The 56,619-nt window shown below is 51.2% G+C and carries 58 protein-coding genes, 2 riboswitches and 1 other annotated feature (2 of these 61 only partly in view); of the genes, 42 read left to right on the top strand and 16 right to left on the bottom strand.

Going from position 1 to position 56,619, the window contains the following annotated elements; translation table 11 throughout:
* The 3 genes from PAECUDRAFT_RS05640 to PAECUDRAFT_RS05630 all read left to right on the top strand — a co-directional run.
* A protein-coding gene (locus PAECUDRAFT_RS05640) for a glycoside hydrolase family 95 protein (protein WP_006037155.1) crosses the window boundary here: on the top strand, positions 1-218 show its 3' end. 2,092 nt of this gene lie to the left of the window's left edge; the window shows 218 of its 2,310 coding nt (coding positions 2,093-2,310); its start codon lies off the left edge, out of view; the stop codon is at positions 216-218.
* A 175-nt stretch (positions 219-393) separates the two neighbouring features.
* Complete coding sequence (locus PAECUDRAFT_RS05635; RefSeq protein ID WP_006037154.1) at positions 394-2,157, top strand: ABC transporter ATP-binding protein; 1,764 nt, start codon at positions 394-396, stop codon at positions 2,155-2,157.
* Positions 2,135-4,048 (top strand): ABC transporter ATP-binding protein, encoded by a 1,914-nt coding sequence (locus tag PAECUDRAFT_RS05630; protein WP_006037153.1) that lies wholly within the window; start codon positions 2,135-2,137, stop codon positions 4,046-4,048. Before PAECUDRAFT_RS05635 ends, PAECUDRAFT_RS05630 begins: the two co-directional genes overlap by 23 nt.
* A gap of 138 nt (positions 4,049-4,186) precedes the next feature.
* Here the strand turns inward: PAECUDRAFT_RS05630 and PAECUDRAFT_RS05625 are convergent, their stop codons facing one another.
* From PAECUDRAFT_RS05625 to PAECUDRAFT_RS05605, 5 genes are all read right to left on the bottom strand, one after another.
* Entirely contained in the window at positions 4,187-5,281 is a 1,095-nt protein-coding gene (locus PAECUDRAFT_RS05625; RefSeq protein ID WP_006037152.1) for a Ger(x)C family spore germination protein, read from the bottom strand.
* Positions 5,278-6,378: a GerAB/ArcD/ProY family transporter gene (locus PAECUDRAFT_RS05620; protein WP_006037151.1), complete on the bottom strand. Its 1,101-nt coding sequence runs from the start codon at positions 6,376-6,378 to the stop codon at positions 5,278-5,280. Before PAECUDRAFT_RS05620 ends, PAECUDRAFT_RS05625 begins: the two co-directional genes overlap by 4 nt.
* On the bottom strand, positions 6,375-7,814 hold the full coding sequence (locus PAECUDRAFT_RS05615) for a spore germination protein (RefSeq protein ID WP_006037150.1): 1,440 nt from the start codon (positions 7,812-7,814) through the stop codon (positions 6,375-6,377). Before PAECUDRAFT_RS05615 ends, PAECUDRAFT_RS05620 begins: the two co-directional genes overlap by 4 nt.
* A gap of 148 nt (positions 7,815-7,962) precedes the next feature.
* Positions 7,963-8,481 (bottom strand): PCYCGC motif-containing (lipo)protein, encoded by a 519-nt coding sequence (locus PAECUDRAFT_RS05610; RefSeq protein ID WP_006037149.1) that lies wholly within the window; start codon positions 8,479-8,481, stop codon positions 7,963-7,965.
* A 56-nt stretch (positions 8,482-8,537) separates the two neighbouring features.
* Positions 8,538-9,152, bottom strand: coding sequence for an HAD family hydrolase (locus PAECUDRAFT_RS05605; protein WP_006037148.1), 615 nt, complete (start codon positions 9,150-9,152; stop codon positions 8,538-8,540).
* Positions 9,153-9,334: 182 nt separating this feature from the next.
* Between PAECUDRAFT_RS05605 and PAECUDRAFT_RS05600 the strand changes: the two genes are divergently transcribed.
* Positions 9,335-10,423 carry a lactonase family protein gene (locus tag PAECUDRAFT_RS05600; protein WP_006037147.1) on the top strand — a complete coding sequence of 363 codons (1,089 nt, stop codon included), beginning with the start codon at positions 9,335-9,337 and terminating at the stop codon, positions 10,421-10,423.
* Between the two features lie 76 nt (positions 10,424-10,499).
* On the opposite strand, the gene PAECUDRAFT_RS05595 is transcribed toward PAECUDRAFT_RS05600, so the two are convergent.
* Entirely contained in the window at positions 10,500-11,003 is a 504-nt protein-coding gene (locus PAECUDRAFT_RS05595) for a hypothetical protein (protein ID WP_006037146.1), read from the bottom strand.
* Between the two features lie 155 nt (positions 11,004-11,158).
* On the opposite strand from PAECUDRAFT_RS05595, the gene PAECUDRAFT_RS05590 reads away from it, so the two are divergent.
* From PAECUDRAFT_RS05590 to PAECUDRAFT_RS05565, 6 genes are all read left to right on the top strand, one after another.
* Complete coding sequence (locus tag PAECUDRAFT_RS05590) at positions 11,159-12,484, top strand: sensor histidine kinase (protein WP_006037145.1); 1,326 nt, start codon at positions 11,159-11,161, stop codon at positions 12,482-12,484.
* A gap of 26 nt (positions 12,485-12,510) precedes the next feature.
* Positions 12,511-13,155: a response regulator gene (locus PAECUDRAFT_RS05585; RefSeq protein ID WP_006037144.1), complete on the top strand. Its 645-nt coding sequence runs from the start codon at positions 12,511-12,513 to the stop codon at positions 13,153-13,155.
* Positions 13,156-13,335: 180 nt separating this feature from the next.
* Complete coding sequence (locus tag PAECUDRAFT_RS05580; protein WP_006037143.1) at positions 13,336-13,794, top strand: thiol-disulfide oxidoreductase DCC family protein; 459 nt, start codon at positions 13,336-13,338, stop codon at positions 13,792-13,794.
* Between the two features lie 23 nt (positions 13,795-13,817).
* The gene (locus PAECUDRAFT_RS05575; RefSeq protein WP_006037142.1) at positions 13,818-14,756 is read left to right on the top strand and encodes a DoxX-like family protein; all 939 of its coding nucleotides are present in this window, start codon (positions 13,818-13,820) and stop codon (positions 14,754-14,756) included.
* Positions 14,757-14,765: 9 nt separating this feature from the next.
* A complete protein-coding gene (locus PAECUDRAFT_RS05570; RefSeq protein ID WP_006037141.1) occupies positions 14,766-15,443 on the top strand; it encodes a DUF4166 domain-containing protein in 678 nt (225 codons plus the stop codon).
* An 85-nt stretch (positions 15,444-15,528) separates the two neighbouring features.
* Positions 15,529-16,305 (top strand): metallophosphoesterase, encoded by a 777-nt coding sequence (locus PAECUDRAFT_RS05565; RefSeq protein WP_006037140.1) that lies wholly within the window; start codon positions 15,529-15,531, stop codon positions 16,303-16,305.
* 6 nt (positions 16,306-16,311) lie between these two features.
* Here the strand turns inward: PAECUDRAFT_RS05565 and PAECUDRAFT_RS05560 are convergent, their stop codons facing one another.
* Positions 16,312-17,094, bottom strand: a complete 783-nt coding sequence (locus tag PAECUDRAFT_RS05560) for an MBL fold metallo-hydrolase (RefSeq protein WP_006037139.1) — start codon at positions 17,092-17,094, stop codon at positions 16,312-16,314.
* Between the two features lie 245 nt (positions 17,095-17,339).
* Between PAECUDRAFT_RS05560 and PAECUDRAFT_RS05555 the strand changes: the two genes are divergently transcribed.
* The 3 genes from PAECUDRAFT_RS05555 to PAECUDRAFT_RS05545 all read left to right on the top strand — a co-directional run bounded on the left by PAECUDRAFT_RS05555 (position 17,340) and on the right by PAECUDRAFT_RS05545 (position 21,005).
* On the top strand, positions 17,340-18,779 hold the full coding sequence (locus tag PAECUDRAFT_RS05555; protein WP_006037138.1) for a serine hydrolase domain-containing protein: 1,440 nt from the start codon (positions 17,340-17,342) through the stop codon (positions 18,777-18,779).
* 79 nt (positions 18,780-18,858) lie between these two features.
* Positions 18,859-19,917 carry a M42 family metallopeptidase gene (locus PAECUDRAFT_RS05550; RefSeq protein WP_006037137.1) on the top strand — a complete coding sequence of 353 codons (1,059 nt, stop codon included), beginning with the start codon at positions 18,859-18,861 and terminating at the stop codon, positions 19,915-19,917.
* The gene (locus tag PAECUDRAFT_RS05545) at positions 19,914-21,005 is read left to right on the top strand and encodes a M24 family metallopeptidase (protein WP_006037136.1); all 1,092 of its coding nucleotides are present in this window, start codon (positions 19,914-19,916) and stop codon (positions 21,003-21,005) included. The genes PAECUDRAFT_RS05550 and PAECUDRAFT_RS05545 overlap by 4 nt, the downstream gene beginning before the upstream one ends.
* A gap of 51 nt (positions 21,006-21,056) precedes the next feature.
* Here the strand turns inward: PAECUDRAFT_RS05545 and PAECUDRAFT_RS05540 are convergent, their stop codons facing one another.
* A complete protein-coding gene (locus PAECUDRAFT_RS05540; RefSeq protein WP_006037135.1) occupies positions 21,057-21,416 on the bottom strand; it encodes a c-type cytochrome in 360 nt (119 codons plus the stop codon).
* A gap of 186 nt (positions 21,417-21,602) precedes the next feature.
* Here PAECUDRAFT_RS05540 and tatC point away from each other — a divergent pair, with 186 nt between their 5' ends.
* Together tatC and PAECUDRAFT_RS05530 are read left to right on the top strand one after the other, a co-directional pair.
* Positions 21,603-22,352, top strand: coding sequence for a twin-arginine translocase subunit TatC (gene tatC, locus PAECUDRAFT_RS05535; protein ID WP_006037134.1), 750 nt, complete (start codon positions 21,603-21,605; stop codon positions 22,350-22,352).
* Between the two features lie 29 nt (positions 22,353-22,381).
* Positions 22,382-22,576: a twin-arginine translocase TatA/TatE family subunit gene (locus tag PAECUDRAFT_RS05530; protein ID WP_006037133.1), complete on the top strand. Its 195-nt coding sequence runs from the start codon at positions 22,382-22,384 to the stop codon at positions 22,574-22,576.
* A 73-nt stretch (positions 22,577-22,649) separates the two neighbouring features.
* Here the strand turns inward: PAECUDRAFT_RS05530 and PAECUDRAFT_RS05525 are convergent, their stop codons facing one another.
* Entirely contained in the window at positions 22,650-24,365 is a 1,716-nt protein-coding gene (locus PAECUDRAFT_RS05525; protein WP_006037132.1) for a GMC family oxidoreductase, read from the bottom strand.
* A gap of 22 nt (positions 24,366-24,387) precedes the next feature.
* Positions 24,388-25,170 (bottom strand): gluconate 2-dehydrogenase subunit 3 family protein, encoded by a 783-nt coding sequence (locus tag PAECUDRAFT_RS05520; RefSeq protein WP_006037131.1) that lies wholly within the window; start codon positions 25,168-25,170, stop codon positions 24,388-24,390.
* 130 nt (positions 25,171-25,300) lie between these two features.
* Between PAECUDRAFT_RS05520 and PAECUDRAFT_RS05515 the strand changes: the two genes are divergently transcribed.
* The 5 genes from PAECUDRAFT_RS05515 to PAECUDRAFT_RS05495 all read left to right on the top strand — a co-directional run bounded on the left by PAECUDRAFT_RS05515 (position 25,301) and on the right by PAECUDRAFT_RS05495 (position 27,917).
* Complete coding sequence (locus PAECUDRAFT_RS05515; protein ID WP_006037130.1) at positions 25,301-26,005, top strand: hypothetical protein; 705 nt, start codon at positions 25,301-25,303, stop codon at positions 26,003-26,005.
* A 155-nt stretch (positions 26,006-26,160) separates the two neighbouring features.
* Complete coding sequence (locus PAECUDRAFT_RS26290; RefSeq protein WP_006037129.1) at positions 26,161-26,514, top strand: hypothetical protein; 354 nt, start codon at positions 26,161-26,163, stop codon at positions 26,512-26,514.
* 192 nt (positions 26,515-26,706) lie between these two features.
* The gene (locus PAECUDRAFT_RS05505; RefSeq protein WP_006037128.1) at positions 26,707-27,132 is read left to right on the top strand and encodes an SRPBCC family protein; all 426 of its coding nucleotides are present in this window, start codon (positions 26,707-26,709) and stop codon (positions 27,130-27,132) included.
* A gap of 1 nt (position 27,133) precedes the next feature.
* A complete protein-coding gene (locus tag PAECUDRAFT_RS05500) occupies positions 27,134-27,466 on the top strand; it encodes an ArsR/SmtB family transcription factor (protein WP_006037127.1) in 333 nt (110 codons plus the stop codon).
* 79 nt (positions 27,467-27,545) lie between these two features.
* Positions 27,546-27,917 carry a hypothetical protein gene (locus PAECUDRAFT_RS05495; RefSeq protein ID WP_006037126.1) on the top strand — a complete coding sequence of 124 codons (372 nt, stop codon included), beginning with the start codon at positions 27,546-27,548 and terminating at the stop codon, positions 27,915-27,917.
* A 93-nt stretch (positions 27,918-28,010) separates the two neighbouring features.
* Here PAECUDRAFT_RS05495 and PAECUDRAFT_RS05490 read toward each other — a convergent pair whose 3' ends face one another.
* Positions 28,011-29,303 carry a voltage-gated chloride channel family protein gene (locus tag PAECUDRAFT_RS05490; protein WP_006037125.1) on the bottom strand — a complete coding sequence of 431 codons (1,293 nt, stop codon included), beginning with the start codon at positions 29,301-29,303 and terminating at the stop codon, positions 28,011-28,013.
* A gap of 209 nt (positions 29,304-29,512) precedes the next feature.
* Between PAECUDRAFT_RS05490 and PAECUDRAFT_RS05485 the strand changes: the two genes are divergently transcribed.
* The 14 genes from PAECUDRAFT_RS05485 to PAECUDRAFT_RS05420 all read left to right on the top strand — a co-directional run bounded on the left by PAECUDRAFT_RS05485 (position 29,513) and on the right by PAECUDRAFT_RS05420 (position 44,948).
* Positions 29,513-29,965: a MarR family winged helix-turn-helix transcriptional regulator gene (locus PAECUDRAFT_RS05485; RefSeq protein ID WP_006037124.1), complete on the top strand. Its 453-nt coding sequence runs from the start codon at positions 29,513-29,515 to the stop codon at positions 29,963-29,965.
* Positions 29,958-31,427, top strand: a complete 1,470-nt coding sequence (locus tag PAECUDRAFT_RS05480) for a DHA2 family efflux MFS transporter permease subunit (protein WP_006037123.1) — start codon at positions 29,958-29,960, stop codon at positions 31,425-31,427. The genes PAECUDRAFT_RS05485 and PAECUDRAFT_RS05480 overlap by 8 nt, the downstream gene beginning before the upstream one ends.
* A 152-nt stretch (positions 31,428-31,579) precedes the next feature.
* A complete protein-coding gene (locus PAECUDRAFT_RS05475; protein WP_006037122.1) occupies positions 31,580-32,542 on the top strand; it encodes a DUF3895 domain-containing protein in 963 nt (320 codons plus the stop codon).
* A 17-nt stretch (positions 32,543-32,559) separates the two neighbouring features.
* Positions 32,560-33,126: a GNAT family N-acetyltransferase gene (locus tag PAECUDRAFT_RS05470; RefSeq protein WP_006037121.1), complete on the top strand. Its 567-nt coding sequence runs from the start codon at positions 32,560-32,562 to the stop codon at positions 33,124-33,126.
* A 226-nt stretch (positions 33,127-33,352) separates the two neighbouring features.
* Positions 33,353-33,805, top strand: coding sequence for a MarR family winged helix-turn-helix transcriptional regulator (locus PAECUDRAFT_RS05465; protein WP_006037120.1), 453 nt, complete (start codon positions 33,353-33,355; stop codon positions 33,803-33,805).
* A gap of 11 nt (positions 33,806-33,816) precedes the next feature.
* On the top strand, positions 33,817-35,040 hold the full coding sequence (locus PAECUDRAFT_RS05460; protein WP_006037119.1) for an MFS transporter: 1,224 nt from the start codon (positions 33,817-33,819) through the stop codon (positions 35,038-35,040).
* Positions 35,037-36,980, top strand: a complete 1,944-nt coding sequence (locus PAECUDRAFT_RS05455; RefSeq protein WP_006037118.1) for an ATP-dependent DNA helicase — start codon at positions 35,037-35,039, stop codon at positions 36,978-36,980. Before PAECUDRAFT_RS05460 ends, PAECUDRAFT_RS05455 begins: the two co-directional genes overlap by 4 nt.
* Positions 36,974-37,273 carry a DUF6509 family protein gene (locus PAECUDRAFT_RS05450; RefSeq protein ID WP_006037117.1) on the top strand — a complete coding sequence of 100 codons (300 nt, stop codon included), beginning with the start codon at positions 36,974-36,976 and terminating at the stop codon, positions 37,271-37,273. Before PAECUDRAFT_RS05455 ends, PAECUDRAFT_RS05450 begins: the two co-directional genes overlap by 7 nt.
* A gap of 168 nt (positions 37,274-37,441) precedes the next feature.
* Entirely contained in the window at positions 37,442-38,629 is a 1,188-nt protein-coding gene (locus PAECUDRAFT_RS05445) for a cation:proton antiporter (RefSeq protein ID WP_006037116.1), read from the top strand.
* A gap of 94 nt (positions 38,630-38,723) precedes the next feature.
* Positions 38,724-40,475, top strand: a complete 1,752-nt coding sequence (locus PAECUDRAFT_RS05440) for a stalk domain-containing protein (RefSeq protein WP_006037115.1) — start codon at positions 38,724-38,726, stop codon at positions 40,473-40,475.
* Positions 40,476-40,576: 101 nt separating this feature from the next.
* Positions 40,577-40,815: a binding site (T-box leader), on the top strand.
* 49 nt (positions 40,816-40,864) lie between these two features.
* A complete protein-coding gene (locus PAECUDRAFT_RS05435; RefSeq protein WP_040711709.1) occupies positions 40,865-42,064 on the top strand; it encodes an aminotransferase class I/II-fold pyridoxal phosphate-dependent enzyme in 1,200 nt (399 codons plus the stop codon).
* A 51-nt stretch (positions 42,065-42,115) separates the two neighbouring features.
* On the top strand, positions 42,116-42,652 hold the full coding sequence (locus PAECUDRAFT_RS05430; protein ID WP_006037113.1) for a hypothetical protein: 537 nt from the start codon (positions 42,116-42,118) through the stop codon (positions 42,650-42,652).
* Between the two features lie 53 nt (positions 42,653-42,705).
* A riboswitch (cyclic di-AMP (ydaO/yuaA leader) is annotated at positions 42,706-42,847 on the top strand.
* 120 nt (positions 42,848-42,967) lie between these two features.
* Positions 42,968-43,576 carry a beta-class carbonic anhydrase gene (locus PAECUDRAFT_RS05425; protein ID WP_006037112.1) on the top strand — a complete coding sequence of 203 codons (609 nt, stop codon included), beginning with the start codon at positions 42,968-42,970 and terminating at the stop codon, positions 43,574-43,576.
* A gap of 121 nt (positions 43,577-43,697) precedes the next feature.
* Positions 43,698-44,948, top strand: a complete 1,251-nt coding sequence (locus PAECUDRAFT_RS05420) for an MFS transporter (protein WP_040711703.1) — start codon at positions 43,698-43,700, stop codon at positions 44,946-44,948.
* Here the strand turns inward: PAECUDRAFT_RS05420 and PAECUDRAFT_RS05415 are convergent.
* Positions 44,937-46,094 (bottom strand): AI-2E family transporter, encoded by a 1,158-nt coding sequence (locus tag PAECUDRAFT_RS05415; protein ID WP_006037110.1) that lies wholly within the window; start codon positions 46,092-46,094, stop codon positions 44,937-44,939. The two genes, PAECUDRAFT_RS05420 and PAECUDRAFT_RS05415, sit on opposite strands and share 12 nt — an antisense overlap.
* Positions 46,095-46,229: 135 nt before the next feature.
* Between PAECUDRAFT_RS05415 and PAECUDRAFT_RS26075 the strand changes: the two genes are divergently transcribed.
* On the top strand, positions 46,230-46,376 hold the full coding sequence (locus PAECUDRAFT_RS26075) for a hypothetical protein (RefSeq protein WP_006037109.1): 147 nt from the start codon (positions 46,230-46,232) through the stop codon (positions 46,374-46,376).
* A gap of 57 nt (positions 46,377-46,433) precedes the next feature.
* Here the strand turns inward: PAECUDRAFT_RS26075 and trhO are convergent, their stop codons facing one another.
* Positions 46,434-47,327 (bottom strand): oxygen-dependent tRNA uridine(34) hydroxylase TrhO, encoded by an 894-nt coding sequence (gene trhO, locus PAECUDRAFT_RS05410; RefSeq protein WP_006037108.1) that lies wholly within the window; start codon positions 47,325-47,327, stop codon positions 46,434-46,436.
* A gap of 201 nt (positions 47,328-47,528) precedes the next feature.
* Between trhO and PAECUDRAFT_RS05405 the strand changes: the two genes are divergently transcribed.
* The 7 genes from PAECUDRAFT_RS05405 (at position 47,529) to PAECUDRAFT_RS05375 (ending at position 55,126) form a co-directional block, all read left to right on the top strand.
* A complete protein-coding gene (locus tag PAECUDRAFT_RS05405) occupies positions 47,529-48,086 on the top strand; it encodes a DUF1273 domain-containing protein (RefSeq protein ID WP_006037107.1) in 558 nt (185 codons plus the stop codon).
* Positions 48,079-48,612 (top strand): GNAT family N-acetyltransferase, encoded by a 534-nt coding sequence (locus PAECUDRAFT_RS24450; protein ID WP_006037106.1) that lies wholly within the window; start codon positions 48,079-48,081, stop codon positions 48,610-48,612. The genes PAECUDRAFT_RS05405 and PAECUDRAFT_RS24450 overlap by 8 nt, the downstream gene beginning before the upstream one ends.
* Positions 48,613-48,673: 61 nt before the next feature.
* Positions 48,674-50,173, top strand: a complete 1,500-nt coding sequence (locus PAECUDRAFT_RS05395) for an IMP dehydrogenase (RefSeq protein WP_006037105.1) — start codon at positions 48,674-48,676, stop codon at positions 50,171-50,173.
* Between the two features lie 176 nt (positions 50,174-50,349).
* Entirely contained in the window at positions 50,350-51,129 is a 780-nt protein-coding gene (locus PAECUDRAFT_RS05390; RefSeq protein ID WP_040711699.1) for a squalene/phytoene synthase family protein, read from the top strand.
* A 92-nt stretch (positions 51,130-51,221) separates the two neighbouring features.
* Positions 51,222-51,533, top strand: a complete 312-nt coding sequence (locus tag PAECUDRAFT_RS05385) for an ArsR/SmtB family transcription factor (protein WP_040711696.1) — start codon at positions 51,222-51,224, stop codon at positions 51,531-51,533.
* A 123-nt stretch (positions 51,534-51,656) separates the two neighbouring features.
* On the top strand, positions 51,657-52,790 hold the full coding sequence (locus PAECUDRAFT_RS05380) for an NADH:flavin oxidoreductase (RefSeq protein WP_006037102.1): 1,134 nt from the start codon (positions 51,657-51,659) through the stop codon (positions 52,788-52,790).
* 244 nt (positions 52,791-53,034) lie between these two features.
* Positions 53,035-53,208: riboswitch (cyclic di-AMP (ydaO/yuaA leader) on the top strand.
* Positions 53,209-53,308: 100 nt separating this feature from the next.
* A complete protein-coding gene (locus tag PAECUDRAFT_RS05375; protein ID WP_006037101.1) occupies positions 53,309-55,126 on the top strand; it encodes an APC family permease in 1,818 nt (605 codons plus the stop codon).
* Between the two features lie 67 nt (positions 55,127-55,193).
* On the opposite strand, the gene PAECUDRAFT_RS05370 is transcribed toward PAECUDRAFT_RS05375, so the two are convergent.
* The 3 genes in view from PAECUDRAFT_RS05370 to PAECUDRAFT_RS05360 are tightly spaced (at most 2 nt apart) and all read right to left on the bottom strand, a layout consistent with a single transcriptional unit that may run on beyond the window.
* Complete coding sequence (locus PAECUDRAFT_RS05370) at positions 55,194-55,388, bottom strand: hypothetical protein (RefSeq protein ID WP_006037100.1); 195 nt, start codon at positions 55,386-55,388, stop codon at positions 55,194-55,196.
* Positions 55,388-56,473, bottom strand: a complete 1,086-nt coding sequence (locus PAECUDRAFT_RS05365; RefSeq protein ID WP_006037099.1) for a GerAB/ArcD/ProY family transporter — start codon at positions 56,471-56,473, stop codon at positions 55,388-55,390. Before PAECUDRAFT_RS05365 ends, PAECUDRAFT_RS05370 begins: the two co-directional genes overlap by 1 nt.
* A gap of 2 nt (positions 56,474-56,475) precedes the next feature.
* On the bottom strand, positions 56,476-56,619 hold the final stretch of the coding sequence (locus PAECUDRAFT_RS05360) for a Ger(x)C family spore germination protein (protein ID WP_006037098.1). The gene runs 1,050 nt beyond the window's last position; only the last 144 of its 1,194 coding nucleotides appear in the window; its start codon lies beyond the right edge, outside the window — the gene reads right to left on this strand; the stop codon is at positions 56,476-56,478.

Raw genomic sequence — 56,619 nt, 5'->3', positions numbered from 1 at the left:
AAACGGATATCGCTTGGTCAGAAGGGCAACTATCTTCAGCGGAATTGCGGGTAACCCGTGACGGCGCATTCCGTATTCGTACAGCCGCCAATTGGTCGATTCGCTGCAATGATTCTGTTGTATCACCTTCATCTGATGGCTCAATCGTACAAGTGAGTGTGCGAGCGGGGGATCGGATTACGATCCATGCTCACGAATTGAATATTAACCTTACGTAAACTGGAGGATAAGGAACAAAACGGCCGTTAAATCGGGCCGTTTTGTTCGTTTTTGAGCGATATGCTTCCATTCGCATAGCTTTCGGCAAGTTGAGATCGGCGAATGATTCCATTATAATCATTCGGACTATACTGTATACGGATCGATTGCCGAAGGGCTGGGGAGGGGATTAGCGTGTCTTTATTCCGAAAATATCGTAGCCAATATGGCCGATCGTTTTTGATTGCTGTCGTTTTTCTTATGTTTGAGGCACTTGCTGATCTGCTGCAGCCAGCTATTCTTGCCATTATTATTGATAAGGGCGTATTAGCCGGCGATATGCGGACTGTCTATTGGTGCGGAAGCTTGATGCTGCTTGTTACCGCATTGGGCGCGGTGAGCGCGCTGATCCGCAATTTGTTGTCGAGCCGCGTATCCCAGCGCTTCGGCGCGGAGCTGCGTGCGGACCTGTATGAGAAGATGCAGACGCTTCCGACGGATGAGCTCGATCGATTAGATCGGGCTTCGCTCATTACAAGGCTGACGAATGATGTTACGCAAATTCAAAATTTCGTCAACGGGCTTATGCGAATATTCGTGAAAGCGCCTTTACTGGGAATAGGGGCCGTCATTATGGCAGTACGCCTCAACCCGCCAATGTCCATCATCCTGATCGCTATCGTACCGATTGTCGCTTTCCTTATCGCAATGAATCTGAGGATCGGTTTCCCCCGTTTTGCACGGGTACAAGAAGCCTTAGATCGGATGAACGGCTATACGCGAGATTTTTTATCCGGCATCCGAGTCGTCAAAGCGTTCAATCGATATGAGGATGAAGCTGTAAAGTTTGAGCATTCGAACGAATCGTATCGGCAGGCGAGTGAACAGGCGCTGCGCGGGATGGCGATTTTCAATCCGCTGATCGCATTGACTGTGAATATCGGGATTGTGATGATTTTGTGGGTTGGCGGCTTGCGGATCGATCACGGCCACATGCAAGCGGGACAAGTTGTAGCGTTTATCAATTATATGCAGCAAATTTTATTCTCCTTAATGACGATCTCAATGGTATTCAATACGTTCGTACGGGCCAAAACGTCCGCAGGCCGAATAACGGAAGTGTTGGCGAAACCAAGTCGTCCAACTGGAGCAATCCTACCAGCTAGCGGCGAGCATTCAGCGCAGGCGGGCAAGCCTTGCATTCAATTCGATCATGTGACGTTTTCCTACGAGGGTGCAGCGGGAGAACCGGTGCTTCACGATTTAACGTTTACCATCGAACGCGGTGAGACTGTCGGCATTATCGGTTCGACGGGCTCAGGCAAAAGCACATTAGTTCACTTGATTCCGCGCTTCTATGATCCAACGAATGGCTCGGTGTTCGTGCATGGAAACGATACGAAGCAGGTTGATCCGGCTTCGCTGCGCAGCCGAATGGCAATCGTGCCGCAGCAAACGGTCTTGTTTACGGGCACGATCAAGGACAATATTCGTTGGGGGAACGAGGCGGCGACGCCGGAACAAATCGAAGAAGCGGCATCGGTGGCAGCAGCGCATGATTTTATCGCGGCATCGCCTCTGGGATACGACACGATCGTTGGTCAAGGCGGCGTAAATTTCTCCGGCGGGCAGAAGCAGCGTTTGTCGATTGCGAGGGCGCTGGTACGCCAGCCGGATATATTGATTTTGGACGACTGCACGAGCGCGCTCGATGTCGTAATCGAAGCGAAGATTAAAGCCGCTTTGAAAAAGGGCGCGGGTAAGGTGACCTGCCTGCTGATCGCGCAGCGAATGAGCTCGGTGATGGACGCAGACCGTATCATCGTCATGGACGATGGGCGGATAGCGGGAATTGGCAAGCATGAGGAGCTGCTGCTCAATTGCAAGGTTTACCAAGAAATTTACCGCTCGCAATGGGGGAAGGAGAACGATCAGCATGCCGCAGCAGCACAATGCTAACGTGAAGGCAAAGCGGCCGGACATTCAAGTGCCTGTAGGGCCTAGGCCAGGAGGAGGCGGTTTTGCGAGCCGCCACCGTGGACCGGGCTCCAAGCCGAAGCATTTGTTCGGCGCGGTGAAGCGATTATGGGGCTTTATTGGGACAGAACGCCGGCGGCTCAACGTCATTTTTGGACTAGTCATCGTCTCTGCGGGCATTGGGCTTGTCGCGCCTTATTGGATCGGGCAAGCGGTGGATGCGATGGAGGGCGGAAAGGATAACGTTTCCTTCTCGCTGCTTCGTATCGTGCTCCTGTCCCTTCTTGTGGCCTACCTAGCAGACGCAGTAATCGGATTTATGCAAGGCCGCTGGATGGCGGGGATCGCTCAGCGAATCGTTCTTCGCCTTCGGCGCGAATTGTATCGAAAGCTGCAGAAGCTGCCTCTCCGTTATTTCGACAGCCGTCGCCATGGCGATGTGATGAGCAGGCTTTCGAACGATATCGACAACGTCAGCAACACGATTTCGCAATCCACGGTTCAGCTGATGTCTGGCGTATTGAGCATTATCGGTGCGTTAGCTATGATGCTTGTGCTAAGCCCCATCCTTACTGCGGCAAGCTTAATTACGGTTCCGCTCGTTTATGGATTGACACGTATGATTGCAAGAAGAACGAGCGAGCTGTTTAAGGCGCAGCAGGCTCAGCTGGGGGCATTGAACGGCCATATTGAAGAAACGATAACAGGCGTACAGGTCGTTCAAGCGTTTAATCAAGAGCAGCGGGCCATTCAAGAATTTAATGACATAAATAATAAACTTCGTGAAATAAGTACAAATGCGCAGGTTTGGTCCGGTTTGCTCATGCCGTTACTTAGCGTCATTAATAATGTCGGATTCGCAGCAGTTGCGATCGTTGGTGGCATCTTGGGCGTTAAAGGGCACATATCCGTCGGGGTCATTGCAAGCTTCTTGACCTATTCCCGCCAATTCGTCCGGCCCTTGAACGACTTGGCAGCCACGTACAATACGCTGCAATCAGGCATTGCTGGCGCGGAACGCGTGTTTGAAGCGCTCGATGAAGAGGAGGAGACGCCGGATGCAGCTACCGCTATTCCAATGATCGACCCTCAGGGGAGAATTGAGTTCCATAACGTTAGTTTTGGGTATAAGCCTGATGAGCTGATTTTGAAGCAGCTAAGCTTTGTTTCCGAGGCAGGCACCTCTACGGCGATCATTGGCCCAACGGGCGCGGGGAAGACGACGATTATTCAGTTGCTGACGAGGTTCTACGAGCCAACCGAAGGTATGATCACGATAGACGGCAAGCCGCTCACAGCCTATACGCGCGATAGCCTGCGCCGAAGCTTCGGCGTTGTTCTTCAGGACACGTACTTATTTTCGGGAACGATCCGCGACAATCTCAAGTACGGGAAGCCAGATGCGATGGATGACGAAATTGTACAAGCAGCGAAGCTAGCGAATGCCGATACGTTCATCCAAAAGCTGCCGAACCGATACGAAACCGTACTGACGGAAAATGGCGGGAGCTTGAGCCAAGGTCAGCGTCAGCTGCTTGCGATTGCGCGTGCAATGCTGGCGAAGCCGAGCATGCTTATTTTGGATGAGGCGACCAGCAGTATCGATACAAGGACAGAGCTGCATATACAGGAAGCATTGGCGAAGCTGATGCAAGGCCGGACCAGCTTTATAATCGCCCATCGGCTGAATACGATTCGAGATGCGGATTCCATTATGGTGATCGGCCAAGGAAACATCGTCGAACGGGGAAGCCACGATGAGCTCATGGCGGCGCAAGGGGTTTATTATGAAATGATGGCGAGCGTACCGGTCGCGACGCCAATGAAACGGCCTGATGTCGTTTATGACGTGCAGGATAACAAGGTCAAATAGCGAATGTCAGCATAAAAAATGCATGCGGTGGAGGCATTAATATGGACATGTTCGATATCGACTGATTCGAGCAGCTTCGATCGCTTAGCATTGACAACAAACAAGCCTGTTGGCACTGAGCCAAAGGCTTGTTTTTCGTTATTCTAATATCCCGCTGTTGAGGATCTTAATTTTTACTACCGGCTTAATCTTGAGCTTGGGATACTGCTCCCGCCAGCTTATTCGTTGGTACAATTTTGGATGGAAAGCCGCTACCTCATGCCCGAGCTGCAAGTAATCACAATTAACCTTTTGCAAAGTGGCGATGACGCCGGATGCCTTTGCGGTAATATCTGCACCGATTTCCGCTTCCAGCTTTGCGAGTTGGCTCGCGCGATTGTGGATTTCCAATCCTTCTTCGACGAATTTGACTTCCAGTTTTAAAGTAATGTCGATCTCGCGGAGCCCGTTGGCATCATGGATAATATCGTAATCCCTTCTAGCTTTCTGGACGAGAATCGAATAGTTATTCGCTGCGGCCTTTCCGATAAACAGCTGCATTTTCCCCGGCGCCCCGTCCATCAGATTGGCAAGCAGCGTTTCATCGTCATTGAGATTGACGCCAGTATACTTTCCATCTCTAAACAAGGCGGCGCCTGCAAGACGCACACTGTTTTCATGAGGCTCAAATCGGTTGAGCGCAAAGTCGTTTATAAACTCGGTTCCCCCTAGCAGGTAATGCAGCATTTTTTGGGATGGGATATTTCCACGCTTCTTCTCATCATCGATCAAGCTGACCAGATAATTGGAGATGGTCTGTTCTCTTATTTTCTTCCTGGCCAGCAGTTCCGATAGATCGCCGTCGTACACCGCCAAATAAGCGTACAAGGGATTTGATAAAAATTGACTGGTGACATTCAAGTGGTTTAATGGTTGGTCCTTGGCGAATTTCGCACTGATGAGATACAGCCTCGTCTCCAGCACGGAAAGAACGCCAGGCATTTTCTTGTTTATTTTAGCAACGGAGTCGTACAGGTTTGAGCCAGTCGAATGAAGATATAAGTTGGATGGATCTCCTCCTCCCTGATGGGCATTCCGAAGCGAGGAAACCACGTAATGGACATCGAGTTGATTGCTGTCTCCTTCATAATCGATCCCGACGACATCAACAAAAAGCAGCTTCTTCAGCTGAAGCTGATCCCAACACCCAGTCAGCAGCAGACAAATGATTAATGCGGCAATTATTCTCTTCATGTCCCGCTCCTTGCCAAACCGCGAATCCCGGAAATCATGAGCAGGACGATAGGCAGAACGACCACTATAATTACGGAGGCTTGATCCTGAATCGAAGCAAAATGTAAAATGTCGGAACGCTTCGTGACGAAGAAGCTCCCTATGAAACCAAGTCCTACAATCGTCCACACCCATCTATGCTGCTTGCCCAAGCCCTGACTACGCAGATGCAGGAACGCATTGGCTGCAAGAAAGTAATAGACGTAGATCGTTGTCGAAATAATGCTTGCATAGTAGATGAGGAATAAGATGTCGATGCTTTGCAAGACTTCTACCCTATAGTTCTTTAATATAAATACGATCGGCTCCGGAATCATGTTGAGCTGTCCCAAGCCAAACTTCATCGTGCAGATCAGACAGACGGCAACATAGAACACGATCGTGAAACCATTCGCCAGCGTCATCGCAAGCAATAGATTCTTTTTGCTCTTCGTTTTAACGTAGGGGTAGGCGTATAGGAGCAGTTCATAGCCAACATAAGAGCTGAAAGCGGGATATATGCCTTTGATAACCGGAGACCAGCCGCTAGGCAAGATCGGCAGCAGATTTTTCGCGTCCAGTCCGTAAATTCCGCTGAAAATGATCAGCAAAAAACTGATGTAAACGAAGAACATGAACGATTGCGATAAAAACGCAAGCCTCTTCAGCGTTGACGTTGCAGCATAGCCGCACACGATCAGAAGCATAAGAATGATTACCCAAGTTGGCGTAAGCACAAATATCCATCTTTTCAAGATGTCGGTATACAGCAAAATTAACACAAGACCGGAAATGGCGTAATAGCATCCATATAACAAAATGACGCCCGCGCCAATCGGCTTGCCAACAATAAGCGGGAGATAGCCATAAATATTCCGAAGCGGATATCGGCTGCCGAGCCACCAAATCAGCAAGATGCCTACTTGTGCAGCCAATCCGCTAAGCAACACAGCCAGCCAAGTGTCATGGCCAGCAATTTCCGCCTCCGTATGCGGAAGCGACAGTACCTCCGTACCCAGCTGTGTCATGATGACGAGCGATATCAACTGTCTCCCGGTGATGGTTTCTTCCTTCCTCAACGTTTCCAGCTCCTTGGATTCCGTAATCGAGTATGGTTGCTTGGCGCCGTTTCTCCCGGTCGCTTGCGCATGCTCCAGATCGGTGCGCGAAACAACGTATCCTTCGCATCATTCAAGGAGAAGGGCGGCGAATAGTAAGGGATTCCCATCGTGTTCATTTGGCACAAATGGATACAAATCACCATGAAGAAGAAGACGAGTCCCAGCAGGCCGAACAACGAAGACAGGATAAGCGCCGGATAGCTAAGCAGGCGAACAGCGCTGCTCATCTCGTACGATGGCATGATAAAGGAGGCCAGCCCCGTTAGAGCCGCGACGATTACCATGGTGTTGGATACCAAATTAGACTGGACTACTACCGTTCCGATGACAATGCCGCCGACTACGCCGATTGTTTGGCCGATTGGGCTTGCCAGCCGGATCGTCGCTTCCCTTAAAATCTCAAGCATGAGGATCATTGAAAGCGCCTCGAAGACAGGAGGGAACGTGACGTTTGTAACCGAGCTTTGCAAGGTATTGACGAAATTAATTGGCAGCAGCTGCGGATTAAACGCATTGACCGATACATAAAAAGCAGGCAGACCAATCGTAATAAAAAAGCAGCAAATACGTAAAAATCGAAATGCCGTGCCTAAAAACCAGCTTGAATGGTAATCATCCGGGCTTTGAAAAAATGACCAGAACGTTACCGGCAGGATAATCGCATCCGGTGAACCAGCAGTACTGATGACGGCTTTACCCTCCATCAAATAGGAGCGGGCACGATCGGGTCGTTCAGTAAAGAGCAATTGAGGAAACAAGCTATATTTTTTCTCCCGAATCAGCTCGTCAATAAATCCAGGCGCTTCGACATAATCAATGTCAATGCTGCTGAGCCTCTTGTGCAGTTCTTCAATAATTGCCATATTCGCGATCGACTTGATGTACATGACAGCTACCTTCGTTTGGGAAAGCCGACCGATGGTATACGTTCTGACGATAAAATCCTTGGAGCTGATCAGCTTGCGCATCAGGTTAAGATTCGTATCCAAATTTTCAATAAAAGCTTCGTTCGGCCCTCGCAACACTCGCTCATTGGTTGGGATATTAATCGAGCGTTCTTTCTTTAAATCCACCCCGAGCAAGTAAAGTTTGTTTTCCCCTTTGCGCAGCAGGATAGCTTTGCCGAACATGATTGCTTGTCCTGCATCCTCTAATCGATCGGTTTCGGTATAGTCCAGAATAGAAACAACATCCTGAATGGCGTCGTTCGGACGGAGAAGCAGCGGCTGCAATATATATTCTTGCACGAGGGAGTAGTCAATCAACGTATCGAAATAAAACAGCCGAATCTCCGCGCCCCCGATCATAAGGGATTTGGCTATGTAGTCGCTCTGTTCAGAAAAAAGCTCGTTAAAATACTGCTCTGTCGCTTCAATAGATAGGCATGCCTTCATTCATTTCCCCTCCTGCTAGACCGATTTCCTTACTTTAACCTTTGAAATTCATAAATATGTAAAGAAAAAACAGCGGTGACAAGGACGCCATTGCAGGTCCTGGTACACCGCTGTTTCTTGTTTTTTTAGCTTCTATAATCGGATTGCATTAAACGCTTGGCATCGGAGTAGGCGTTGGCTTCGCATAGCCGGTTTTGTATTCGGCGTCAATCGTTGTGCGAATTTCTTTGACGGTTTTGCCTTCCTGCTTCATGAGTGCAGCCTTGAGCGCGATTTCCATGCATACGCCGCAGCGCGTGCCGTGGTCGTCCCAGACGACAGAGCCATCCGCTTTGATCTCGGAAATGAAGCAATTCAGGTTGCTCTTATGCCCGGCGCTTTCGCCACAGCCGCAGTAGCAAGGAATCCAACCAAGCAGATCAGTTATCGTAGATGCCGCTTTATAGGCGAGATAGATCTCGTTCGCTTGGGCGGTCAAGAAGGAAGGCAGCTCTTGTAAGGAAGCGGTTGTCTCCTGCAAGTCACCGTTAGCAGCGTGTGAGCGGTGGTCGTGGGCAGCTTCGGCTGCCGCAGGTTGTTTGGCAGCAGGCGGGCCGCTGCTGCAGCCAGCGAGCAGGGAGCAGCAAATCGCGCCAGCGAGGACGATCGATTTGGCTGATTTGGTCATAGGCAGCTTATCCATATCGTAAGATCACTTCCTTCACAATCGAGAATGGTGCACGCTTATTCGGAGCTAAGCATGTCGGTAAGGAGAGGGATGATCTCATTTATCCAAGCGCCTTCCGGATCTGCCCATAGCGTATCCCATCCAAGCGTCGCCGCTTGGGCAAGGTTTGCCCGCGAGTCGTCTACGAACAGAATAGGGCCGCGTGCGGCGGCTTGGGATGCGGCAATTTCATAGATCGGCAGATTCGGCTTAAAGCTGCCCGCAGCGCTGGAAACGGTTAAGCTTGTGAGCCATTGCGTGACTTCGGCCAGCTTTGGAGCCAGCCATTCCTCGCGATGGTTGCTGAGGATATGAATATCGGCAATGCGGCTCCATGCTTGCAGCTGTTCAATCGCAGGCAAGGGCACAAGATGCTTCAGCAGCATTTGACGGCCATCAGCGGCTGTTAACGCTGGCGCATGCTGGGCTGCCCACTGCCAAAATTGCGTCTCAGTAGCTGCGCCTGACCATAGGTCGTCGCGGATTTCTTGCTTATAGCTTGTCCGAAACGTTTCGTAGGGGACCAGAGTGGTCTCTGCTAGCTCCGTCCAGAATCCTGGCGTCAGGTTTGATAATAATACGCCGCCAACATCAAGAATAAGCTGCGGCTTGGGATGATTCGTTTCGGTCATGCGAGGCCTCCAACTGCGATTCATTGCGTTTAGTCGGCAATTATCATATCACGGCGCTCTGTAACTGAGAAGGTTTCTGCGGATTAAATTCAATTATAGGTTTGTTTTTGGAGGGAAAGACCTTATATAATCAGTAATGACATTGTTATATTCCAGTACCGTTTAGGAGGATCTATCTAATCATGACACAATCCAATGATCGCAAGCTTCTCGTATTCGCCGGCTCCTATGCCGAATCATCCGCAAGCGGCGTCTATGTGTATCAATTCGACGAGCAGCAGGAGCAGCTGACGCTGATCAATGCATATGGCGGTTTGCAAAATCCGACATTCCTGAATATCGATGCAGCGAACAAACGGCTCTATGCGATAACGGAAGGGAAGTCGGCAGAAGGCGCCAAAACAGGCGAGGCAGCAGCATTTTCCATTCATCCGGAAGAAGGCACGCTTCAGTTTCTGAATCGTGGTCTAACCGTTAACGGTCCTACCTGCCACATCCAACGCGATCCGGGCAGCGACTACTTGATCGTTACGAGTTATCATGGCGGTACGGTCGGACTGACGGCGCTGACATCGGATGGCCAAATCGGCAGCCAACTGGATACGCAGCAGCATGAGGGACGCGGTCAGCATCCTGAGCGCCAAGACCGTCCTCATCCGCATTCGTCGATGTTCAGCCCAGACGGACGTTTCGTGTACGTACAGGATTTGGGTCTGGACCGGATTAAGAAATATACGATCGACCGTGCGGCTAACCAATTGGCGCTGCAAAGCGAGATCCAGTTGCACCCAGGCGCTGGACCGCGCCATTTGGCTTTCCATCCAACGGCGCCTTGCGCGTACGTTATCAACGAGGTGGATTCGACAGTAACGGTTCTTGCATACGAGCAGGCATCCGGCGACCTGACGCCGATCCAGACGATTTCGACGCTGCCTCCAGAAGGCTTCGACGGCGAGAATACGACAGCGGAAATTACGGTTTCTCCTGATGGACGTTTCGTATATGGATCGAATCGCGGCCATGATAGCGTGGTGGTTTATGCCGTCGATGAAGCGACAGGCAAATTATCCGTTGTTGAGATTGTATCGGTCGAAGGCGGCCACCCGCGCCATTTCGCTTTGACGCCGAACGGCTCGCATCTTATCGCGGCGAATCGCGACACGAACAATTTGGTTATTTTCCGCATCAACCGCGATAACGGACGCATCACGTTTACGGGCAACAGCGCAACGGTGTCCAAGCCGGTATTCGTTCAACCGGTTGCATTCTAATCCACGCATAAACGACAAAAGGGGTTGAGCGGCGCTTCTGCGCCTGCTCAACCCTTCTTTATCATCGTGCCTGGAATTACTTCGCGCGCTTGAAGCCTTCTTCGGTCAAATATTCCACCGATTCCTCCAACGTCTCGAATGCGCAATCCAGCGCATCGAGCGCCCAAATGTACCAAAGATCAGCGTCATCCTCATACCGGAGCAGCAGCACATTGCCTTGCTTGTCTTTCCAAACCTGATCCTCTGCTTGGGGGGCAGATTGTCCCGGTTGATTGTTGGATTCTTCCTCTGCGGGCTCGCCCGAGCCTGTCATCGATTCAATTGAACGCTCCAACAGGTTGCGCAGCGTCTGCTCATCTAAGTCTCGAATGTTTACGAGCCCCTTGGCATCCTTCGCTACATCCGCAAGCAGACCGGCGTAGACATAACCATTGCCATTAGGATGCAGGTGATAAACGACATTCTTGCGTTCGACGGCACTTTCCTCATATTGAAAATTAATGCGTCCGAGTGAGACGTCCTTGCGTTCTAGCTGGGGAAACGATTGTATAATCTCAAGCTTCTGTTCGAACGTTAGCATCCATAATCCTCCGCCAATCGGTTTTAGAATTGCGAGTCATTATAGCATAGGCAGCATGGTTTCGTCCAAAAAATCAGTTGCATAGGCATGCAGGTCGAAATATGCTAGACGCATAAGGTTAATTTGCTACGACTCGTAGAATAGGATGGAACCCGATGTTATATTATATGTTTGCCCTAATGACAGGATCTATGATTGCCCTGCTGCATGACTGGCGAAGCGCATCGAATCGGTGGGCAGCTTGTTTTCTGTTTTTCGCAGCGATTGGAGGCAGTACAGATCTCTTGGAGCAGTCTGTTAACGGAAGGCTTGCCGACTGGGCCGATTTTCTTAACCAAACGGTAACCCCGTATGCGCTGCTCGTGTTTTGCCTTGTATTTACGGGACAGCTTGAACGGATGCGTGCGTTTCGCCAAGCAATCACGCAGCTGGCTTTGTTGGCGCCAGTGGGTGTAATGGCCATCATTACGCCGTTTTCGCCGGAGCTTCGGCTTAACTACTGGGTAATGCTGACCTGGACTTCGCCCTATTATTTGGGGGCATGCTGGCTGCTGCTCCTGGCCTATAGGCGAGAACGAGAGCCGGCGCGCAGGCGAACGATGTTTATTACCGTACTGGTGATGGTGCCTACAGTTCTTGCTGTGACGCTGTTTATTGTGCTGGGCCGTGCGTTATATCCGCAATTCGATTACTTTCAATATGTAGCCGTATTTTTCGCTTATTCACTCGTCGTTGCGCTCCCTGGGGTGTTTTTCTATGGGGTAATAGGCGTGAAGCTGCGTTTTGAGCGGGATTCCATGGCATCGACGATGCAGGCGGTTGGCTCAGGTGCTGCGCTGCTGCAGCATACGGTAAAGAACGAAATCGGCAAAATCGCAATGGGCACCGAAAATTTGAAGTCGCTCATGGATGCAGACAGTAAGGAAGCCGTGGAACAATTGGCAATCATCGAGCGGGCAGCGGAGCAAATGATCGCGATGACGGAACGATTGCATGAGCGTATGCGCGTCATCACGCTCGTCCAGCAGCCGTGCCGATGGGACACGCTGCTGGATGCACTGCTTGCCGGACATCGCATGCAGTGCGAAGCGCTTGGTATTCAGCTTCATGTGCGGTATGCGACTCGCCCGGTCGTCGTGTGCGACCCGGTCCATCTGCGCGAAGCGATAAGCAATATACTGGCAAATGCGATGGAAGCAATGCCTGCTGGCGGACAATTGACGATTACGGTCGAAGCGAAGCGCCGATATGTGCGATTATCGGTTCGCGATACGGGCAAAGGCATTCCGCTGGACGAGCAGCGGCATGTTTTTGAGCCATTTTACAGCACCAAGAAACGCACTAGCAATTACGGACTTGGATTATCTTACGTCTATATGTTCATGCAGCGAAGCGGCGGATCGGTCGAGCTGTACAGCCGTATTGGTGAAGGAACGATCATTACGCTACAATTTCCGCGCACATCGCTTGTGCAGGTGTAGATAGAATCGAATGGGGGAGCAACAAGATGGGAGTAGTCGAAACCACGAATCCGATTAAAATCTTAATTGTCGAGGACGACCCGGACTGGGTGCGTTCGATCACGACGTTTCTTCATTTGCAGCCGGATATGCTCGTGGTCGGTGCTGCATTGAGCGGGGAAGAAGCCGTTCGATTAGCGGCGAGCTTGTCCTATGACATTGCCCTGATCGATTTTCATTTGTCCGAAGAAGGGCTTAACGGAGTACAAACGGCGCTCGAGCTTAACGAGCTGAAGCCTGCGAGGTTTATTATGCTAACCTCTGAACGGGATGAACGACGGATGACGGATGCGTTTACAGCGGGGGCATACGAATATTTGGACAAGGCGAGATTTCGCGAGCTGGCGCAGACGATCCGCAGCGTCCATCATCATCCGGAAGCGATGGATGCGCTGCATAAGGAGCTCAAACGGCTGAAGCGCGAAGAGCAGCTGAGCAGCCTGACACCGGCGGAGCGAGAAATTTTCGAGCGGATCGAGCAGGGCCAGACGCATGCGGAGATGGAGAAGCAGCTGGTCAAAGCAGAAAGCACGCTCAAAAACCAAATCAATAAAATCCTTAAAAAGCTCGGCGTGAAAAGCGGACGCGAAGCGGTGGAGAAGGTGCGCCGCAATGGGATTGGGAAGCCGTGACAATCATGTTGCGACGAATAGAGTCGTAGGGAAACATTTGCCCGATGGCTCTTTTTGTTGTGGAATAAGTTCTACGAAACGTAGTACCCCTCTTCCGAGTAGTTCTACAAAAGTCCCACCTGCAAGCGAATCCATGCTTGCGATACACTTTCATTATCGAGAAAGCGAGGCGAGCCCCAGATGGCCATTCATGCTCGAATACCAGACCATTTAAGCATCTTGTTGGTGGATGGCGAATGTGCGCTGTGCCACGGGATGACGCGATTTACCGTTCAACGCGATAAGCAGGCCAAGTTTCGGTTTGCTTCGCTTCAATCAGAGGCGGGCCAGCATTTGCTAATACGAGCAGGGCTTGATCCGCATGCTTTCGATTCGATGGTGCTGCTTGAACAGGGGCGCGTGTACTTGCGTTCCTCGGCGGCATTGCGTGTTTTGCGAGGATTAGATGGCGGGTGGCCGTTATTATTCGGTTTGATCATCATTCCTGCGCCAATTCGTGATTTTGTGTACAGGCGCATCGCCAAATGGCGTTATCGGCTGTTCGGGCGCGCAGATGCTTGCCTGCTGCCAAGCATTGCTGGTCAAAGCAGGTTTGTGGACGATATCGAGTCACTGCATAAGCTTGAGCCTCAATCGTAATCCAAGACAAGGGGGCGGCTACAATGCGGACAAAACGCGCCAAGCCCATTTATATCGAAACGTTCATAAAGACGAACATGGACGAGCTGTGGAAACATACGCAGCAGCCGGAGCTTCATGAGCAATGGGATTTGCGTTTTAGCGAGATCCGGTATTTGCCTCGGAAGGCCCCGGATTCTCCGCAATCGTTTCATTATCGTACGCGGCTTGGCTTCGGGCTCGCGATCGAAGGGACGGGCGAAACCGTTGCTCATACGAATAACCACACAGGCGAGCGGGTGTCAACGCTTCGTTTTGGCTCGGAACAGCCCCTGTCGTTAATCCGGGAAGGAAGCGGGTATTGGAAGTACACGCTTACGCAAAATGGCATCGTTTTTGCTACGCAATACGATTATAAGACCCGATTCGGGGCAGCGGGCCGATGGTTTGACCGTCTCGTATTCCGGCCATTGATCGGTTACGCAACAGCTTGGAGCTTCGATCTACTGCGAATCTGGCTAGAACATTCATCTAAACCAATCGACAGCCTACAACGCGCAGCCATTCATTATGGATCTTTGCTCATGCTTGTCGTCCTGTGGCTATATGAAGGACTCGTTCCAAAATGGCTATTCCCCGAAGGGGGAGAGCTGGCCTTGTTACAAGCAACGAATCTGTTCCAAGGCGCTGAGATTCTCATGCTTCGAATGATCGGCTTATGCGAGATGATCATCGGCATTTGGATTGTGACAGGCCATCGGCGCGCAAGCTGCTACTGGATACAGATAGGCTTGCTCTCGTCCTTGGCTGCTGCGGCACTCGTGACGAAGCCTGACTTGCTGCAAGCGCCTTTTAATCCGCTCGTACTGACGTTGGCGATGATCGGTTTATGCTTGTCTTGCGGATTGACGATTGATCGGCTGCCTCGGGCGCGGAATTGCATTCGCGAACGCAAGACGCGAGGGAAAGGGAAGAGAAGGTGAGGGGATTGGATGGTATCGATTTATGAGCAGGCATTAGGCAAGAACTTTGAGCGACTTCATCCTCGCATACAAGAACGGTTCGGGTTTGCTAGCGCTGATCATATTGCCTCGGTCGGCACAGGTACGATGGAATGGATTTGGTACAACCGATGGGTTACGCCGCTGCTCTGTGTCGGCGCGAGCCGGCATATTATGTTTCCGCAAGGCGGCTCTGATGTTCCGTTCACGATCGAAAATTATGCGTACATCGATCAGTTCGGAAGAGAGACGGTTAGCTGGATAAGGCGATTCGACTTCGGTCCTTTGACGAGACATTTTGATGCTACGATGATCTATAGCGAGCAGCGCAGAGGCATCGTTGATTATTTGGGAAACAAACAGCATCTGGCGGTTGATCTTCGCGTTCACGCTGCGTCGAATGGCGGCATTCAGTTCACGTCCGGCGAGCAGCGATTTTATGAAGGCATGCTTGGCTTTCGATTTCCGAAGCTGTTCACGGCAACGGCTAACGTAAACGAATGGTTCGATGAGGAGCTTCAAAAATTTCGAATCGCAGTCGAGGTTCGCAACCCGGTGATCGGGACGATTTTCAACTATCGGGGATCATTCGAAGTCTCAATGCTGCGCACAGAGCCGAACGGCGTCCCCAATCATATCAAACCGCTGCGCGAGGAAATGCGAGAGTAGGCCGCTTCGATTTGTAACATGCCCGTTTATTTATTATGATGGAGTCTCTAACGCTATCATTCGTTACGGGAAGAGGGGATGACGCTTGCTCTACGCACTAATTCTTCTCATTGTGCTTTTCGTCTTCTATATCGCTTTCATCTTGCCTACACAATGGCTGAAGATCGAATATGTTCATCATTCTACTAAGCTCGGCGGCATTCGCATGCTCCAGATCAGCGATATTCATGCCGAGAAAGCGCGCATAACGCCTGCGAAGCTGCGGCGGGTTATCGATCGGCTGAAGCCGGATTATATCGTGGTGACTGGCGATTTTACGCAAAAAGCAAAACATCTGCCCAAGGTGCGCCGCTACGCAGAAGCCATAGGCGGTGCAGGAATTCCAACCTATGCGGTGCTCGGCAATCATGATCATCGTTTGGATCGCGATCATCTGCAACGGCTGGTGACCCTGCTTGGCGACTCCGGTATCCGCGTGCTGCAAAATGCATCCGTACTCGTAGATAACAAGTTTCGGTTTGTCGGCATTGACGATTATGGCTCCAAAAAAAGCAAATTTAAAGCCGCTTATCGGCAGGTCGAGCCCGGCATGCCGGTTGTCGTCTTGACGCATGATCCGAACGCGGTGCTCGAGCTGCCGTATGCTTATCATTACTTGGTTGCAGGCCACTTTCACGGAATGCAGTTTCACGTGCCGTTCCTGTTTCGTTTAGTTAACAAAGGAAGGCTTGCAGCAGCAGGAATCTACAAGGGGCTTCACCGATCAGAACAAGGCGCTTATTATATTTCCAAAGGGATCGGCCAAGCCGGTCCCAATGCGCGTTTTCTCGTTAGGAGCGAAGTGACGCTGCATGAGCTGTAGCGTCACCTATTGAGACGATTTCGCATGTGCAGCTTGATAGGCAGCGCAGATCGCTGCGATTCGCCCATTAACATCGTCGCTCGTGTAGTAGCCGCCATGGTGGCAGACCACATGCGAAATCGGATATGCAGCCAATTGCTCGAGCGAAAGCATCGCTTGTCCGTAGTCCGACGCGAGCTGCGGGTCCGAGGCGCTTAGCTCACCATTTTCGACAACTAGCGCATCGCCAGCGATTAACGTACGGCTTGCCTCGTGGTAGAGGCTAATATGGCCGGGCGTATGCCCTGGCGTGTCGATGACGATTATGCCTCCGCAAAGCGGAATGCGGTCGCCGCCTTTGATTAAGCGGTCAACCGGCGCGCTGGGCGGGTGCTCCAGCATCGCTTTGAAAGCTTTGCGCCATTGCTCAGGCACTTCTGGCGGAATCATCGCATCTACATTCGCTAACACTTCATCCGTAATTTTGATGAGTCGCCGCTCGCCCTCGATATAGGGCTTCTCTAATTCATGTGCTAACACATCAACAGGCCGAGCTAAATGTGCGAGCAAATCAGGCAGGCCTCCGATGTGATCAATGTCCTGATGCGTGATAATGACGGCGCGCAGCTGCTGCGCGTCGCTTCCGGCCGAAGCGATCCCCTCAATCAAATCAGTCAGTCGTCCGGGATATCCCGTATCGACAAGCACGGCTTCCTTTTCATCATAGATGAGCACAGGATGCACCGTGCTCGGCTGTCCCATAGCCATCGCTGTTACGCTTAATTGATAAATTCCCTCCGCAATTCGCAAAACGTTCAGCCTCCCATTGCCGCATTGGTTTTATGAAGCGTACCTATCGTACTCCCAACATCAGAAATGGTCAATTTCAAAATATATTATTATACCATAAAAATAATTATTTGTCAATATGTAAAATACGGACATTTTGCGGCGAAAAGGAGGCTCTCGCTGTCGCGGATAAAGATAGTATTCGGTTGAAAACGCTATTAAAATAGAAGAGGAGATTGACTAATGGGTATTGGAGGAACATACATATGCCAATTTTAAAACCGCTTCCGCGCACGACACCTGAGAGCGTAGGCCTGCCTAGTGAATCGATCCATGCGTTTTTGGATGAGCTGGAGCAGCAAGCGTTAGAAGTTCATAGCTTTATGATCGTACGAGACGGTCAAGTAGCGGCAGAGGGCTGGTGGGAGCCGTACGGCGCAGACATCCCTCATCTTATTTTTTCGATTACAAAAAGCTTTACGTCGACGGCTGTCGGCCTCGCCGTACAAGAGGGTCGATTGACTGTCGAGGACAAGGTCGCTGCCTATTTCCCGGGGGAGCTGCCTGAGCAGCCGTCCGAGCGGCTGCTTGCCATGCGTGTGCGCGATTTGCTTGCAATGGCAAGCGGGCACAGCGGCGATCCGACGGAAGCCGCTATTCAAGAAGGGCGAGACTGGATCCGAGCGTTCCTGCATGAACCGCTGGATTACGCGCCAGGCGAGCATTTTACATACAGCAGCGGCGCGACGCATATGCTGGGCCTTATCGTCGAGAAGGTAACGGGCCAGCGGATGGAGCAGTATTTGGCGCCGCGTATTTTTGAACCGCTGGGCATTCAAGTCGACTACTGGAAGACGCTTCCGGAAGGAAACGTTGCGGGAGGCTGGGGGCTTTGCTTGCGGCTGGAAGACGTAGCCAAGCTGGGGCTTCTCTATCTTCAGAAGGGAATGTGGGAAGGTCGCAGGCTGTTGGACGAAAGCTGGATCGAAGCGTCGGCTGCGCTGCAGGTGCCGAACGGTACGGAGCAGGATTCAGATTGGTCGACAGGATATGGCTATCAGCTGTGGCGCTGCCGCTTCGGCTCTTACCGTTTTGCAGGGCTCTTCACGCAAAAATGCGTCATCATCCCGCAGCACAATACGCTTGTTGCAGTGAATTGCGCCGAATGGCGGGAGCAGGAGGTGCTGAACGCGATTTGGAACCATATCCTTCCGGCTCTAGCGGATTCCGGGCAGCCTATCGTTCAGCAAACAAGCGATCTGCAAGCGTTGGAAGCCCGCGTCTCGGCGCTGAAGCTCGGCGAGCCGCAGCTGTTATCGATTAAGCCGCCAGCAGACGGTTTGTGGTACGGCCGCACATTCCATTTGTCGGCTAATCCGGCAGGCTGGGCATCGATCTCGTTGCAGGAGCAGCAAGGAAAGCTTGTAGTGACGATTGAGCAAGACGGACATTCCATTCAGCAAACGTATGGATTTGGCGAATGGGCGCATGAAGGATCCGGCATGGATCGCTTGGCCGGATTAGCTGGCTGGACGAGCGAGGGCGTGCTTTCTTTGCTGCAATATGAAGTGCAGACGCCATTCAATCGCCATGTAGCGATCAAATTAACAGGCTCGGCCATCGAGGTGACCATGAAGCGTAACCTGGCTTGGCCTACCGGCAACTGGCTCGATGAGAATCTAACCTTCCTAGGACAAGAGGGCTAACGGCCGGATCGGAATGGTCAGGTGATTACGGCCAGCCATGTAAAGCCACACTAACTGTAATAGAAAGGAGGAATGAACGATGGGAAACATGCTTTCGCCGAAGCTTGACCGCATGTATATGCTCGATTGGCTGAAGCAGCTGCTGGAGACGCCAAGCCCAAGCGGATTTTGCATGTCGATTATGGGGCTGATTGAACGGGAGGCGGGAAGGCTGGGCTATCCCGTCGAACGTACGCCCAAAGGGAATGGCATCATCACGATACCTGGCAAAAAGAGCGGAGAGGCCATTGCGCTGACGGCGCATGTCGATACGCTAGGCGCGATGGTTCGTTCGATTAAAGGAGACGGTTCGATTCGTTTCTCTCCAATCGGCGGTTATGCGATGCAAACGGTAGAAGGCGAGTATTGTACAATCCATACGAGAGACGGCAGTCAATATGAAGGAACGGTTTTGTCGACTAAACCTTCCGTTCATGTTTATGCCGATGCTCGCGAGTGGAAACGGGACGAAGCGAATATGCATATTCGGATCGATGAGATGGTCGAATCCAAAGCGGATACGGAGAAGCTGGGCATCGCTCCAGGCGATTTTATTTCGTGGGATCCGCGCGTCCGCATGTTTCCGAATGGCTGGGTCAAATCACGGCATCTGGACGACAAAGCAAGCGTGGCAGCGTTGTTCGGCATGCTCGAATGGCTGAAGCGAGAACGGCGTACACCAGAGCGAACAGTTCATATGATCATCTCAACGTATGAGGAGGTCGGTCATGGCAACGCGTTTGTTCCGGCTGATATTACGGAGCTGATCGCCGTTGACATGGGTGCGATCGGCGATGATTTGTCCACGACGGAGCATGACGTATCGATCTGCGCCAAAGACTCCTCCGGCCCTTATGATTATGGGATGACGACGAAGCTGATCGACTTGGCGAAGCGGGAATCGATCCCTTTCGCCGTCGACATCTATCCCTTCTACGGCTCGGATGCCTCCGCAGCGCTGCGTGGCGGCAGCAATATTCGAGCTGCTCTTGTCGGTCCGGGCGTCCATGCCTCGCATGGCATGGAGCGGACGCATGCCGATGCGATCGTCAGTACGGCAGCGCTGCTGCTCGCTTATATTGTGGAGGTGATTGAATGAACGCTCGTTTGAAGCGGCTGATGGAAGAGGCGGAGAAGCAAGGCTGGCAGGCTGCGCTCGTAACGAATCCGAAGCATGTCTATTATCTAAGCGGCTTCCGCTGCGAACCGCACGAACGGCTGCTGGCGTTGATCGTAACCTCCAGCGGGCGGACAGCGCTGCTTGTGCCAGAGCTTGATCGCGCGGGCGCGGAAGCCGCGCAAGCGGTTGATGCGATTCATTCGCATCGCGATACGGATGATGCGTATGCGGTATTGGCTTCTGTGATTGGGGCGCACGCGAGCGGGCTAGTCGCGATTGAGAAGGAGAGCATGACCGTCACGCGATATGAGCGGCTGCTCGCCGCGCTGCCTTCGGCGAATTTGACCGGAATGGATGCGTTCTTGACGGCCATGCGCGCAGTCAAAAGTGAAGACGAAATCGACCGAATTCGTCATGCGGTCAAGCTGATTGAGCAGGTGCTTGCCGATACGCTGCCGCTTGTGAAGCCCGGCGTGACGGAGCTGGAGCTTGCTGCGGATATCGACTACCGGATGAGAAAGCTGGGGGCGGAAGGCCCGTCATTCGACACTACCGTATTAGCGGGCGAGAAGTCGGCATTGCCGCATGGATCGCCGGGACTTCGGCAAGTTCAAGCAGGCGAGCTGTTGCTGTTTGATATGGGTGTTTATGCAGAAGGTTACGTGTCGGATATTACGCGAACGTTCGCTGTGGGCGATATTTCCGAAGAGCTCAAGCGAATTTATGATACTGTGCTCGAAGCGAACCGGATCGGGATCGAAGCGCTGCTGCCGGGCAAAGCGATGTCTTCCGCGGATCGAGCCGCAAGGCGGCATATTGAGGGCCAAGGCTATGGCGAGCTCTTCACCCATCGGCTGGGGCATGGGATAGGTTTGGATATTCACGAGTATCCATCTTTGCATGGCGCGAATGAGGATTTGCTGCGCGAGGGGATGGTCGTAACCGTGGAGCCGGGCATTTATTTGCCTGGCATAGGCGGGGTGCGAATCGAGGATGATGTTCTGGTTACGGCGAATGGTCCGGAATCGCTGACGACATTCCCGAAGGCGCTCACTGTAATTGGTTAAAAACGGCGATGCAGAATTTTATTTCTGCATCGCCGTTTTTTTATCGCCTATTTACTTATGCCCAGCAAGCCAACTGCTAAGTGCCGTAATCTCCGCATCGGACAGCTTATCCTTAAACGATGGCATGCCGCCGCGACCGTTCGTGATCGTCGTTTTGATCTCATCCTGCGACAGCTTGCCGCCAACCTTCTGCAGGTTGGGCCCTACGCCGCCGGCTAGGTCCGTCGCATGGCAGCCGATGCAATTGGCTTGATACACCTTCTCGGCGTCGGCTGCGGTCGTTTCGCCGCCCTCGGTTTGCGTCGTATCCGGCGTGCTGGGCGTCTCATCCTTGTCGCTTTTGCCGCATGCGGCAACAACGGCGATCATCAGCAGCACGAGGGCGGCGATCGCCATCTTTTTCATCGTCATATTCGACCCTCCTAGAGGTAAGCCCATGGAATGGCTTGAATGGATGTCATTCTTCCGTAGGTTGTCCTGAAAAACATTCCTTATTCGGGCGATTCCATGTGATCACGCATAACAGCGATACTGCTGGATATCCTATACTCAACTGGCAATATGCCGGTATTCCAGCAAGAGCAGGAGAGGGAGGACATGTCCGATCACGACCGCCGGCAAGAGGATTTAATCAAGCATTTGACGGAACTTAGGCGCAGATTAATTGTCACCTTTAGCGTGTTCGTGGTGACGCTGTGCGTCGGCTTATATTTGTCTCCAAGCCTTCTACGGTATTTGAAAGCCCAGCCAGCGGCAAGAGGCGTGGAATGGAACGTCTTCTCGTTCACGGATGGATTGTTCGTGTACTTGCGCTGCGCATTCCTGTTCGCTGTCATTCTCACGCTGCCGCTTGTTCTTTACCAAGCTTGGGCATTCGCGCGGCCCGGGCTGACGGAAACGGAAGCGAAAGGCACGCTTTCGTACATCCCGGCGTCCTTCGCGCTGTTTGTGGGCGGCATCTCGTTTAGCTATTTCGTCGTATTTCCGATGATGCTGCGGTTCATGCAGCGCATGAATGTAAGCGTTGGAGCGGTGGAGACGTACGGGATCGACAAATATTTCGGGTTTATGTTTAATGTGATTTTCCCGCTCGGCATTGCGTTTGAGATGCCATTAGTGATCTTGTTTATGACACGAATCGGCCTGCTGACGCCAGAGAAGCTTCGAACGTCTCGCAAATACGCTTATGTTGCATTAGCAGTCGTAGGCTCCTGTATTTCGCCGCCTGATTTTGTGTCGCATTTGTCGGTGACGATTCCGCTTCTTTTGTTGTATGAGTCCGGCGTATTCGTCTCGTCACGCGCTTACGGCAAACGCAGACAATCGCTCATGCCAAGTCCACAATAATCGTTTCGCAGGAAGGAAGGACAACTCACATGTTCAACAATATTGGCGTATCCGGGTTAATTATTATATTTGCCATCGCTTTAATCGTCTTCGGGCCAGCGAAGCTTCCGCAGCTTGGCCGCGCCTTCGGCGATACGCTGCGTGAGTTCCGCAATTCGACTAAAGGAATTGCCGATGATGACGTGATTGACGTCAAGAAGGAAGATTCGAAGCTGCTGCCTTAGCCGCTTACGCGCAAAAAAAAGAGATTCGCCGCTCAACCGATTGCTCGCGGTTGGGAGGGGAATCTCTTTTTCGTTACACAAGCAATCCGCCTTTGTTTCGGTAGGTCATAATGCCTTCCGCCGTGCGATAAGCCAGCGCGCCGACCGTTCCGGTCGGGTTGTACCCGGAGTTATGCGGGAATGCGCTTGCGCCAACGACGAAAACATTATCCATGTCCCACATCTGGCAATACGAGTTAACAGCGGACGTATCGGGTGAGGCGCCAATGATAACACCGCCTGTATTGTGCGTCGACTGATACGTTGTAATCTCGTACGGGCCGAGCTCCTTCAGCTGGTTAATCGTCTTCGCGCCCATTTGTTTCACGATTTCGGCGCTTTTATTCGCTAGAAATACAGCGAGCTGACGATCCTGCTCCTCAAAATCGAAGGTGATCCGGATGAGCGGATCGCCGAACGCATCCTTGAACGTCGGGTCCAAATCGAGAAAATGATGCTTAAACGACATGGACGAGCCTTGCCCGCCGACAGCAAGTACGCGGTTTGCATATTTTAGCGAGTTTTTCTTGAAATCGGAGCCCCACGACGGCGAATCCGGCGGAACGGGATTGTTGGCGATCGGACGTTGGCCGGTTTGGGACAACGAGATCGAGCCGCCATGAATAAATTTGAGATCGGAATGGTCAAAATTGTCGCCGTTGTAATCGTCTAGATTAACGCCGAGCGATCCCGCACCCGCGAAGTTGTTGAACTGCTCTTCCTCGAAGAAGCCTGCCGCATTCCCTTTAATAACCTGGTACGCGTAGTTTTTGCCGATTACGCCGGTTCCTGTAGCCGGGTTATACGGCTTGCCGATGCCCGATTGCAGAAGGAGCCGCACATTGTTGAACACGTAGCTCGTGACGACGACGATGTCGGCAGGCTGTTCGATCTCTTCGCCAGTCGTGACGTCTGTGTAAAGAACGCCTGTTGCTTTGCCGCCCTTATGTAAAATGCGCCGCACATTCGAGTGCGTCCGGATTTCGAATTTGCCGGTTTTATTGGCGACAGGGATGACCGTCACGACCGGGTCGGCTTTGGCGCCGTACTCGCAGCCGAAGCGTTCGCAATAGCCGCAATATTGGCAAGCCGCGCGGCTGACGCCATCGGGGTTCGTATACGTTTGCGATAGATTCGCTGAAGGCATCATATACGGATGAAGGTTAAGCTTGCTGGCAGCATCAATAAATTTGGTAATCGCTGGCGTCTTGAGCATTGGCGGCGTTGGATAGTCTGCCGAACGTTTGCCGCCCAGCGGATTCGTCTCGCCTGAAATGCCGGCCGTCTTCTCGAATTTATCGTAGTACGGTTCTAGCTGATCATACGTAATGCCCCAATCTTGAATGGACATGTCGGCCGGTATTTTGTTTTTGCCATACCGTTCAATCGTTTTGCTGCGGATTTCAAAATCGTACGGGAGAAACCGAAACGTCTGGCCATTCCAATGAACGCCGGAGCCGCCGAGGCCCTCGCCAAGCAGGAAGGAGCCGTATTGCCGCATCGGAAGCGCCCGGATCTTCTCGGTACTGCGAAACGTGATCGTTTCTTTGGACAAGTCTTGCATTAAATCATAGCGAGAGCCGTAGCGGAGCTCGTCATGAACCATATAGTAATCTTCAGTTTTTCGCTCGCGGCCTCTCTCAAGGCCGACGACGTTCAAGCCGCCTTTGGTCAACTCTGCGGCAATGATGCCGCCCGCCCAGCCGACGCCAACGATAACGACATCTGTTTTTGGCAATGTTTTGGCCATCGAATCTGCCTGCCTCCTTCGATTAATGAGATGACATATGCTCTTGCAAGCTCACGGGCTCCATCGCGACGAACGGTTTCTCGATGATCGCGGCATAGCTCATCTGATTGCCCGGATAGTTGCGCATGCGCCAGCCTTCCATGTTCGCATTGCCGCCATATAACGGATCGCTATATGCGCCTTCCAGCGTATTCGCACGCAGCATGCGGAAGAAGCCGCTCGGCGAAATGGTCGTAATTTGCGGCTCATCGGCCTCGAACGCTTTCAATACCGTGTCCTGCTCTTCGGGCGTTAGCTCAACGAATTTCTTTTGCAGCTTCGTCTGGCTGTAATTGTTCAGCTCCCGGATGCCGATTTCATAAATTTCGCGGCGTTTTAACCGGCCTTGGTAACCCTGTACTTTCTCCCCTTGGAAGAAAGGAGGGGACATATATTCGCGGGAGTTAAAGCCATAATCGCCAGCAAGCTGGTGATCGATAAAGAAGGCAACGCCTAGCGCGCTTGCTCCTGCGCCATTCTCATCGGCTGGGAAAATTCGTTCCGTTGCTGCATTCACGATCGCGAATTGCTCTGGTGTGAAAAACATAAGTGCCCGGTTAAAATTGGCTGGAGCGGCCGGTTTCGTCTCCGTATTGTCGGTTACGGGCGTTTTCTCCGTTTCATTCGTGTCCTTGCGCCCGACGAGCGCGCCAATCGCGCCGCCGACGACGACGCCACCGAGCGCAAACCCGGAATTAACGAGGAATTGGCGCCGGGAGGGCTCTTTTACAACCGCTGGTGGGCGCTTTCCATTATTGTCTCGCATCACAGTCCACCTCCAGTAATTCGTATTCCGTGATAGTATTTTCCACGGTGTTTCATTTATACATTCCGGTATGCGGTGCCACCCTAGAGGAAGACCTACATTCTGTACATGATTGATCGGAGGAATGAGCGTGACACATCGGTTCAGATTCGCTGCCAAAGCAGCATTGGCGGGATTAACGGCTGCAGTCGTTTTGACAGGCTGCGGGGCGCACTATAAGCAAGAGGAGCTTCCACGATTAACGACGAAATCAACGAGCCCCGACCATTTGCACCCGATCCAAATGCAGCAGCATGATTCTTATCTCATACCAAGCGCTGACCGAGAGAAGCAGCTGACAACGAACAGTATCGGGCATACAACCTACGGGTTAGGCACGAATGTGTACAGCAGAATTGGCAGCTCGGGGCTGCACAGCGGCGGATTCTCATCTCATCTGGAATCGCGGTTAAGCGGGGAAGGCATTCAGGGTGTCAAAGTGTTCGTCGTAGATGATCTTGTCATCGTAGCTTCGGACAAATCGGTTTCCTCGGCCTCCCGCTACGATCCGCTCCAACAGAAAGTATTAAGCGGCGGCGTAGGGCAGGGGAACGAACGCAATAGCCGAGTCGATTCCGTCGGTGAATCGTCCCTTCAGCAAGCATCCGCCACCAATATGGCGCAAGCATCGTCAGCCATCCAAACGATTCTTGGCGTGAAAACAAAGGTGCTGACTGTCGAATCATCCGAAGCAGTCAAGGTGATTAGCAAGCTTCATCGCGACACGTCAGATGGCGCTTCTCCTAAAGAAATCGCGAAGGGGATTCGAACGTTATTGGAGTTGGCTGGGAAATAAGGCGTGCACTTGAAGGCGAGGACAAAGAGCTTCCGTGGTTGCTTGCGCGGAAGTTTTTTGTTGCTATGAACATATTATTATGGATTTATTGGAAAATAATATTTATACTATAAAGGGATATTCGATTATCCAACTACATACAGGGGGCATTACGAATGAACGAGAACGGTAACTACAATCAACAGCCGCAATTCTATGGAAATGGCAGCAACAACAGTAATAATAACGGGCCATATTACAATGGCAATAACGGCAATTATGGCAACCAGCCGAACGTTGCTGAAGTGATGACGGTCAAAAACTGGCTGTTAACCAATTTCATTCTCATGATTCCGATCGTGAACATCATCATGCTATTCGTCTGGGGCTTTGGCAGCAACACGAATCCGAATAAAGCCAATTATGCCAAAGCATCGCTCATTTTGGCGGCAATCGGCATTGGCCTATATATTATTTTATTTGTCGTTATTTTCGGTTTCGTTATTAGCAATTTGGATAACATCGAGTAATTATCGATCATCATAAATAAATCTAATGCACGGCAAGCTCTTCTTCTCCTTGTGAGGGAAGGGTTTTTTTGCATTCCTTCACAAGGAAGTGGACAGGATAAAAGTAGGAATTGACACGAAACCATACGGTGTCATATACTCCGATATGAAACCAAATGGTTTCACAATTTATCGTGACAGGAGACTTTATCCATGGATCAACAGACTGTTAACCAATTGCCTGATATCGTACAAACCATCGTATTGAACGCACCGATCGACAAAGTGTGGAACGCGGTAGCAACGGCGGAAGGAATAGGCGCATGGTTTATGCCGAACAATTTTCAGCCGATTGTAGGCTTTGAATTTGAATTGAACGCGGGACAGTGGGGCAACTCCCCGTGCAAAGTGACGGAGATCGATCCGCCTAACGGATTGGCGTTTACGTGGGGAAGAGATTGGACGCTTCGTTTCCAGCTCGTCGCGCAAGGCGATCAGACGGAGTTTACGCTAACGCATAGCGGATGGAGCGCGGAAGGCGTTACGGAGTTTGGCGAGCCGCATGCGATCGTGCGCGATCGCATGAATGGCGGTTGGGTCGGATTGGTTAAGAAGCTTAGCGGCTACGTGCAAGGCTAATATGGCCCAAGGTTCAGCATCAGAGAAACCGGATGTTTTTCACGCGATAGCGGATCCGACGAGACGTCAGCTTCTCCAGCTTCTAGGCGATCAAGAGATGCCAGTGACAACGATTTCGGGCTACTTCCCTATGACAAGGACAGCCGTATCGAAGCATCTTCGCATTTTGACGGATGCGGGGCTGTTAAAGGAACGGAAGGTCGGACGCGAAACCCGCTATAAGCTGGAGCCGGAACCGCTGCTGGAATTGAAACGCTGGTTATCTTATTATGAGCGATTCTGGGAAAACAAGCTGCTTGCCCTCAAGCGGTTCGTGGAGCAGGACGAGAATTGACCGCGAAAGCAGTTGCCTTATGATCCCTTCTCGTATTATGCTGGTGAATACGAACTGTACGTAAGGGAGAGATTGGGTCATGAGCAGCGAAATGCAAGCCTATGAAGTGTCCATCAATTTGTATAAGGATTGGCTGGACACAGTCAAGGAAGTGTTCCGCGGTTCAGGCATGCTGGAAGTGCTGACACTGCCTGAGGATGAGATTGCTTTTGCGTATTTCATGCAAACGGCTGCTAATGAAGCAGAGGCCGAGCAACAGCGGATCGCGAACGAAGAGCGCTTAAACACAATTGAGCAGACCATTCGGACGAATCTGGGCGACGTGATCGTGCCGGATATCCGCAAGCGGACCGGCTACGAGGGACATACGTTTGAGTTTAACTGGGTATTTAACCAAGGCGAGCATATCGTCGAGCATCGTTCCTCCTATCGGATCCCGCTGGAAGGCTAACGGATCGCGTTACGGGTTGGCGAGAGAAACAAAAAAGGACAGCTCCGAGGTCATATCATGACCAACGGAGCTGTCCTTTTCTTGTATGATCGGTTACACGCGCTTATTGCGTATAAGTCGAAGCTTTGCTCCGCCGATGGTCTGCTGTTCAGGCATTCGCATTAGGCGGGCTTTGATTCCGCCGATTCGCTGCGATGTGTAAATACCGGTGTGAAGCGAGCAAATCCATGCGACGATGCAGCCGATGAACAGATAGATCGCGCCGTCAACGCCGAACAGCTCCAGCCCCATGACGAAGCATGCGAATGGCGTATTGGCGGCGCCGCTAAACACACTTATCAATCCCACGGCGGCTAACAATGGTATGGATACATGCAAGAGCCCAGCCAACGCACTGCCCAGCAAAGCGCCGATCGCGAATAAAGGCGTAACCTCGCCGCCCTGGTAGCCTGCGCCTAATGTAAGCGAGGTGAACAGCGTTTTCCAAGCAAAGGCAAGGGGAGACGCAGCCTCATGGAAGGATTGGGCGATAAGCGGCAAGCCCAGTCCAATATATTGTCTGGTGCCAGCTGCATAGACCAGCGCAATAACTAGCACGCCGCCAACAAAGCTCTTAGCTGGTGCGTAAGGAATCAAGCGCGTAAACCACGCTTTTAAGAAATGGGTCAATTGGCTAAAAATAAGGGCAGCAAGACCAAATAAGACGGAAGCGCCAATGACTTTAAGCAGCAGTGCTAAGGATAATGCAGGGACAATGCCAATCCAATAATGCGAATGCTCCGTTCCCCAAGCTTTCGTGATCTGATCAGCAGCCAAACTTGATAGAAGGCAAGGAAGCAATGCTGCAAATCGCCAGAGCCGGCCTTTGGCGAGCAGCTCCACGCCGAATATGGCTCCTGCGAGCGGCGTCCCGAAGACGGAACCGAATCCGCTGCTGATGCCGCATAGCAGCACGACACGGCGCTCATGCGGCGTCAGCTTAAACCATCGTCCTGCCTGCTCGGCCAAGCTTCCGCCAATCTGGACAGCCGTGCCTTCACGTCCGGCAGACCCTCCAAGCAAATGAGTCATCCAAGTGCCTAATAGAACGAGTGGCCCCATCCGTAAAGGGACGCGCACCTCTGGCGCCTCGTAAGATTGCTCAAGGATCAGATTGTTTCCTTTGGCTGCTGCGCCTCCGTATCTCATATAGAGCCAGCTGATGAAGGCGCCGCCGACCGGCAGCAGCCATAACAGCCACGAATGGCTGACTCGCGCGTCGGTTACGAGCTCCAATCCGTAGAGGAAGAGGGAGGACGCCGTACCGACCATCGCTCCAATAAGCATACATAGGATAAGCCACTTCAAAGCCAATCCTACCTTTATTTTCTTATCGCTACGACTCATGGTTTTCCCCTTATCTTCATGTACATTACCACGATGGCATCAAATGGTCTAATTGTAATGGACGTGCCAATATCCGTCAATTCCAGAACCCTCCTCACATGAAGCTTGGCGCAATGAAACAAAATAATTTGACGAACCGAATCGTTAGGAGTAATATAATTCGCATACGAACTATTTGTGTAATAACTATAAGGGGAGGAGGTCCCGTTATGGGCGATTTTCAGCGTGTGCATGATGTTTTTGCATCATTCCGCGAGGTAAACAAAGCTTTTTACCATACGCTGTCTAGCGCTGCTCAACAATATGGCGTGACGCCCGTTCAATATTTGGTGCTGAAAACATTGGATCAATGTCCTGGCATCGGCTTGTCTGAGCTGGCAGAGCTCATTTACTCGACGAACAGCACATCGAGCGGCGTAATTGACAGGATGGTGAAGGCTGGCTGGGTTTCTCGCGAACGATCAGAAACGGACCGAAGATCGGTGAAGCTGGAATTAACGGAAGAAGGAAAATTGCTTTGGGAGAAAATGTATGAGACTCGGTTAAAGCGGCTGCTTCCTTTACGACAGACATCAGACGAGGATCATGCGACGCTATTGCGGATTCATAAAGAAATCGTATCTATTCTAAATAACGCAAAAGAGGGACAGAACCATGAGTAATTCAGCAGGAGCAGTTATCAGAAGAGGGCCAATCGTAGCTTCATTACTAATCGCGGCATTCGTTGCCATTCTAAGTCAAACGCTGCTAAACGTAGCGCTGCCAAGCATTATGAAGGATTTGAACGTTGAAGCCAATACAGCTCAGTGGCTGTCGACCGGCTATATGCTCGTCAACGGCGTATTGATTCCGATCAGCGCGTATCTCATCGAGCGGTTTACGACGCGCAAACTGTTTATTACAGCAGTTAGTTTATTTACCGCAGGTACGTTAATAAGCGCATTAGCGACCTCATTTGAGATTCTTCTTACGGGTCGTATCGTACAAGCAGCAGGCGCAGGCATTCTGATGCCGCTGATGTCGATTGTGTTCTTGACGATTTTCCCAATCGAACAGCGCGGGAAAGCAATGGGGATGATGGGTCTAGCCATGATCTTCGCGCCGGCAGTCGGACCTACGTTGTCTGGATGGGTTGTTGAGCATCACTCGTGGCGTGTCCTGTTCTACATCGTACTGCCGATTTCGTTGTTCGGTTTGATCTTCGGTGCAATTTCCATGAAAAACGTAACGCGCAATGCAAAATCGAATCTCGATTATTTAGGCGTTGTGCTGTCGACGCTTGGCTTCGGCGGCTTGCTCTATGGCTTCAGCGATGCAGGCAGCGATGGCTGGGACAGCGCAACGGTTATTGCAAGCTTGATCGTGGGATGCCTTTCCTTGATCCTGTTCGTATGGCGGGAAATGACGGTCGCAAAGCCGATCCTCGAGATGCGCGTATTCAAATACAGCATGTACTCGCTGACGACCGTTATTAACGTGATCATTACGATGGCGATGTTCTCCGGCATGATCCTGCTTCCGATTTATTTGCAGCAAATTCAAGGGTTTTCGCCGCTGAAATCTGGTTTGCTCCTCTTGCCAGGTGCAATCCTGATGGGTATCATGTCGCCGATTACCGGCATTATTTTCGATAAAGTCGGTGCACGTTGGCTTTCGGTAGTCGGATTGATCATTACTGTATTTACGACTTACGAGTTCAGTCACCTGACTTCGGACACGACGTACATGCACATGCTTCTCATGTACTCGCTGCGGATGTTCGGTATGTCCATGCTGATGATGCCGATCCAGACGGCTGGTATGAATCAGCTGCCGCAGCGCTTGAACGCCCATGGCTCTGCGATGTCGCAAACGCTACGTAACGTTGCAGGTGCGCTGGGTACGGCGTTCCTAGTTACGATCATGTCGAATAAAACCGCTTCTCAAGTGAAGCATTTGGTAGCACAGAACGGCATCGACCCTTCGGATAAAACCAAAATGGCTGGCGTTGTGCACGAAGCGACGATTTATGGCATCAACCATTCGTTCGTGGTGGCAACATGGATGTCGGTCGTTGCGCTTATTCTCGCCTTCTTTATTCGCAAAGTAAAGCCGCATGAAGAGCCAGTGAAAGAGCCAGCCTAGAGTGAATTGACCTTGATCAAAACCTCCATTGCCGGAAGCGGCATGGAGGTTTTTTCGGAAACAAGTTATTTCTGCTTCCATCAGCAAACCGGCTTCCGTCAATATGCTATACTTTAGCTAATCATGGGTGATTAGACTAACAGAGGGAGCAGGTGGGGAAACTGATTTTAGCAGTTGAGGATCGTGATCGGCTTGTCCAGACGCTGAGCGAGCAGCAGCAGCAATATATCTCGGAATCGTTAATCCGCGGACGCCGAACGGTTTTCGCGAACGAGATGGCTAAGCAAAAGGGCTTCCACATTCCAGAAGACACGGATGCTGCTCAGATTGAGCTGCTGCTTAACGATTGGATTTATACAGGATATGTGGATGCTGGGATGGTTTCGCCTGATTTGCGCTGCGAGTGCGGCAGGCCGCTTCGATATCAGCATCGTGTCGAGCATAAAGAAACGGGCGAGGTGAAGCATTTTGGCATCGAGCATCTCAAAGAGCATTTGGCGATCGACAGTTCGGTCGTATCTGCCATTAAAAAAGGCTTCGAAGCGATCGATTACGAGCTGGATGAGCTGTTAATCAAGCGCAATAGCGGGTGGACGCAGGATCCTGAGCTGCTCCAGATGGAGCGGCTGCCTGATGACGTAGCGGATCATCTGAGACTTGGCTTGCCGCTCTTAGAGCGCCAAATCAATCGGCTTCGCCAAATTCGCGCTGCCGCGCAATCCGTTCGGAGCACACCGAAGGTGGAGCCGCGGCCGATTGCTGCTCCAGTGAAGGCAGTCGAAGCGCCGATGGATCTGTTTGCATGGCAAGACGCAGTAGAGGAGCATCAGAATCAACAGAAACAGCAGAAACAACAGGAGCCGCCGCTATGGGAGCTTCCTTATGCGCTGCAAGAGCCGACCCAACGTTATTTGCGCGGCGGGATGAAGAGCGCCCGCATCATTTGCGAGCTGCTCATCTCCGAGCATGGCGGTAGCGATCTTAGATTTCTAACAGGCAAACCGAGGCTTTATTTGAGCGTATGCTCATATATTGAATCGTTAGACGGGGTGCGACCGGAAACGGTTGGACCTGAGGATCGGACCTATGCCATTCAGCAGCCAGCAAGCAAGTGAAAAGCAGGAGGGTTATCATGATCAATTTCAGTCCATCCTTCATCACAGACGAGCATGTAACCGACGATATCGTTGCTTTTCAAGCAAGAGAAGCAGACACGGAAGACGTCTTGTCGCTGCTGATTCAGACTGCGGAATGGTTTAAGCGCAATGGATCAACGCAGTGGAGCGGATTGCTGCAGGGCGAGGATTCGCATAACACGCAGGACGCCATCGTGCGCGGGCATGTGTATGGCTTTAGAAGCCGCAGACATTCGGACCCGCTTGCCGGGATGGTCATGCTGCTGCCGCAGCCAAGCGCGTGGGACCGCGAGCTGTGGGGAGAAGAGGGGCATGACGGCGCGGTTTATTTGCATCGGCTTGCGATATCGCGCGCCTTCAGCGGTTTGCAGCTTGGCGAACACATGATGAAATGGGCAGAGCGGGGGATTCGTTTTCCAGGACAGGACCGCATTCGGCTGGATTGCATTCGTTCGAATCCTTTTCTAAACAACTTCTATCAGCGTATGGGCTACACGTATATTGGGGAATCTTATATCGCTGCGTTAGCGACGGGCTTCAGCAAATTTGAAAAGCTTCTATAGGGTATGTTTGAATAAACCGATGCAAGGCTGGAGCATTTGCGGCCTTTTTTGCATGATTATATATTCCCGTATTGTAAAATGTAGTATAATCCCAAATGGTTCAATCATCCTGGCATGTCATGTTTGGATTGACAGCATTCCGTCCTAAGCGCATGTTTGACAAATATAGTTGCTTGATATATAGTTGTCATAACAATTATTTTAATATGCAGAAGGATGTGTTGGAGTGCCTGTAGATCACAAAGGACTTGAGCGATCGGTCGGCTTCATGACGGGTATGACTTATCGTAAGCTCTCGGCATTGCTGCAAAACCGTCTGAAGCCTTACGAGATTACGCCCGAGCAATGGTCGATTCTTTATCAAATCGATCGGGCGGACGGCTTGATTCAGAAGGAGATTGCGGAGCGAGCGGGGAAGGACAAGCCGACGACAACGAGAATATTGGACCTGCTCGAGGAGAAAGGCTTGATCTATAAAAAAGCAGGCACGAAGGATCGTCGTTCGTTTCTCGTCTATATTACGGATAAAGGACGGCAGATGATGCAAGAGACGCTGCCGATCGAGAAGCAGGTCATCGCGGAAGTGAAGTCCTGCATGACGACTGAAGAATATGATACCCTTATCCGTTTAATTAGCAAGATTTCCGCCCAAATTGACAGCATGATTGAAGACAACTAGGAGAGATAAGGATGCCACACCAAGAATCTGCAACTAGACTTTGGACGTTATCGTTCCTGGCACTAACTTTCAGCTCATTTTTATTGTTTTTAAATTTGCAAATGCTGCTCTCTTCGTTTCCCGCCTACGTCAAATCGGAGTTCGGCGCTAGCGACTTTGGCGTTAGCCTTGTCACTAGCGTTTTTGCAGCTTCTGCGATTGGCACTCGATTCGTAACCGCTGCGCTCATGCGCAAGCTTCCCCGTTCCACCATTCTGTTTCTTGGCATCGCACTAGCTGCATTAACGACCGCATTATATGCAGCAGCTGACTCGATTGGCTCTTTGCTCGTCATGCGCATCGGCTACGGGGTTGGCTTTGGCATGGCCAGCACGATCATTCCGACGCTCGTATCGCAGATTATCCCTGCGGACAGAATCGGCGAGGGTATCGGCTATTTTGGCTTATCATCCAGCCTTGCGATGTCGATTGGGCCTGCGATTGGCATGAACGTGATGAAGCACGCAGGCTTCGGGATGCTTGTTGCGGTAGGCACGGCCACGCTATTATTTATGGTTCCTTTGCTGCTTATGACACGCGCAATTCCTCCGCAGCCTAAGTTTTTGGCTACGAGCAGAATGCCCATAAACGATCGTAAACAAGCAACGCGCCGATTTCCGACAAAGCTACTAATGCCTGCTCTGCTTAATGCGCTTCTGTCGATCACTTATAGCGGCTTGTTGAGCTTTATTGCACTGTTCGGCCAATCGGTTCATTTGGAGCAGGTCGGGCTGTTTTTCTTGTTTAATGTCGTAACGATACTCATCGTGAGGCCGATTTCCGGAAAATTGTTCGACAGCAGAGGCCCAGCCATCGTGCTTATCCCTGCAGCAATCAGCGTCATGGCAAGCCTGACGGTGCTTGCTCATACGACATCCATGCTGATGCTGATTCTCTCGGCGTTATTGTACGGCCTTGGATTTGGAGCTATTCAGCCAACGCTGCAGGCGTGGATGATTCGTGTTATGCCAGAGGAGAAGCATGCCGAAGCGAACAGCATGTTTTATAATTCGACAGACTTTGGCGTTGCGATCGGGGCGTTGCTGCTTGGCGTCGTATCTTCCGTAACTTCTTACGGTATGATGTACCAAATCGCTGCTGGGTTCATGGCGGTATTCCTCATTTTATTCCTTATCTATTTACGGTATAATGGAGTGATGCAGTTTACGAACGATGTGGAGGCTAAGCCCGATTGACAACTTATCCGTTTGAATTTGATCCTGGAACACCATTCATGCAGCAAGCGAGCGACTGGATTGCGGACGTTTTCTATGAACTGCTTCCTGAAGCTGGCTTTGAGGTACGGGATGAGCAAATCTACATGGCTTTTCAGCTGGAGCGCGCCTATAACGAGAAAGCGACGATTTTCGCTGAAGCCGGTGTGGGGACGGGCAAGACGCTCGTTTATTTGCTTTATGCAATTACTTATGCACGCTATACTCGGAAGCCGGCGATTATCGCATGTGCGGACGAGTCATTGATCGAGCAGCTCGTAAAGCCCGAAGGGGATATCGCGAAGCTGGCGCGGCATTTGAACTTGACGATCGATGCGCGTCTGGGCAAGTCGCCCGATCAATATATTTGCTTGAACAAGCTGGATGAAGCGCGCGTGAATGCGGAGGAAGCGGTGTTGTTCCGTGATATATACGACACCCTGCCGACCTTCGTCCATCGACCGGACACGATGCAAGCGTTCCATCCTTATGGAAACCGTAAAGATTATCCTGAGCTGACCGATGCGGAGTGGAACGATATCGGCTGGGACGTGTTCCAGGATTGCTTGGTCTGCCATCAGCGCCATCGCTGCGGCCAAACGCTTTCCCGCGAGCATTATCGCAAATCGGCGGACCTCATTATTTGTTCGCATGACTTCTACATGGAGCATGTTTGGACCTACGATGCGAGAAAACGCGAAGGACAGCTGCCTTTGCTGCCTGAGCACAGCTCCGTCGTTTTTGACGAAGGGCATCTGCTTGAAACGGCGGCGCAGCAGGCTTTGACGTACAAGCTGAAGCATTCCTTGTTCGAGAGTATTGTGACACGATTGCTCGAAGGCGAGGTGCGCGAGACGCTTGCCCTAGCCATTGAAGAAGCGATCTATGCGAGCGAGTCGATGTTCAAGCTGTTGGACCAGCAAAGCGTTGCCGTTCCGGCGTCCAACCGGAAAGAGGTGCTGCTCAGCGATTCTTTGATTCGTGAAATTAATCGATTTAGCCATCAGCTTGCCGTCATTGAAGAAGAGCTCGTGTTCGAGAGCGGCTTATATACAATCGATGATTATCAGCTCAAAATCGTCGAAGAGCATCTCGAAATGATTCAGCTCGCGCTCTCCTTGTTCAAACAGCCTGAGATGCTGATCTCTTGGGTCATGGAGGACCAGGATGGGATCACGTTAGTGATTATGCCGCGCAAGGTCAAAGAGATTTTGCAAGAGCGCGTATTTGCTAGAAAAATGCCAGTCGTCTTCTCATCTGCGACGCTTTCAGTAGACGGCTCGTTTAATTATATTGCGCAGAGCTTAGGGATAAAGGACTATCTGTCCTTTACGGTCGCATCGCCTTATGACTACGGAAAGCAGATGCGAACAGCTCTCCACGCCGAGACGGACAGCCATTCCGCTGCCAAGATGAAATCAGTCCTTGAAGGCTTGCGGAGGTCGGAGGGCGGCAGCCTGATTTTATTCCCATCCTTCGAAGAGCTGGAACGATTCCGTCACGATTTGGCGCAATACCCGGAAGCGAACGATATCCGATTCCTATTCGAGAGCTCTGCGGAAATTAGCCACTTGATCGCGATGTTCCAAAATGATGAGCGAAGCGTATTATGTGCCGTTACGCTATGGGAAGGCCTAGACATTCCGGGACCGTCGCTCGCGCATGTCATCATTTGGGCGTTGCCGTTCCCGCCGAATGATCCAGTCTTTGCTGCTAAACGGAAGGATGCCTCGGACCCGTTCCACGAGGTCGACATGCCTTATATGCTGCTTCGCTTGAAGCAAGGCGTCGGCCGTTTGATTCGTACCCGCGACGATCGCGGTGATGTAACGATTTATGGGGAGCAGCTGAATCGCGAGGATGTACGGGAGCAAGTCGAGAAATTCCTGCCGCCAGGAGCAGAGAGGGTGTCCCCATGTTAACGATTACAGAATATAGCGTAGAATTTGTGAAAGACCCGTTCGGTATTCTAGCCGGCAAACGGTATGAATTTATTCTTGACCTCGACGTTCCAGATGACGACGAGCTCTATGAGGAGCAGGGCGTGTACGCGCGCGTCATCTACAGCGTAGAGGAAGCGGCTTCCCGTATTGTACGGTATGAGCTGCGTGAGCGTGCGACCGACCGTTATCTCGAAATCGAGCTCGAGGATGAGGAGCTCGCGGTGCTGGCGGACTTTTGCCGGGAGCAGCTGGAGTCCGGTGAGATTTCTTAATCCCGCGAATTGACGCGCCAAGGGTTGCCGTGCTTCATGGGTATTCGGTATAATGAAGCTACAATTGCATAAGCAACAAGCGGAGGAGACTGTCATTTACGGGATTCCTCTGCCTGAATGAGGGGAGACTGTATCTTACAGTCTCCTTTTTTGCGTTTTTAGGGAAAAATGAATAATAAGAAAGGCGTGATGAGATTGGCTATTTTTCTAACCCTTGTAATGGTAATTGCAGCGACTAAGCTGGCTGGCGATTTGTCCGTACGGATCGGGCAGCCTTCGGTGCTGGGCAAGCTGTTGGCTGGCATTGTGCTTGGACCTGCCGTGCTGAATTGGATTGAACCGAGTGCATTGATTCATGATTTCTCAGAGATTGGCGTCGTCTTACTCATGTTTATTGCAGGACTTGAGACGGATCTCGATCAATTACGAAAGAACTGGAAAGCCTCATTCGCTGTGGCCATAGGCGGAATTGTCCTGCCTTTTATCGGCGGATATGGGGTCGCGCAAGCGATGGGATTGGCGAACGCTCAATCGATATTCATCGGTTTGCTGCTGTGCGCAACGTCAGTGAGCATCTCTGTTCAGACATTGAAGGAGATGAATCAGCTGCATTCGAGCGAAGGGACTACCATACTCGGCGCTGCTGTCGTGGATGATGTCATTGTCGTGCTGCTGCTCGCGGTCATGATGAGCTTGCTGGGCGGGGAGTCTGATGTCTCATTATCGATGGTATTTCTCAAAAAAGCGATCTTCTTTGTCGTTATTGTGCTTGCGGGCTGGTTTGCGATTCCTTATGTGATGAAACGTTTGTCAACGATTCATGTAACAGAAGCTGTCATGAGTATTGCATTAGTATTTTGCTTTTTATTTGCTTATTTTGCTGAGCGGATGGGCGTGGCAGCTATTATTGGCGCCTTTGCGGCAGGCATAAGCATCTCGCAGACGTCCTTCAAGCATGAGGTTGAACACAAGGTAGAACCTATCGCATATACGTTGTTCGTCCCTGTATTTTTCGTAAGCATCGGGCTGAATATCTCTTTTGCCGGATTAGGCAGCCAGCTTCTTTTCCTCTTACTTATTACTTTGACGGCCATCGCTAGCAAATGGATCGGCGGCGGGCTGGGAGCTAGGCTGACCGGATTCGGCAATCGCGCATCGCTTTCGATTGGCGCGGGCATGATTTCTCGGGGAGAAGTGGCGCTTATTATAGCAACGACGGGCTTGGAAGCAAGTCTGCTTCCGGAGCAATATTTTACATCGATCGTGTTGGTCGTAATCCTCACCACGCTCGTCACGCCGCCGCTGCTCAAGCTGATGTTTCGTTCGGATTCAGAAGCGACTGCGAAGGATGCTTAATTTTTTATATCGTAATGCAACATATTGCGATCGACTCCAGTCTATTACGTTCGAGAGCGAAGAAGCGAACGATAGAATCGGAGGGATCATTCATTTGAGAAAACCATTTGCTAAAAAGACCTTGTGTGCAGTTGCGATAAGCGCTGCTTTGGTGTTCAGCGTAAGCGGGCTGGGAGAGGCGCAAGCACAGCAGGCGGGAAGCGGTTCTAATGCGAGTTATACCAGCTACACGACGTTTAGCAGCGAGAATAAGGTGCCCCAAGCAAAGCCAAAATGGTCCGCCGATCTTAGCTTGCCATCTGCCGATGGTACACGCGATTTGATAGCTCCTATCATTGTGAGCGGCAATGTCATCTATGTAAATGGCGGAAAGCTCACGGCAAGAAACGTGAAAACGGGCAAAACGGTTTGGACATTCGGCACCAAGCTGAAGCAAGGCGCACTTCAAACGGATGGTCGTGTCATCTATGCTTACGGGGAAAAAGGCATGCTCTATTGGGTAGACAGCGCCACAGGGAGAAATACCCGCTCATATCAACTGCTTGATTCGAAAAGCAAGAAAGTACCGCAGGATATTCTAGGGATTAGCCTATCGAATGGGGCGCTGTATGCGTCCTATGCCAGCGGGATTGTCTCGATAAGCACCTCTAACGGCAGGGAGAATTGGCGCAATGAAACGTTTTATATCCCGAACGCGCCATACCTGATTAACGGCACACTGCTGATGGATACTTACGAATCCGGAGCCATTACGGTCGGCACCGCTTATGCAATCGACCCGAAAACGGGAAAAACCAAATGGCGGCTGCCTGGCAGCCATTCCGCATTGCTTAAAGCAGATGGCGACAAGCTTTATTACGCGGATCAGTGGCCGGATATCGACAATCCGCAGACGCGCATTGATGTATTCTCACTTTCGACGGGAGAAAAGCTGCAAACAATAACCTACATGCCGGTTGAACAAGAGGGCTATCCGGCCAATAGTTATGTTCAATCATATTTTGGCAATGTCCTCATAGACGGCCAAGACCTGTATTTGATTTCTCAAAGACAAGGCGTTTATCGCTACAACCTGAATGCCGACCCTAAAGTTGTGAAGCCTGCATTCATTCAAGATAACGGTACGCTTATTGCAGGTCCTTATCATGGCAAGCTGTTTTTCACTGACGAGCGGAATATGAGCCTTCATGTCCGTAAGATCGTGGATCAATCCTATGTGACAATTGAAGGCGTGAACAATCCGATCAGTCAGCTTAATTTGATTGATTCCGGCATGTATGTCGGGCAGACCGATGGAACGGTCTATGCGATTAACGTCACGACGGGCAAAGCTTTATTCCGCTACCAAACGGGAGCTAGGGCCTACGGCACATTCCAAACCGTCGGTGATACGCTGCTCGTCCAAGCAGAAAACAAGCTGTATGCGTTCGCCTTGCCAGCTGAATTGACGAAACCGCTGAAGGCGGCGTCACAGGACAGCAATTACAGCAAAGCGCAAGCAAAGCTGACGATTGACGGTGTCGAGAAAACGTTCCAGCCAAGCATGATGACAGCTGCAAACCGAATGTTCGTGCCATTCCGTTTCCTAACGGAAGCTGTGGGAGCAAAGGTGACATATGATCAAGCGACGAAGCAAGCAACCGTTACGTACGGAGATCGCGTATTTACGATTGCTGATGGAGCGCCTTATGCCCTTGTGGCAGGGGAGCAAACGGCGCTGTCGGCTGCCCCAGCTACGATTAATGGGAGCCTCTACGTACCGGTCAAGGATATAGGGAATTTATTAGGCATATCGGTCGTTTGGAACGCAAGCACACGGACGGTTGAGGTCAAAACGAAAGCCTAGCGTACACCAAGCATGTAGAAGCAGAAGGATAACCTCTCGAAAATTGCAGTTGCAATTTGTGCCCACGGGTGTATAATAACGAGTAATTTCATATCGGAACGATAAATTCGATGAAGAGAAAGAGTACGTGTTCGACTGATCCGACAGAGAGTTGGGATTGCTGAAAACCAACGTTCAGGCGATAACGGAAAGCCATCTCCGAGAAGCGGGCTGAATTACAGTAGGCTTTGCCGCTATTCCAGCGTTAACCGGAACACATATTGATGGATATGTGAACAAAGTGCTGTTGCCTATGGCAGCGGAACTAGGGTGGTAACACGGGTGGAGACTCGTCCCTTTACAGGGACGGGTCTTTTTTGTTTTCAACAAAAGGGAGGAGCCGAATCATGATGCAATCAATTACGCAGCAGCCTATTCAACAAACGCCAAAACTGGAGGATCGCCTGTCCGCGCTTGTCAGGGAGATGAAGCCCTCGGGCATTCGCAAGTTTTTTGACCTTGCCAACCGACAGAAGGACGTGATCTCGTTAGGCATTGGAGAACCAGATTTCGCAACGCCAAAAATCGTCAGGGATGCTTGTATCGTCGCATTGGAAAAAGGACAGACGTCCTATACGTCCAACGCGGGGATGCCAGAGCTTCGGGAAGCGATAGCTGAATATATCGCCTCCAGCTGGAAGGTGAGCTATGATCCGGCGAGTGAGGTGCTTGTCACGGTCGGCAGCAGCGAAGCGATTGATCTGGCGCTGCGTGCATTGATCGAAGCGGATGATGAAATTCTAATACCAGTTCCATGTTACATCTCCTATTCGCCGATTACGGCAATTGGCTGCGGCAAGCCAGTGCAAATCGAGACGTTCGCCGAGCAGCAATTCAAGCTGACGCCGGAGGCGCTTCGCAGTGCAATTACGCCGAAGTCGAAGGTGCTGATCGTATCGTATCCGAACAATCCGACCGGCGGCATTATGACGTATGAGGATTGGCTGCCGATTGCCCAGATCGTGCAGGAGCATAATTTAATCGTCATTTCGGATGAAATTTATGCTGAGCTTACGTATGACAGCAAGCATGCCAGCTTCGCGTCGTTGCCTGGCATGAAAGAGCGCACGCTCCTCATCAGCGGATTTTCCAAGGCGTTCGCGATGACTGGCTGGCGGGTTGGCTATGCATGCGGGCCAGAGCCATTAATTGCTGCAATGCTGAAAATCCACCAGTACACCGTTATGTGCGCGCCCATACTTGGGCAGATTGCGGCGCTGGAGTCGCTTCGGATTGGGATGGAAGAAAAGGATCGGATGGTGGAGAGCTATGATCAGCGCAGAAAGCTCATCGTCGAGGGCTTCCGTCAGATCGGGCTTCCATGCCATGAACCGTTTGGTTCGTTTTATGCTTTTCCGTCAATCGCGCATACTGGACTCAGCTCCGAGCAGTTCGCCGAACGGCTGCTGCTGGAAGGCAAAGTCGTAACGGTGCCCGGCCAGATATTCGGGAAGGGCGGGGAAGGATTTATCCGATGCGCGTATGCAACTTCCGTTTCTCAGATCGACGAGGCGTTGACCCGGATGGAACGTTTCCTGAAGACGATTTAACCGTTAGACGGCGTGTACACGACGTACATGGTGGGCAAAGGAGGCTAACCGATGCGAGATAACATTCAAGTACCATACGGCTATGAGCCGCCGGCTGAAGCAAGCAAGGGGACGCTTATTTATTACGACTCCTTCGAAGATACGACGGAAGAAGACCTAGAAGCTGCCGCAGCACTTAAGAAACAAATGGGCTTCCGAAAGCTTGTCCTATATCCGCTTCATGAGGCAACCGGCAAGCGGATGTTTGATCAGCCGATATCCCCTTATTACAAGCGGGAGGACCGACTCCATGAATGGCGCAGGGAGCAAGCTGACCCAACAATCGTCGTGGAAGGGCTCGAAGGAAAGCGCAAAAAGTATACGCCGTTCGAAAGCGCCATGCGGCATTTGACCGAGACCTATCCGTCGCCCTACTTCGTGTATGTTACGCCTGAAATGGCGAATCTGCTCGCCTCTTACGCAACGTTCGAGGAATGGATCGTGAAGCTGCGGCTTATTCTGTCGGAAGAGCCTTCCGCCGCTCAGCTGCACCCGCGTTTGCAAAAATTTGCACATCGTTGGCGCGTTGCGGAATTTGACGAAATATGAAGGAATATTAAGATTCTCTCTTTATTTTGACTTTTCTGAATTGTACATCGTACAATAAAGCTACGCTTAATTATCGACGCCATGTCGATAAGCGGGGGAACCAGTCAATTGGGGCGAATCGGCGGCATTGCCGCGAAGGGTACCATCTTAACCCGAGCCCGTCAGCTAACCTCGTCAGCAGTGGATGGGTCTATGCACCGACATTCGATGACGCTCAGACCCTAACTCGTTAGGGTCTTTTTGTGTTCTTTTCGGGCCCTTCCGCGTAAACAGCTGCCTCTGAAAGCAACCATTTACTAAGGGAGAGTGAAACGTATGGTGACCGAAATTTTGGCATTTAATGAACAGTTCGTACAGGACAAAAAGTATCAATCGTACATGACGGACAAATACCCGGACAAGAAGGTTGCGATTCTCACATGCATGGATACGCGTCTCGTCGAATTGCTGCCTAAAGCTCTGAACCTTCGGAATGGCGATGCGAAAATTATTAAAAACGCCGGAGCCGTCCTGACCCAGCCATTCGGCAGCGCGATGCGAAGCATCTTGATCGCCATCCATGAGATGGATGTACAGGAGGTGCTCGTGATCGGCCATCATGGCTGCGGCATGACGAATCTCGATCCGGATGCGATGATCAAGAAATTCATCAGCAACGGCATTTCGCAGGAAGTGCTCGTAACGCTTGAAAACTCGGGCATTAAGATGGAGCGGTTTCTGAAAGGGTTCGATACAGCGGAGGAAGGGGTTATGCATAGCGTGGACATGATCCGCCGCCATCCGCTCGTCCCTTCGCATATTCCGGTCCACGGGTTTGTGATGGATCCTACAACAGGCCGGCTAGAGCTAATCCATGAGGGTTATGCAGACAGGGGAATCAAGCTTGAGCAAGCGAAAAGCTATCCCGCTGTTCCGTTCGACTAATACGAATAAACTCATGCAACATGACAAACAGCAGCCGGCAGAGGGAGAGAATAGGATTTCCTTCCTGCCGGCTGCTGTTTTGTGTGCGAATGATTCGTACGGGCGAGGGTATAGTACGCGTATGGAACATACAACAAACTTAACCTCGGTTTCATTATGGCGGGATGCTGCGCAGCGCCGGCTGCTGTTCAGCGCAGGGCTGAGCTGGCTGTTCGACGCCATGGATGTCGGCATGCTCTCGTTCATCGTTGCTGCGCTACGCGAAGAATGGCAGCTTGGCGCCCAGCAAATCGGGCTGCTTACGGCGACCAATTCCATTGGGATGGCGGTTGGGGCTGCAATAGCCGGTACGCTTGCTGACCGGTATGGCCGCCGCGCGATACTGCTGTGGACGCTCGTCATTTTCTCAGTGGCTAGCGGCCTATCCGCTTTAGCGGGCAGCTTCACGATTTTACTCATTTTACGTTTCATTACAGGCTTCGGACTTGGAGGCGAATTGCCTGTTGCATCAACGCTTGTTTCGGAATCCGTACCCGTGCAATGGCGAGGCCGAGCAGTCGTGCTGCTCGAAAGCTTCTGGGCGGGAGGGTGGATACTGGCGGCCGTCATCGCGTACTTCATTTTGCCATCGTATGGTTGGCGGATTGGATTCCTTATCGGATGCGCGCCAGTTCTGTATGCGTTATATCTAAGAAGGACGATTCGCGAGCCCGCACGCTTTACCGCGAGCCAGGCAAGATCGTTGCCTTACCGCGAGCGCATCGCATCGTTATGGTCCGCTCGCCATCGCCGATCGACCACTACGTTATGGATTCTTTGGTTCACCGTCGTTCTGTCTTATTACGGCATGTTTCTATGGCTGCCGACCGTAATGGTTCTCAAAGGATTCAGCCTCGTCAAAAGCTTCGAATACGTACTGATCATGACGCTGGCACAGCTTCCCGGGTATTTTACAGCTGCGTATCTGATCGAGCGATTCGGCCGCAAATTTGTGCTTGTCGCTTATTTGCTGCTCACGGCAGGCTGCGCCATCTGGTTCGGACAAGCGGAGTCGACTGCTGTGCTGCTGGCGGCGGGCATCGGACTGTCGTTTTTTAACCTCGGCGCATGGGGTGCTATGTACGCTTATACGCCTGAGCTGTACCCGACAGCGATCCGATCGACTGGCGTCGGCCTAGCGGCATCCTTCGGAAGAATTGGGGGCGTAATCGGGCCTTATCTCGTTGGTCTTTTAGTCGACCAGCATACGAGCGTTCGGGCCATTTTTACCATCTTCTTCGTAACGATTCTGATTGGCGCATTTGCCGTACTCGTGCTTGGCCAAGAGACGAAAGGGATCGATCCGGACGCGGATGGCCCGCTACTTAATTGAATCCAGCTCCGTCTCGGGCTCATATAACCCGGAGCGCACCATGAACCAGCGGAATACGTGGGTGCTTATGACTTTCAGGACAGCGTACCCCGGTACTGCTAATATAATGCCGAGAATGCCGAAGAGATTGCCTGCCGTCAGGATGACGAAAATGATCGTCACGGGATGGATGCGAAGCGTTTTGCCCATGATTTGCGGTGAAATAAACTTTCCTTCAATTAGCTGAACGATCGTCCATACGGCGATCATTTTGAGCAGCATCGTTGGCGAGGTTACCGTTGCAACAATAAGTGCGGGCGTAATCGCGATTACTGGACCCAAATATGGGACGACACTCGTGCAAGCAGCGGCGATCGCGAGAACGAGTGAATATTCCAAGCCAATGATCAGGTATCCGATATAGAGCAGCGCTCCGATACAGAGGCTGATGATGATTTGCCCGCGGATGTAGGAGCTGATCTGATGATTCGATTCATGGAGCACGCGGCGCGTTTCGGGACGCAAAGCTGTCGGAATAAACCCCAGAATGACTTCCGATAGCTTGTGTCCATCCTTAAGCAAATAAAACAGGACAAAGGGTACGGTTACGATGGCAAGCACGATTTCGGTAACCGCTCCTAGCCAGCCCCCAAGATGATGCCATGTGTTCGTGAGCACGGACGAAATTCGGCTTGTCACTTGATCCGTAAGATCCATGTGATTCAATCCTGTAGCTTGCTCCAGCTGATTAAAGAAATCGCTGCCGATCCACTCGCGAAATTGGACTTCCATCTGATCGCTATAAGACGGGAAATTCGTTATTAGACTCGTAATTTGCTGGCGGATAAGCGGAATAACGGCCAAAATGACAAGCGCGATAACCGCGATAATGATGACATACAGCAGCAGAATCGCATAGCCCCGTTTCAGCCGAAGCCTTACGAGCCCGTCGACAATCGGATTTAACAAATAGTAGACGACGCCGGTTAGCAGCAGCGGAAGCAACACGGTTTTGGCTAAAACGATAAATGGCGTGAATATGAACGATATGCGGCTAAGGACGAGAATATTGATCCCGATAAGCAGCAAAACGAGCAAGCTGAGTACAAATCGATTGTTCAAAAAGAGAAAGCGGAATCGGTTGGACCATGAACGGGCAGGCAGCATAGTGTCCTCCTTCGTAGCGAGTAAAGTTAGCGTACAGGAATATACTAGTAGCTTATCCTTATGACGGATGTTTGAATCTCATGAAATAGAATGTTCGGTACATGGACAAGTTAAAGGCAAGAGGAGGGATGTCAGATGGCGCGCAATAAAGAAAAATCGTTTCAAGGCAAACAGCAGGCGATGAGAGCGCATGATCGGGAAGCCGAGAATAATGTCGCTGCATCGACTGAAGAAAACCGCAACCAAAAAGGCCATGTACCGAACAGCCCATCAACCGGTTAGCAAACGCACAAAAAGGACATTCCCGCAACGACGCCGGAATGTCCTTCTTTATAGTCATTAACCTGCCGTGACATGCTCCTCGCATTCGCTGGAGCAGAAGCCGTGATGCTCCTCCAGGCAGCTGTCGCACACGATATGCTGCTTGTGGCAGCTGTCGTCTACACAATTAATGAATGTCTCCGCCGGGCTGTCGCAATGGTGGCAGCGGCCCACGACGACTTGCTCATCGGTACGGTTGATCGGCACCGAAATCCGTTCATCGAATACATAACATTTGCCATCGAACAGCCGGCCTTGCACCTCTGGATCTTTGCCATAGGTGACGATACCGCCGTCCAGCTGAAACACATTAGTGAAGCCTTCGTCCATCAGTACGCCCGTTAGCTTCTCGCAGCGAATGCCTCCGGTGCAGTAGGTCAAAATTGGGCGGTCCTTGTACTCGCTCATGTTCTGGCGAATCCATTCCGGAAACTCCTTGAACGTCTCGACTTCCGGCTTGATCGCGCCGCGGAAGTGGCCGAGATCGAACTCATAATCGTTGCGTCCATCGAGCACGATGACATCGTCGCGCTGCAGGTATTCATGGAACTCGACAGGGGAGAGATGCTTGCCGGTGTACGTATTCGGATCAAGCTCTTTGTCATAACGGAGCGTCACGAGTTCTTTTTTGTAGCGAACGAACATTTTGCCGAATACATGCCCTTCCACTTCATCGATCTTGAACACCATCGACGCGAACAACGGGTTCGCATGCATGTGCTTCATATATTGCTCGGTCTGTTCCACCGTACCGGAAACCGTGCCATTAATTCCCTCCGATGCAATGAGTATGCGGCCCTTCAGTCCCAGCTCTTTGCAGTAAGCAAGATGTTCAGCAGCGAATAGCTCTGGCTCGGGAATGGTTACGTATTGGTAGTAGAGCAGCACTTGATAAACAGACTTGTCTGACATGGCGTATCATTCCTTCCTTTTTTCTATATAAATGGAAACGGCAGAGAGGCAACAAGCGTCTCTACCGCCTATTTGATCATTTTCAAACCTAATAGTATATCTTAATTGCTCTGTCGTCATCTGTCAAATACACCCGAATGCTTGGCACACGGCAGCATCGTCCGTTACACTACACTAGAAACTATTGGACGGGAGCCGATTATGAAGAGTCTTCTTGTTACGGGGTACCGTGCGCATGAGCTTAGCATTTATGACCAGAAGCATAAGGGAATTCCATATATTAAAAAAGCGCTGGAGGCCAAGCTGATTCCGCTTATAGAGGATGGCTTGGAATGGGTGATCACCTCCGGCCAGTACGGCGTAGACTTATGGGCATGCGAGGTTGTCATTGCGCTAAAGCGAATGTATCCGCACCTTAAGCTGTCGATTCTTGCAGCCTATCTCAATCCCGAGGAGAAATGGAAGGAAGAGAAACAAAATTATTATCGGGATATATTGCGGGGAGTCGATTATTATGGGATCGTCAGCCAAAAGCCTTATGATGGCGTATGGCAGCTGACGGCAAGGGATGACCTGCTGCTGCGCAAATCGGACGGCATTCTGCTGTTTTATGACGAGGATGCGGGTGAAGCCAGCCCTAAATTCATTAAGCAGCGCGCGTGGAAACGGCATGAGGATGATGGATACCGGTTTATTACGATAACGGCAGAGGATGTCCAGACCATTGCGGATGAGGAGAGTCGCGACCGCTATGAATGAGCAGGCTCAAGAGGTTCAGATTGCATGGGCGACGCACTGGCGCACGTATGCCGACGTCCATGCGGCCGCCTATCGAGAGGCATATCGCGGCATTATGGACGAGCAGTACTTGGCAGCCTACACACCGGAAAACCGGCAAACCCATTATGCGAAGCTGGTTGAAGCAGGGGACGGTGGGACATCGCGAGCAGCGATCTTGTCCATCAACGGCGAACCGGCTGGCTGCTTGCTCATCTGCTCCTCGAAGGATGCCGACTTGGCAGATGGCTACGGCGAAATTGACGCCTTATACTTGCTTCCAGACAGTAAGGGGCGGGGTTATGGGAGGCTCCTGTTAAGCTGGGGGATGGGTCGGCTTGCAGAGCAAGGCTGCTCAGCTTATGTCTTATGGGTGCTGGAGGAAAACGAGGCTGCGCGCCGATTTTACGAGCGGATGGGGTTTCATGCCGATGGCGCAAGCCGCATAATTGAACGAGGGCGGAAACTTGTGCAACTGCGCTACATTTGCTCGAATAAAACAAATTGACAGGCCTGTCGGCGATCTGTTATCTTATTTGAAATTATAAAACGAAGAGGAGAGGGTAGAATTGGCACATTATTATATGGAACCATCCCGCACATTTAGCGAATTCCTTCTTATTCCTAACTTGACGCTGAAGAGCAGCACGCCTGCTAACGTATCGCTGAAAACCCCGATCACAAAGTTTAAAAAAGGCGAAGAGCCGGCAATTTCCCTTAATATACCGTTCTCATCGGCGGTCATGCAGTCTGTATCGGACCATAACATGGCGACTGCACTGGCTAGATGCGGCGGTATTTCTTTTATTTTCGGTTCCCAGTCGATCGAAGACCAAGCGGCGATGGTGCGCAAAGTAAAAGAATATAAGGCGGGCTTCGTCGTCAGCCGTTCGAACCTGAAGCCTGAGCAGACGCTGCAGGACGTACTCGACCTTAAGGAAGAAAACGGGCATTCGACCGTTGCGATTACCGAGGACGGCACATCGACGGGCAAGCTGCTCGGCATCGTAACGAGCCGCGATTATCGGCTTAGCCGAGATGCGCTGGACAAGCCGATCCATTCGTTCATGACGCCATTCTCTTCGCTTATCTATGGCAAAGCGGGCATGTCGCTGCCTGAGGCGAATGATCTGATTTGGGACAACAAGCTGAACTGTTTGCCAATCGTAGACGAGCAGCAATATTTACAGCATCTTGTATTCCGCAAGGATTACGATTCCGATAAGGAAAACCCGCTCGGATTGCTCGATGAGAACAAAAGCTACATCGTTGGCGCAGGCATTAACACGAAGGACTATCTGGAACGTGTGCCAGCACTGGTTGCAGCTGGGGTTGACGTCTTGGTTATCGATTCGTCCGACGGCTATAGCGAATGGCAATATGAGACGGTCAAATGGGTGAAGCAAAACTTCGACGTGAAGATCGGAGCAGGCAATGTCGTTGACCGTGAAGGCTTCCTGTATCTGGTCGAATCGGGCGCAGACTTCGTCAAGGTCGGCATTGGCGGCGGCTCGATCTGCATCACGCGCGAGCAAAAAGGCATTGGCCGAGGCCAGGCATCCGCGATTATCGAGGTTGCGGAAGCGCGTCAGCAATACTATGAAGAGACAGGCATTTATGTGCCAATCTGCTCCGACGGCGGTATCGTACACGATTATCACATCACGCTTGCGCTCGCCATGGGCGCAGATTTTGTGATGATGGGCCGTTACTTCGCTCGGTTCGACGAGAGTCCGACGAAGAAGCTTAAGGTGGGCAACAATTTTGTGAAAGAGTTCTGGGGCGAGGGCTCAAACCGTGCGCGCAACTGGCAGCGGTATGACACGGGCGGCAAGTCCGGCCTCGTATTCGAGGAAGGCGTCGATTCCTATGTGCCTTATGCGGGGACATTGAAGGAAAACCTGGACAAAACGATTAGCAAAATCAAATCTACGATGTGCAACTGCGGCTCGTTGTCGATCGAAGAGCTGCAGCGTACAGCCCGCATTACGCTTGTCTCCGCGACGAGCTTAGTTGAAGGCGGAGCCCATGACGTAATGCTGAAAGATAGCACGATGTCTGGCGAATAAGGCTTATATTTCCAATAGCTGCTCATGCTGCGTTCATTTTTGGACCTCATGGGCGGCTTTTATTTGGTTATCAACACAACCATATGGTATCATTATTGAAAACGCTCAATGTTAAGTGAACGTGAAGTAGAATTGTGGAGGGGTTTGTCATTACTAACGTCGTGTCGAATGATGCTATGGCTATGCTGGAGAAAACAAGCCGCACTTTTTATATTCCCATTAGCCGACTGGTGCCTGGTCTGAAGGAGGCCGTAACATCGGGCTATCTCTGTATGCGCGCCATCGATGAGATCGAAGATCATGAAGAGATGGATGAGGCGCTTAAGAGCGAGCTGCTCAGCGGTATTCAGCAAGCGCTGGAATCGGATAATCCGCTTGAGCAGACGGATAAGCTGCTGGCGCCGCACAAGGATGTACTGCCACCTGTGACGATGCAATTGAATGATTGGCTGAAGCTTTGCCCTCCAACTGCTACTCCGATTGTGTATCGTTACACAGCGATGATGTCGCAGCAGATGGCCGAGTGGGTGCATACGGGCTGGAGCATCAAGACGGAAGAGGATCTCGATCGGTATACCTACAGCGTAGCTGGCATGGTGGGAGAGATGCTGTCCGAGATGTGGCAATGGTTCGACGGCACGAAGTCGGATATGAAGAAAGCCGTCGCTTTCGGCAGAGGGCTGCAAGCGGTGAACATCATGCGCAACCGTGATGAGGATCTGAAGCGCGGCGTCGATTTCTTCCCGGAAGGCTGGAGCTTTAAAGACATGCTGCAATATACGAAACGCAACCTGAAGGTAGCGGATGATTACATTGCGGAGCTGAAAGACGGTCCTGCGACCAGCTTCTGCAAAATTCCGCTGGCGCTTGCGCATGCAACGACCAAGCTGCTCGCCGCAGGCGGCAATAAGCTGACTCGTGCTGCCGTGTTGAAAATCGTTGGTCAATTTAATTAATGGCTCTTATGAAGGCGGCGGAATGGCGGCCTTCTTTTTTGTTTTCTGAAATTATCCATTTACATTTCTATAAATATAGATATAATAACGTTATGGATATTTTATCGATCATAAAGGCGCTATCCAACGAGAGCCGGTACAGCATCCTTCAGTATCTGAAGCAACCAGAGAAGCATTTTCCGCTGCAAATTCATCTGCAGGACGAGGACGATTTTGCAGGCGGCGTATGCGTAGGCGCTATTGCAGAGAAAGCTGGCTTGGCGCAATCCGTAGTGTCTGGATATTTAGCTAAGCTTCAACAGGCGGGACTGTTGGAATGCCGCCGCATCGGGCAATGGACCTATTACAGACGCAACGAAGCGGGTATTCAGTCGTTCATCGAACATTTCAAGGATGAGCTGTAAGGGTGAATCACGACATCTCAGATCATGTAAGGTAAGGCGAACAGGAGCATTTGCTCCCTTTCTTTACGGTATTACATCTATTTTTATGTATATATAGATAAATAGAAGAGTGGAGGAATTCCAATGTCGAATCAACAAGCCAATGAAGTGACTGTTGCGCAAGCCGCACCATTATTCAAGCCATTCTCGCTAGGAAAGCTGCAATTGCGCAACCGTATCGTGATGGCGCCGATGACCCGTGCCTTCTCGCCCAATGGCGTACCAGGCGCTAACGTAGCAGCATACTACCGCCGCCGTGCAGAGAACGGAGTCGGCTTGATTATTACCGAAGGGACGCTCATCGCGCACCCGGCGGCGACAGATGATCCGAATGTGCCGAATTTCCATGGCGAAGCGGCATTGCAAGGCTGGGCAGAAGTCGTCAAGCAGGTGCATGAGGCTGGCGGTCGCATTATCCCGCAAATCTGGCATGTCGGCATGACGCGCAAGGTTGGAAGCCAACCCAATCCTGAGGCGCTTCCAGTCGGTCCATCTGGGCTTGATTTGCATGGCAATAAGGTAACGGAGCCAATGACGAAGGAAGAAATTGCACAGCTCGTAGCCGCTTACGCGCAAGCCGCAGCTGATGCGAAACGAATAGGCTTTGACGGCGTCGAGATCCATGGCGCGCATGGCTACCTGATTGACCAGTTCCTCTGGGAGCAAACGAACAAGCGTGAAGACGAATATGGCGGCAGCCTGGTGAAGCGCGCTCGGTTTGCGGTCGAAGTTGTTGCCGCTGTTCGCGAAGCCGTAGGGCCGGATTTCCCGATCGTGCTGCGACTTTCGCAATGGAAATCTTCCTCGTATACGGCTAAGCTTGCGCAAACGCCGGAAGAGCTGGATCAGCTCCTGTCGCTGCTCGTGCAAGCAGGCGTAGATATTTTCCACTGCTCGACTCGTCGATTCTGGGAGCCGGAATTCGAAGGCTCTGTGCTGAACTTTGCAGGATGGACGAAGAAGCTTACGGGTAAGCCGGTCATTACGGTTGGATCGGTTGGCCTAGATGGCGACTTTACTAGCTTGTTTACGGAAGGCAAGGGGGCAGGGAATGCTAATCTGGACGGGTTGCTTAATCGTCTGGAGAACGAAGAATTTGATCTCGTTGCCGTCGGCCGAGCGCTGCTTGTCGATCCCGCATGGGCGGACAAAATCCGTACGGGCCGCATTAGCGAGTTGATTCCATTTACGCCAGAAGCGCTGGGTTCGCTTAGCTAACCTGCTTTTGTTTGAACATAAGGTTGCCCCGAAGCCGTTAAGGCGAGGGGGCGGCCTTATTTTTTTGAAGTGGAAATTTATGAATACGTCAAATCCACGAATGTGATCGAGCAAATCGAAGATACTAAGAGAGAACAGTCAATGTAAGCGTTTCTTTCATGCTTTTCCTTGGACATAACCCTGAATTTTAAACCGAATCGTCGCTTTACAGTGTCTCTCAGCAGGAGTATGATTCAATTCGTAGATTCCTGTATCGCTGAATTCTGCAAGAACAGAAACGGGGGAACCATCGAGACTGGCATTATTGTTAAGCCAGAACGTATCCAGTCTCAGGGGTGAATTGCTCGCAAGTGGAGCATAGGGCTACTTCAAAGCCCGAATCCGACAGCTAACCTCGTAAGCGTACTGAAGAGGAACTTAACGCTGCTTTTCGTTTTTTTTGAGAAGCCGTGGGAAAGTTCTGCTTTCCTGCGGCTTCTTTGTTGTGTTCACTTTACTGGAGAGGTCTTGATGAAACGATGTACAGCAGGTTTAAACGACTCGTCATCGGTCGCCCGATGAAAAGTTCAGAAATTGAAGGGGAAAAGCTTGGGAAGCTGAAGGCGCTAGCCGTCCTGTCGTCGGATGCCTTGTCATCGGTTGCATACGGGACAGAGCAAATTCTAATCGTGTTAATGGCTGCCGGCTTCGCAGCGCTATGGTATTCGATTCCGATTTCAATTGCAGTATTAGGCTTGCTGCTTGTACTGATCTTGTCTTACCGGCAAACGATATTCGCCTATCCGTCAGGCGGCGGGGCTTATATCGTAGCCAAAAATAATTTAGGCGTATCCACCGGATTGCTTGCAGGCGGCTCGCTGCTGGTCGATTATATTTTGACCGTTGCCGTAAGCTCATCAGCCGGAACCGATGCGATCACGTCGGCGTTTCCTTCGCTCCATGATCATCGCGTGCTGATAGCGATCACGATGATTTTGTTCCTGACCATCATGAACTTGCGCGGCGTAACGGAGTCGGCTTCTGTGTTAGCCATACCGGTGTATGTATTCGTCGGGGCGATTTTCGTCCTCATCATCTCGGGTGTAATCAAATATGCAACAGGCGGCGCGCATGCCGCAGTTCCGGAGATGGGCTCCACCGTATCAAATATTAGCTTGTTCTTGCTGCTTAAAGCGTTCAGCTCAGGCTGCTCGGCCTTAACAGGCGTCGAAGCCGTATCGAATGCGATCCCGAACTTCAAGAAGCCTGCGGAGCGCAATGCAGCGGCAACCCTAATGTTAATGGGCGGCATCCTTGGGGCAATGTTCATCGGAATCAGCTTGCTCGCTTATTGGTATGGCATTAAGCCGGACCCGAAAGAAACGGTCGTTTCCCAAATCGCGGATGCAACATTCGGGCGCGGCATCTTGTATTATGTCATTCAAGGCATTACCGCATTAATTTTATTCCTGGCAGCGAACACCGCTTATTCCGCATTCCCGCTGCTTGCGTTCATGCTCGCGAAGGATAAATACATGCCGCATGCGTTCAAGGTTCGCGGCGACCGACTAGGCTTCTCGAACGGCATCATCTTCTTAGGCGTGCTGTCAGCAATCCTCGTTATCGTGTTCCACGGCGATACGGAGAGCTTGATTCCGCTCTATGCGGTTGGCGTATTCATTCCGTTTACGTTATCCCAGCTAGGGATGATGGTACGTTGGGTGAAGCTGAAGCCTAGCGGCTGGGTGTTCAAGTTCATCATTAATACCATTGGCATGCTGACGACGCTCGCCATTACGCTTATTTTTATTTTCACGAAATTCAGTCAGGTGTGGATGGTGTTCATCTTCCTCCCAATCGTCATGTATCTGTTCTACAGCATCTATCGACACTATATGAATACGGCGGAGCAGCTGCGCATTAACCCGCTGGAAGAGCGCCCAGTGCTCAAAGGAAGCACGATCGTTGTTCCTGTCGCTGGCATTACGAGGGTCGTGAATAACTCGCTTAGCTATGCCAAGTCACTCACCGATAATGTCGTTGCTGTTTACGTAGGCTTCGATGATGAAGAGATTGAGCGGATGGAGAAAAAATGGGAAGAGTGGAATCCCGGTGTCCGGCTGATCGTACTTCGTTCAAGCTACAGAAGCATCATCCGTCCGATCGTTCGGTTTATCGAAACCGTCGAATGGCGCGCTTCCGAGACCGATCATATTACCGTTTTGATTCCGCAATTTATAACGAAGCATTGGTGGCATTATATTCTTCATAATCAATCGGGACTCATGCTTCGCGCTTACTTGATTAACCAGAAGAACGTCGTCATTACGACCGTTCCTTATCATCTCACTAAATAATAGCGAAGAGGATGTGCGCTATCGTCAACCAGTTGACGAGTGCAACATCCTCTTTTTATGGGATCATTCAAATTCGGGGAAGGAACGATTCTAGAAATGCAGTGGCGCTAAACGGATGACCGATTGCGTGCAGGAAATGCAGGGTGACACCCAATACAGACAATGCGAGGTAAACGAATAGCTCTTTTTTGGGCGGCGATTGCCGGGCATAATACGCAAAACTAATGGCAAGCAGCATAACGACTGCACTAAGAACCAGCATTAGACTCGACTCCTTGGCAAGAGCAAGTATGCAGCAACGAGCAGCAGCGGGATCAATACGCCATATATCGAGTTGTTAAATAGCGTATAATGCGAGATCCATTCGTGATTTTCAATGATGTTCCCATGCATATGAAGCGAAAGCGCAGAGACGATTACAGCTAGCGGAATTGCTGTTTTACCGCGATCCTGTATGGAAAACAAATGGGAGAGGCCAAGAACAGCGCAATAAAAATTTAATGCGAGTTTAATAAAGACGAATGTGAGCCATCCGATTGAAATCAAAGCCTCCAAATGTTCAAGGAATGGGCTGATTTCTAGTTCTTGGGCCATTTTGAACAGTGGATATGTAATATGGGAAGCGCGCGTTACGCCAAGGACACCGATTACGATAAACGTAATAAATGCCAGTATGAACGCAGCAACGAAGGAGCCCTTCAGATAGGCAGATACAGGCCGCTGTTCCACGAACGGGAAGAGCATAAACAAGGTAAATGCATCCATATAAGGGAATGCGATCAGAAGACTGGATTTGTAAAACATCCCATGCCAGTCGATTGGAAGAACAGGAGCAAACCGCGACCAGCTCCACGTTTTAATGGATAAGATGAAGAAGATTATGAATGAAATGAGCAGCAGCGGCATGAAAAATTCGGTTGTGCGGGCGATCGATTCGATCCCCTTGATCGTGGCGTACACCGTAATGACTAGAAAGCATGACCCGAACACTAATTCATTCGTATTCGTGAGGAGCGTGATTGACATGAAATCGTCCAAGTTATTAATAACCCATGCGCAAATAAGCACGGATTGAAAAATGAGCAGCATGCCCACAATACTTCCCGCGATAGGTCCTAGTATGCTTCGGGCGATTTGGACGAGATTCTGCTTTGGAAATTTGACTGTAAGGTAAACCCACAGCAAAGAGCTTCCGATACCGACAACCCCTGTCCAGAGCGGAATGAACCAGCCGTATTGCTTGGCATTGCCGATCAAGGCAGGAGGAAGCAGGAAATATGCGGTGCTTACGGTGGTGAACAAGACGAGCAATTGAAATTGTCGATACGATATCGTTGCGGTTTCCACGGTTAACTCCCTCCTTGGTAAGGCGATAAAAGGATGCCTGTTTTAATGATGGAAGAATCAACGGTTACCGAAATTTCCGTTTCTACCCATGCGTTTGCATTAGCTTTAATAGCTGCCCATTTAGGGGATATTTGGTTGGCAAGCCG

Source organism: Paenibacillus curdlanolyticus YK9 (assembly GCF_000179615.1).
In the GTDB taxonomy this organism is placed as follows: Bacteria; Bacillota; Bacilli; order Paenibacillales; family Paenibacillaceae; genus Paenibacillus_T; species Paenibacillus_T curdlanolyticus.
The sequence above is the reverse complement of the archived record's forward strand: the minus strand, read 5'-3'. Positions and strand labels throughout refer to the sequence as shown.

Bases quoted from the DNA above. Each gene is read 5' to 3' on its own strand.
- PAECUDRAFT_RS05630 (WP_006037153.1), top strand. From the start codon at position 2,135: ATGCCGCAGCAGCACAATGCTAACGTGAAGGCAAAGCGGCCGGACATT.
- PAECUDRAFT_RS05625 (WP_006037152.1), bottom strand. From the start codon at position 5,281: ATGAAGAGAATAATTGCCGCATTAATCATTTGTCTGCTGCTGACTGGG.
- PAECUDRAFT_RS05615 (WP_006037150.1), bottom strand. From the start codon at position 7,814: ATGAAGGCATGCCTATCTATTGAAGCGACAGAGCAGTATTTTAACGAG.
- PAECUDRAFT_RS05610 (WP_006037149.1), bottom strand. From the start codon at position 8,481: ATGACCAAATCAGCCAAATCGATCGTCCTCGCTGGCGCGATTTGCTGC.
- PAECUDRAFT_RS05605 (WP_006037148.1), bottom strand. From the start codon at position 9,152: ATGACCGAAACGAATCATCCCAAGCCGCAGCTTATTCTTGATGTTGGC.
- PAECUDRAFT_RS05600 (WP_006037147.1), top strand. From the start codon at position 9,335: ATGACACAATCCAATGATCGCAAGCTTCTCGTATTCGCCGGCTCCTAT.
- PAECUDRAFT_RS05595 (WP_006037146.1), bottom strand. From the start codon at position 11,003: ATGCTAACGTTCGAACAGAAGCTTGAGATTATACAATCGTTTCCCCAG.
- PAECUDRAFT_RS05590 (WP_006037145.1), top strand. From the start codon at position 11,159: ATGTTATATTATATGTTTGCCCTAATGACAGGATCTATGATTGCCCTG.
- PAECUDRAFT_RS05585 (WP_006037144.1), top strand. From the start codon at position 12,511: ATGGGAGTAGTCGAAACCACGAATCCGATTAAAATCTTAATTGTCGAG.
- PAECUDRAFT_RS05580 (WP_006037143.1), top strand. From the start codon at position 13,336: ATGGCCATTCATGCTCGAATACCAGACCATTTAAGCATCTTGTTGGTG.
- PAECUDRAFT_RS05575 (WP_006037142.1), top strand. From the start codon at position 13,818: ATGCGGACAAAACGCGCCAAGCCCATTTATATCGAAACGTTCATAAAG.
- PAECUDRAFT_RS05570 (WP_006037141.1), top strand. From the start codon at position 14,766: ATGGTATCGATTTATGAGCAGGCATTAGGCAAGAACTTTGAGCGACTT.
- PAECUDRAFT_RS05555 (WP_006037138.1), top strand. From the start codon at position 17,340: ATGCCAATTTTAAAACCGCTTCCGCGCACGACACCTGAGAGCGTAGGC.
- PAECUDRAFT_RS05550 (WP_006037137.1), top strand. From the start codon at position 18,859: ATGGGAAACATGCTTTCGCCGAAGCTTGACCGCATGTATATGCTCGAT.
- PAECUDRAFT_RS05545 (WP_006037136.1), top strand. From the start codon at position 19,914: ATGAACGCTCGTTTGAAGCGGCTGATGGAAGAGGCGGAGAAGCAAGGC.
- PAECUDRAFT_RS05540 (WP_006037135.1), bottom strand. From the start codon at position 21,416: ATGACGATGAAAAAGATGGCGATCGCCGCCCTCGTGCTGCTGATGATC.
- tatC (WP_006037134.1), top strand. From the start codon at position 21,603: ATGTCCGATCACGACCGCCGGCAAGAGGATTTAATCAAGCATTTGACG.
- PAECUDRAFT_RS05530 (WP_006037133.1), top strand. From the start codon at position 22,382: ATGTTCAACAATATTGGCGTATCCGGGTTAATTATTATATTTGCCATC.
- PAECUDRAFT_RS05525 (WP_006037132.1), bottom strand. From the start codon at position 24,365: ATGGCCAAAACATTGCCAAAAACAGATGTCGTTATCGTTGGCGTCGGC.
- PAECUDRAFT_RS05520 (WP_006037131.1), bottom strand. From the start codon at position 25,170: ATGCGAGACAATAATGGAAAGCGCCCACCAGCGGTTGTAAAAGAGCCC.
- PAECUDRAFT_RS26290 (WP_006037129.1), top strand. From the start codon at position 26,161: ATGAACGAGAACGGTAACTACAATCAACAGCCGCAATTCTATGGAAAT.
- PAECUDRAFT_RS05505 (WP_006037128.1), top strand. From the start codon at position 26,707: ATGGATCAACAGACTGTTAACCAATTGCCTGATATCGTACAAACCATC.
- PAECUDRAFT_RS05500 (WP_006037127.1), top strand. From the start codon at position 27,134: ATGGCCCAAGGTTCAGCATCAGAGAAACCGGATGTTTTTCACGCGATA.
- PAECUDRAFT_RS05495 (WP_006037126.1), top strand. From the start codon at position 27,546: ATGAGCAGCGAAATGCAAGCCTATGAAGTGTCCATCAATTTGTATAAG.
- PAECUDRAFT_RS05490 (WP_006037125.1), bottom strand. From the start codon at position 29,303: ATGAGTCGTAGCGATAAGAAAATAAAGGTAGGATTGGCTTTGAAGTGG.
- PAECUDRAFT_RS05485 (WP_006037124.1), top strand. From the start codon at position 29,513: ATGGGCGATTTTCAGCGTGTGCATGATGTTTTTGCATCATTCCGCGAG.
- PAECUDRAFT_RS05480 (WP_006037123.1), top strand. From the start codon at position 29,958: ATGAGTAATTCAGCAGGAGCAGTTATCAGAAGAGGGCCAATCGTAGCT.
- PAECUDRAFT_RS05470 (WP_006037121.1), top strand. From the start codon at position 32,560: ATGATCAATTTCAGTCCATCCTTCATCACAGACGAGCATGTAACCGAC.
- PAECUDRAFT_RS05460 (WP_006037119.1), top strand. From the start codon at position 33,817: ATGCCACACCAAGAATCTGCAACTAGACTTTGGACGTTATCGTTCCTG.
- PAECUDRAFT_RS05450 (WP_006037117.1), top strand. From the start codon at position 36,974: ATGTTAACGATTACAGAATATAGCGTAGAATTTGTGAAAGACCCGTTC.
- PAECUDRAFT_RS05445 (WP_006037116.1), top strand. From the start codon at position 37,442: ATGAATAATAAGAAAGGCGTGATGAGATTGGCTATTTTTCTAACCCTT.
- PAECUDRAFT_RS05435 (WP_040711709.1), top strand. From the start codon at position 40,865: ATGCAATCAATTACGCAGCAGCCTATTCAACAAACGCCAAAACTGGAG.
- PAECUDRAFT_RS05430 (WP_006037113.1), top strand. From the start codon at position 42,116: ATGCGAGATAACATTCAAGTACCATACGGCTATGAGCCGCCGGCTGAA.
- PAECUDRAFT_RS05425 (WP_006037112.1), top strand. From the start codon at position 42,968: ATGGTGACCGAAATTTTGGCATTTAATGAACAGTTCGTACAGGACAAA.
- PAECUDRAFT_RS05420 (WP_040711703.1), top strand. From the start codon at position 43,698: ATGGAACATACAACAAACTTAACCTCGGTTTCATTATGGCGGGATGCT.
- PAECUDRAFT_RS05415 (WP_006037110.1), bottom strand. From the start codon at position 46,094: ATGCTGCCTGCCCGTTCATGGTCCAACCGATTCCGCTTTCTCTTTTTG.
- PAECUDRAFT_RS26075 (WP_006037109.1), top strand. From the start codon at position 46,230: ATGGCGCGCAATAAAGAAAAATCGTTTCAAGGCAAACAGCAGGCGATG.
- trhO (WP_006037108.1), bottom strand. From the start codon at position 47,327: ATGTCAGACAAGTCTGTTTATCAAGTGCTGCTCTACTACCAATACGTA.
- PAECUDRAFT_RS05405 (WP_006037107.1), top strand. From the start codon at position 47,529: ATGAAGAGTCTTCTTGTTACGGGGTACCGTGCGCATGAGCTTAGCATT.
- PAECUDRAFT_RS24450 (WP_006037106.1), top strand. From the start codon at position 48,079: ATGAATGAGCAGGCTCAAGAGGTTCAGATTGCATGGGCGACGCACTGG.
- PAECUDRAFT_RS05390 (WP_040711699.1), top strand. From the start codon at position 50,350: ATGGCTATGCTGGAGAAAACAAGCCGCACTTTTTATATTCCCATTAGC.
- PAECUDRAFT_RS05385 (WP_040711696.1), top strand. From the start codon at position 51,222: ATGGATATTTTATCGATCATAAAGGCGCTATCCAACGAGAGCCGGTAC.
- PAECUDRAFT_RS05380 (WP_006037102.1), top strand. From the start codon at position 51,657: ATGTCGAATCAACAAGCCAATGAAGTGACTGTTGCGCAAGCCGCACCA.
- PAECUDRAFT_RS05375 (WP_006037101.1), top strand. From the start codon at position 53,309: ATGTACAGCAGGTTTAAACGACTCGTCATCGGTCGCCCGATGAAAAGT.
- PAECUDRAFT_RS05370 (WP_006037100.1), bottom strand. From the start codon at position 55,388: ATGCTGGTTCTTAGTGCAGTCGTTATGCTGCTTGCCATTAGTTTTGCG.